General features: G+C 73.0%; 55 protein-coding genes and 3 tRNA genes (1 of these 58 cut by a window edge). 25 read left to right on the forward strand and 33 right to left on the reverse strand.

Features of this window, described 5'->3' with window-relative positions; all coding sequences use genetic code 11:
• Window positions 1-10: 10 nt before the first annotated feature.
• From ygfZ to PLJ28_RS04960, 4 genes are all read right to left on the reverse strand, one after another.
• A complete protein-coding gene (gene ygfZ, locus PLJ28_RS04945; protein ID WP_324589932.1) occupies window positions 11-1,168 on the reverse strand; it encodes a CAF17-like 4Fe-4S cluster assembly/insertion protein YgfZ in 1,158 nt (385 codons plus the stop codon).
• A complete protein-coding gene (locus PLJ28_RS04950) occupies window positions 1,165-1,788 on the reverse strand; it encodes a nitrobindin family protein (RefSeq protein ID WP_010143215.1) in 624 nt (207 codons plus the stop codon). Before PLJ28_RS04950 ends, ygfZ begins: the two co-directional genes overlap by 4 nt.
• 132 nt (window positions 1,789-1,920) lie before the next feature.
• The gene (locus PLJ28_RS04955; protein WP_298043347.1) at window positions 1,921-2,277 is read right to left on the reverse strand and encodes a hypothetical protein; all 357 of its coding nucleotides are present in this window, start codon (window positions 2,275-2,277) and stop codon (window positions 1,921-1,923) included.
• A 20-nt stretch (window positions 2,278-2,297) separates the two neighbouring features.
• Entirely contained in the window at window positions 2,298-3,065 is a 768-nt protein-coding gene (locus PLJ28_RS04960; protein WP_324589933.1) for a hypothetical protein, read from the reverse strand.
• 98 nt (window positions 3,066-3,163) lie between these two features.
• Here PLJ28_RS04960 and PLJ28_RS04965 point away from each other — a divergent pair, with 98 nt between their 5' ends.
• Genes PLJ28_RS04965 through asd form a run of 8 tightly spaced genes read left to right on the forward strand, consistent with a single transcriptional unit; the run spans window position 3,164 to window position 9,047 of the window.
• A complete protein-coding gene (locus tag PLJ28_RS04965) occupies window positions 3,164-3,865 on the forward strand; it encodes a winged helix-turn-helix transcriptional regulator (protein ID WP_183527609.1) in 702 nt (233 codons plus the stop codon).
• A gap of 9 nt (window positions 3,866-3,874) precedes the next feature.
• Window positions 3,875-4,852, forward strand: a complete 978-nt coding sequence (gene mshD / locus PLJ28_RS04970) for a mycothiol synthase (RefSeq protein ID WP_298044998.1) — start codon at window positions 3,875-3,877, stop codon at window positions 4,850-4,852.
• A 48-nt stretch (window positions 4,853-4,900) separates the two neighbouring features.
• Window positions 4,901-5,887 carry an NUDIX hydrolase gene (locus PLJ28_RS04975; RefSeq protein WP_183527614.1) on the forward strand — a complete coding sequence of 329 codons (987 nt, stop codon included), beginning with the start codon at window positions 4,901-4,903 and terminating at the stop codon, window positions 5,885-5,887.
• Between the two features lie 14 nt (window positions 5,888-5,901).
• Window positions 5,902-6,243, forward strand: coding sequence for a GNAT family N-acetyltransferase (locus PLJ28_RS04980; RefSeq protein ID WP_183527615.1), 342 nt, complete (start codon window positions 5,902-5,904; stop codon window positions 6,241-6,243).
• Between the two features lie 38 nt (window positions 6,244-6,281).
• A complete protein-coding gene (locus PLJ28_RS04985; protein ID WP_183527616.1) occupies window positions 6,282-7,085 on the forward strand; it encodes a thymidylate synthase in 804 nt (267 codons plus the stop codon).
• Window positions 7,075-7,638, forward strand: a complete 564-nt coding sequence (locus PLJ28_RS04990; protein ID WP_010143202.1) for a dihydrofolate reductase — start codon at window positions 7,075-7,077, stop codon at window positions 7,636-7,638. Before PLJ28_RS04985 ends, PLJ28_RS04990 begins: the two co-directional genes overlap by 11 nt.
• A complete protein-coding gene (locus PLJ28_RS04995; protein ID WP_183527617.1) occupies window positions 7,635-7,856 on the forward strand; it encodes an NF038396 family protein in 222 nt (73 codons plus the stop codon). The genes PLJ28_RS04990 and PLJ28_RS04995 overlap by 4 nt, the downstream gene beginning before the upstream one ends.
• Before the next feature lie 9 nt (window positions 7,857-7,865).
• Window positions 7,866-9,047 (forward strand): aspartate-semialdehyde dehydrogenase, encoded by a 1,182-nt coding sequence (asd, locus tag PLJ28_RS05000; protein WP_324589934.1) that lies wholly within the window; start codon window positions 7,866-7,868, stop codon window positions 9,045-9,047.
• An 89-nt stretch (window positions 9,048-9,136) separates the two neighbouring features.
• Here the strand turns inward: asd and PLJ28_RS05005 are convergent, their stop codons facing one another.
• The 8 genes from PLJ28_RS05005 to nirD all read right to left on the reverse strand — a co-directional run bounded on the left by PLJ28_RS05005 (window position 9,137) and on the right by nirD (window position 14,508).
• Window positions 9,137-10,177, reverse strand: a complete 1,041-nt coding sequence (locus tag PLJ28_RS05005) for an aldo/keto reductase (RefSeq protein ID WP_183528549.1) — start codon at window positions 10,175-10,177, stop codon at window positions 9,137-9,139.
• Entirely contained in the window at window positions 10,174-11,232 is a 1,059-nt protein-coding gene (locus PLJ28_RS05010) for a UDP-N-acetylmuramate dehydrogenase (protein WP_183527619.1), read from the reverse strand. The genes PLJ28_RS05005 and PLJ28_RS05010 overlap by 4 nt, the downstream gene beginning before the upstream one ends.
• Complete coding sequence (locus PLJ28_RS05015) at window positions 11,229-11,645, reverse strand: MaoC family dehydratase (protein WP_183528551.1); 417 nt, start codon at window positions 11,643-11,645, stop codon at window positions 11,229-11,231. The genes PLJ28_RS05010 and PLJ28_RS05015 overlap by 4 nt, the downstream gene beginning before the upstream one ends.
• A gap of 2 nt (window positions 11,646-11,647) precedes the next feature.
• On the reverse strand, window positions 11,648-12,094 hold the full coding sequence (locus PLJ28_RS05020) for an FAS1-like dehydratase domain-containing protein (protein ID WP_183527620.1): 447 nt from the start codon (window positions 12,092-12,094) through the stop codon (window positions 11,648-11,650).
• A 119-nt stretch (window positions 12,095-12,213) separates the two neighbouring features.
• Window positions 12,214-12,888 carry an S-layer homology domain-containing protein gene (locus tag PLJ28_RS05025; protein ID WP_183527621.1) on the reverse strand — a complete coding sequence of 225 codons (675 nt, stop codon included), beginning with the start codon at window positions 12,886-12,888 and terminating at the stop codon, window positions 12,214-12,216.
• 302 nt (window positions 12,889-13,190) lie between these two features.
• Window positions 13,191-13,409, reverse strand: coding sequence for a hypothetical protein (locus tag PLJ28_RS05030; protein ID WP_298044823.1), 219 nt, complete (start codon window positions 13,407-13,409; stop codon window positions 13,191-13,193).
• On the reverse strand, window positions 13,358-14,113 hold the full coding sequence (locus tag PLJ28_RS05035; RefSeq protein WP_183527623.1) for a sirohydrochlorin chelatase: 756 nt from the start codon (window positions 14,111-14,113) through the stop codon (window positions 13,358-13,360). The genes PLJ28_RS05030 and PLJ28_RS05035 overlap by 52 nt, the downstream gene beginning before the upstream one ends.
• On the reverse strand, window positions 14,110-14,508 hold the full coding sequence (nirD, locus tag PLJ28_RS05040) for a nitrite reductase small subunit NirD (protein WP_298044824.1): 399 nt from the start codon (window positions 14,506-14,508) through the stop codon (window positions 14,110-14,112). Before nirD ends, PLJ28_RS05035 begins: the two co-directional genes overlap by 4 nt.
• Window positions 14,509-14,693: 185 nt before the next feature.
• Here nirD and nirB point away from each other — a divergent pair, with 185 nt between their 5' ends.
• Genes nirB through PLJ28_RS05055 form a run of 3 tightly spaced genes read left to right on the forward strand, consistent with a single transcriptional unit; the run spans window position 14,694 to window position 19,119 of the window.
• Window positions 14,694-17,222 (forward strand): nitrite reductase large subunit NirB, encoded by a 2,529-nt coding sequence (gene nirB / locus PLJ28_RS05045; RefSeq protein WP_324589935.1) that lies wholly within the window; start codon window positions 14,694-14,696, stop codon window positions 17,220-17,222.
• Window positions 17,219-17,998, forward strand: coding sequence for a uroporphyrinogen-III C-methyltransferase (cobA, locus tag PLJ28_RS05050; RefSeq protein ID WP_324589936.1), 780 nt, complete (start codon window positions 17,219-17,221; stop codon window positions 17,996-17,998). The genes nirB and cobA overlap by 4 nt, the downstream gene beginning before the upstream one ends.
• A complete protein-coding gene (locus PLJ28_RS05055; protein WP_183527631.1) occupies window positions 17,995-19,119 on the forward strand; it encodes a uroporphyrinogen-III synthase in 1,125 nt (374 codons plus the stop codon). Before cobA ends, PLJ28_RS05055 begins: the two co-directional genes overlap by 4 nt.
• On the opposite strand, the gene PLJ28_RS05060 is transcribed toward PLJ28_RS05055, so the two are convergent.
• From PLJ28_RS05060 to PLJ28_RS05085, 6 genes are all read right to left on the reverse strand, one after another.
• Window positions 19,091-20,662 (reverse strand): FAD-dependent oxidoreductase, encoded by a 1,572-nt coding sequence (locus PLJ28_RS05060; protein WP_324589937.1) that lies wholly within the window; start codon window positions 20,660-20,662, stop codon window positions 19,091-19,093. The genes PLJ28_RS05055 and PLJ28_RS05060 overlap by 29 nt on opposite strands.
• Entirely contained in the window at window positions 20,655-22,844 is a 2,190-nt protein-coding gene (locus tag PLJ28_RS05065) for a molybdopterin oxidoreductase family protein (protein ID WP_324589938.1), read from the reverse strand. Before PLJ28_RS05065 ends, PLJ28_RS05060 begins: the two co-directional genes overlap by 8 nt.
• Window positions 22,837-24,249 (reverse strand): MFS transporter, encoded by a 1,413-nt coding sequence (locus PLJ28_RS05070; RefSeq protein WP_183527637.1) that lies wholly within the window; start codon window positions 24,247-24,249, stop codon window positions 22,837-22,839. Before PLJ28_RS05070 ends, PLJ28_RS05065 begins: the two co-directional genes overlap by 8 nt.
• Before the next feature lie 176 nt (window positions 24,250-24,425).
• A tRNA-Met gene (locus tag PLJ28_RS05075) sits at window positions 24,426-24,499 on the reverse strand.
• A gap of 56 nt (window positions 24,500-24,555) precedes the next feature.
• Window positions 24,556-24,627: transfer RNA gene (locus PLJ28_RS05080), tRNA-Thr, on the reverse strand.
• Window positions 24,628-24,697: 70 nt separating this feature from the next.
• Window positions 24,698-26,575: a DEAD/DEAH box helicase gene (locus tag PLJ28_RS05085; protein ID WP_298044830.1), complete on the reverse strand. Its 1,878-nt coding sequence runs from the start codon at window positions 26,573-26,575 to the stop codon at window positions 24,698-24,700.
• A gap of 351 nt (window positions 26,576-26,926) precedes the next feature.
• Between PLJ28_RS05085 and PLJ28_RS05090 the strand changes: the two genes are divergently transcribed.
• Entirely contained in the window at window positions 26,927-27,490 is a 564-nt protein-coding gene (locus PLJ28_RS05090) for a hypothetical protein (protein WP_298044831.1), read from the forward strand.
• Here the strand turns inward: PLJ28_RS05090 and PLJ28_RS05095 are convergent.
• Window positions 27,477-28,721 carry a cystathionine gamma-synthase gene (locus PLJ28_RS05095; RefSeq protein ID WP_183527643.1) on the reverse strand — a complete coding sequence of 415 codons (1,245 nt, stop codon included), beginning with the start codon at window positions 28,719-28,721 and terminating at the stop codon, window positions 27,477-27,479. The two genes, PLJ28_RS05090 and PLJ28_RS05095, sit on opposite strands and share 14 nt — an antisense overlap.
• Window positions 28,722-28,764: 43 nt before the next feature.
• Window positions 28,765-30,255 (reverse strand): cystathionine beta-synthase, encoded by a 1,491-nt coding sequence (locus PLJ28_RS05100; protein ID WP_183528553.1) that lies wholly within the window; start codon window positions 30,253-30,255, stop codon window positions 28,765-28,767.
• Between the two features lie 94 nt (window positions 30,256-30,349).
• On the opposite strand from PLJ28_RS05100, the gene PLJ28_RS05105 reads away from it, so the two are divergent.
• Window positions 30,350-31,351 (forward strand): DNA-3-methyladenine glycosylase family protein, encoded by a 1,002-nt coding sequence (locus PLJ28_RS05105; protein WP_324589939.1) that lies wholly within the window; start codon window positions 30,350-30,352, stop codon window positions 31,349-31,351.
• Between the two features lie 3 nt (window positions 31,352-31,354).
• On the opposite strand, the gene trxA is transcribed toward PLJ28_RS05105, so the two are convergent.
• Complete coding sequence (gene trxA / locus PLJ28_RS05110) at window positions 31,355-31,726, reverse strand: thioredoxin (protein ID WP_324589940.1); 372 nt, start codon at window positions 31,724-31,726, stop codon at window positions 31,355-31,357.
• A gap of 207 nt (window positions 31,727-31,933) precedes the next feature.
• Between trxA and PLJ28_RS05115 the strand changes: the two genes are divergently transcribed.
• Entirely contained in the window at window positions 31,934-32,383 is a 450-nt protein-coding gene (locus PLJ28_RS05115; RefSeq protein WP_324589941.1) for a hypothetical protein, read from the forward strand.
• A 9-nt stretch (window positions 32,384-32,392) separates the two neighbouring features.
• Here PLJ28_RS05115 and PLJ28_RS05120 read toward each other — a convergent pair whose 3' ends face one another.
• The 3 genes from PLJ28_RS05120 to PLJ28_RS05130 form a co-directional block, all read right to left on the reverse strand.
• A complete protein-coding gene (locus tag PLJ28_RS05120; protein WP_324589942.1) occupies window positions 32,393-33,448 on the reverse strand; it encodes a DUF368 domain-containing protein in 1,056 nt (351 codons plus the stop codon).
• A gap of 82 nt (window positions 33,449-33,530) precedes the next feature.
• A complete protein-coding gene (locus tag PLJ28_RS05125) occupies window positions 33,531-34,697 on the reverse strand; it encodes an RtcB family protein (RefSeq protein WP_183527651.1) in 1,167 nt (388 codons plus the stop codon).
• An 80-nt stretch (window positions 34,698-34,777) separates the two neighbouring features.
• Window positions 34,778-34,862: transfer RNA gene (locus PLJ28_RS05130), tRNA-Tyr, on the reverse strand.
• A 130-nt stretch (window positions 34,863-34,992) separates the two neighbouring features.
• Here PLJ28_RS05130 and PLJ28_RS05135 point away from each other — a divergent pair.
• Together PLJ28_RS05135 and PLJ28_RS05140 are read left to right on the forward strand one after the other, a co-directional pair.
• The gene (locus PLJ28_RS05135) at window positions 34,993-35,481 is read left to right on the forward strand and encodes a YajQ family cyclic di-GMP-binding protein (protein ID WP_010143175.1); all 489 of its coding nucleotides are present in this window, start codon (window positions 34,993-34,995) and stop codon (window positions 35,479-35,481) included.
• A gap of 8 nt (window positions 35,482-35,489) precedes the next feature.
• Window positions 35,490-35,972 (forward strand): hypothetical protein, encoded by a 483-nt coding sequence (locus PLJ28_RS05140; protein WP_183527653.1) that lies wholly within the window; start codon window positions 35,490-35,492, stop codon window positions 35,970-35,972.
• A 1-nt stretch (window position 35,973) separates the two neighbouring features.
• Here PLJ28_RS05140 and htpX read toward each other — a convergent pair whose 3' ends face one another.
• The 4 genes from htpX to PLJ28_RS05160 all read right to left on the reverse strand — a co-directional run bounded on the left by htpX (window position 35,974) and on the right by PLJ28_RS05160 (window position 39,118).
• Window positions 35,974-36,837 (reverse strand): zinc metalloprotease HtpX, encoded by an 864-nt coding sequence (htpX, locus tag PLJ28_RS05145; protein ID WP_183527655.1) that lies wholly within the window; start codon window positions 36,835-36,837, stop codon window positions 35,974-35,976.
• Window positions 36,838-36,927: 90 nt separating this feature from the next.
• Window positions 36,928-38,316, reverse strand: coding sequence for an FAD-dependent oxidoreductase (locus PLJ28_RS05150; RefSeq protein ID WP_324589943.1), 1,389 nt, complete (start codon window positions 38,314-38,316; stop codon window positions 36,928-36,930).
• Between the two features lie 126 nt (window positions 38,317-38,442).
• A complete protein-coding gene (locus tag PLJ28_RS05155; RefSeq protein WP_010143170.1) occupies window positions 38,443-38,745 on the reverse strand; it encodes a hypothetical protein in 303 nt (100 codons plus the stop codon).
• 55 nt (window positions 38,746-38,800) lie between these two features.
• On the reverse strand, window positions 38,801-39,118 hold the full coding sequence (locus tag PLJ28_RS05160; protein ID WP_324589944.1) for a hypothetical protein: 318 nt from the start codon (window positions 39,116-39,118) through the stop codon (window positions 38,801-38,803).
• A 205-nt stretch (window positions 39,119-39,323) separates the two neighbouring features.
• Here PLJ28_RS05160 and PLJ28_RS05165 point away from each other — a divergent pair, with 205 nt between their 5' ends.
• From PLJ28_RS05165 to rarD, 5 genes are read left to right on the forward strand one after another with little or no spacing between them, the layout of a single operon-like run.
• On the forward strand, window positions 39,324-39,617 hold the full coding sequence (locus tag PLJ28_RS05165; protein ID WP_183527659.1) for a hypothetical protein: 294 nt from the start codon (window positions 39,324-39,326) through the stop codon (window positions 39,615-39,617).
• Between the two features lies 1 nt (window position 39,618).
• Entirely contained in the window at window positions 39,619-40,977 is a 1,359-nt protein-coding gene (eccD, locus tag PLJ28_RS05170; RefSeq protein ID WP_183527667.1) for a type VII secretion integral membrane protein EccD, read from the forward strand.
• Window positions 40,977-42,050 carry a nucleotide-binding protein gene (locus PLJ28_RS05175; RefSeq protein WP_183527669.1) on the forward strand — a complete coding sequence of 358 codons (1,074 nt, stop codon included), beginning with the start codon at window positions 40,977-40,979 and terminating at the stop codon, window positions 42,048-42,050. The genes eccD and PLJ28_RS05175 overlap by 1 nt, the downstream gene beginning before the upstream one ends.
• Entirely contained in the window at window positions 42,047-46,111 is a 4,065-nt protein-coding gene (eccCa, locus tag PLJ28_RS05180) for a type VII secretion protein EccCa (protein WP_298044835.1), read from the forward strand. The genes PLJ28_RS05175 and eccCa overlap by 4 nt, the downstream gene beginning before the upstream one ends.
• The gene (gene rarD, locus PLJ28_RS05185) at window positions 46,108-47,016 is read left to right on the forward strand and encodes an EamA family transporter RarD (protein ID WP_183527681.1); all 909 of its coding nucleotides are present in this window, start codon (window positions 46,108-46,110) and stop codon (window positions 47,014-47,016) included. The genes eccCa and rarD overlap by 4 nt, the downstream gene beginning before the upstream one ends.
• A 28-nt stretch (window positions 47,017-47,044) precedes the next feature.
• Here rarD and gabT read toward each other — a convergent pair whose 3' ends face one another.
• Window positions 47,045-48,400 (reverse strand): 4-aminobutyrate--2-oxoglutarate transaminase, encoded by a 1,356-nt coding sequence (gene gabT / locus PLJ28_RS05190; RefSeq protein WP_298044836.1) that lies wholly within the window; start codon window positions 48,398-48,400, stop codon window positions 47,045-47,047.
• Window positions 48,401-48,542: 142 nt separating this feature from the next.
• Here gabT and PLJ28_RS05195 point away from each other — a divergent pair, with 142 nt between their 5' ends.
• Entirely contained in the window at window positions 48,543-49,022 is a 480-nt protein-coding gene (locus PLJ28_RS05195) for a hypothetical protein (protein ID WP_324589945.1), read from the forward strand.
• Window positions 49,019-49,516, forward strand: a complete 498-nt coding sequence (locus PLJ28_RS05200; protein WP_183527687.1) for an HIT family protein — start codon at window positions 49,019-49,021, stop codon at window positions 49,514-49,516. Before PLJ28_RS05195 ends, PLJ28_RS05200 begins: the two co-directional genes overlap by 4 nt.
• On the opposite strand, the gene PLJ28_RS05205 is transcribed toward PLJ28_RS05200, so the two are convergent.
• Together PLJ28_RS05205 and PLJ28_RS05210 are read right to left on the reverse strand one after the other, a co-directional pair.
• Complete coding sequence (locus PLJ28_RS05205) at window positions 49,492-50,562, reverse strand: polyprenyl synthetase family protein (protein ID WP_183527689.1); 1,071 nt, start codon at window positions 50,560-50,562, stop codon at window positions 49,492-49,494. The two genes, PLJ28_RS05200 and PLJ28_RS05205, sit on opposite strands and share 25 nt — an antisense overlap.
• A 9-nt stretch (window positions 50,563-50,571) precedes the next feature.
• Window positions 50,572-51,891: a geranylgeranyl reductase family protein gene (locus PLJ28_RS05210; protein ID WP_183527691.1), complete on the reverse strand. Its 1,320-nt coding sequence runs from the start codon at window positions 51,889-51,891 to the stop codon at window positions 50,572-50,574.
• Window positions 51,892-51,946: 55 nt separating this feature from the next.
• Between PLJ28_RS05210 and PLJ28_RS05215 the strand changes: the two genes are divergently transcribed.
• The gene (locus tag PLJ28_RS05215) at window positions 51,947-53,386 is read left to right on the forward strand and encodes an isochorismate synthase (RefSeq protein ID WP_324589946.1); all 1,440 of its coding nucleotides are present in this window, start codon (window positions 51,947-51,949) and stop codon (window positions 53,384-53,386) included.
• Here PLJ28_RS05215 and PLJ28_RS05220 read toward each other — a convergent pair.
• On the reverse strand, window positions 53,349-53,798 hold the full coding sequence (locus PLJ28_RS05220; protein ID WP_183527695.1) for an Lrp/AsnC family transcriptional regulator: 450 nt from the start codon (window positions 53,796-53,798) through the stop codon (window positions 53,349-53,351). The two genes, PLJ28_RS05215 and PLJ28_RS05220, sit on opposite strands and share 38 nt — an antisense overlap.
• Before the next feature lie 86 nt (window positions 53,799-53,884).
• Between PLJ28_RS05220 and PLJ28_RS05225 the strand changes: the two genes are divergently transcribed.
• On the forward strand, window positions 53,885-55,111 hold the full coding sequence (locus PLJ28_RS05225; protein WP_183527697.1) for an NAD(P)/FAD-dependent oxidoreductase: 1,227 nt from the start codon (window positions 53,885-53,887) through the stop codon (window positions 55,109-55,111).
• On the opposite strand, the gene menD is transcribed toward PLJ28_RS05225, so the two are convergent.
• On the reverse strand, window positions 55,108-55,802 hold the 3' end of the coding sequence (gene menD, locus PLJ28_RS05230; RefSeq protein ID WP_298044839.1) for a 2-succinyl-5-enolpyruvyl-6-hydroxy-3-cyclohexene-1-carboxylate synthase. It continues 1,231 nt past the right edge of the window; the window shows 695 of its 1,926 coding nt (coding positions 1,232-1,926); the start codon falls outside the window, past its right edge; its stop codon occupies window positions 55,108-55,110. The genes PLJ28_RS05225 and menD overlap by 4 nt on opposite strands.

The following is a 55,802-nucleotide window of genomic DNA, read 5'->3' on the forward strand; positions in this document are numbered from 1 at the left end:
GCCGACCCGCCTACCGGGTGCCGCGGCGCACGAAGCCGGTGGCCCGGCCGACGGCCTTGCCGGCCTGGGGCGAGACGACGACCTCCTGGGCGGCCGCGGTGAAGGACCAGCCGTCCTCGGCGTTGCCCTCCCGCACGAGCAGCTCGGCCTCGGGGTCGGTGTTGCGCTTGAGGATGGCCAGCGCGATCGGGCCCATCTCGTGGTGCTGGGCGGCCGAGGTGAGCGTGCCCACGGACCGGGCGGTGCCGGCCTCGGCGGTCCCGGACTCCGGGCGCACGACCACGTCCGCACCGGGCTCCGGCAGGGTGTGGCCCGAGCCGTCGAGCTGCAGGAACGCCAGGCGGCGCGGCGGGTGGCCGAGGTTGTGGACCCGGGCGATCGTCTCCTGACCCTTGTAACAGCCCTTGTTCAGGTGGACCGCCGTGCGCACGAGGTCCACCTCGTGCGGGATGGTGCGGTCATCGGTGTCCACCCCGTGGCGGGGCCGCAGCGCCGCGATGCGCAACCCCTCGGCGGCGAGCACGCCGGCCAGGGTGAAGCCCTCGGGCAGGGCACCGAGCTCGGAGACGGGCACGAGGTACTCGGACCAGGACCAGTCCGCGGCCGGGTGCCGAGCCGGGTCGGGGTCCACGGTGTACGGGAAGCCGCCCTCGCCGATGGCCGGCCAGGGATCGCGCCACCGGACGACGTCGTCCCGCTCGTCCCACGCCGGCACGTCACCGGTGGTGCCGATCACCGCGATCTCGCCGGTCCGGTCCGCGATCTCCACGCGGGAGGCGAACTTCATCCTGGTCAGCCAGTCGGCCAGCCCCAGGTTCTCCCCCGGTTCCACGGTGAGCCAGGTGGTGGCGCCGTCGTCCACGAGGTGGCAGTCGAACTCGATGCGGCCCTGGACGTCCAGGAACAGCGTCTCCGTGGAGGTCCCGGGCTCCACCCCCCGGTCCAGCCGCTGGCTGGTCAGCACGTGCAGCCAGGTCAGCCGCTCCGGGCCGGAGACCGTGACCACGCCGCGGTGGGACAGGTCCACCACCGCGGTGCCGGCGGCCAGCGCGCGCTGCTCGGCCACCGGCTGGCCGTAGTGCGCGGCCACCGGGGTGTCGGGACCGGTGCCGGCCACCGCGCCGTGGACGGCGTCCGGACCGGACAGCAGGGGCGAGGTGTAGGTCATCGGGGCAGTCTTCCCTGGGTGCGGTCGGGCATCCGGTCGAGGATGGCCGAGGCGTGCGGGTGCTCCTCGCCGCCGGCCGTGGCGTCCCAGCGCCAGAACAGCTGGCCGTTGACGAGCCCGAGGATCCGGGAACCGCCCTCGTAGGGCCCGGCGGCGGAGCCGCGCAGCACGGAGTCCGTGCGCAATTGGACCTGGGGGCCCTTGATGACGCCGTAGTACAGCTCCGTCAGGGACCCGGGGTGGGTGATCTGCGCCGTGATGGGGAAGCTGTCGTCCTGGCGCCGGTACGTCTCGACGTCCTCGGCGGACCGCAGGGTCGGCACCACGTCACCCGGGGACATCCCGGGTCCGGGATCACCGTCGCGGCGTTCCCGGTCGAGTGCCCAGAACCCGGACTCCACGGTCAGCGGGCGCAGCAGCGTGCCGTCCTCCTCGCAGAGCCACGACTCGGCGCGGTACTCCAGGAAGGGCAGCTGGTGGTCCGTGAAGTCGACCCGCTGGTAGAAGATCTCGCTGTCGCTGTCCCCGGCTCCCAGCCGGCCCTGTCCCTCCCAGGAGCCGATGAGCCAGGACAGCGGAGCGAGCTCCGGCGTCAGGTCGAAGGGCAGTTCAGTGGGCACGGGGAAGGATCAGCGCTGGCCCTTGTACAGGCCCGAGACCACGAGGACGGCGAACGCCGCCATGGCCAGGCCCGCGATGACGAGCAGGACGGTGAAGAAGACCTCAAGTGCAAGAATCGACATGCGGACATCCTACTCCAGCCGGGTTCCCTCGGCGTCCCGGCCTGCAACGTGACGACCATGCCGGACCTTGTCCAGCCAGTCCGCCACGAACTCGTCGGCCGGGTAGGTGTCCAGGTCCCCCTGCAGGGCCTGCAGCACCTGGTCCCCGGACTCGGCGTCCGGCACGTCGATGCGCAGCATCTCCTCGCCGTCGCGCTTGCGGCGCACCACCACGGAGGCCCCGACCACCCCGGCCCCGTAGCCGCCGAGGACCTGGGTCAGCACCCCGCCGACGAAGCGGAAGACCCGCTCCACCGGGTCGTCGCCACCCTCCTCGAGGTCCACCGAGTACAGCTCGTTGGCCATCGGTCCGGTCTCGTTCGTCATCACGTGCCTCCTTCCGCCGGTCAGCCCGGCATGATCCTGATCACAAAGTACGCGAGCAGCCCGGCCAGGGCCACGGGCGCCACTCCCAGCGCGACGGCGGCCCGGTTGCCCACGGGACGCCCCCGTCCACCGTCCGGCGCGGTGTGCCCGCCGAGCACCGATCCCAGCGCACCGAGCACGCCGGCCGTCACGGCCGCCGGCGGGTACAGCCCGGGCAGCACGAGCGCGAGCGCGAGGGGGGCGAGTCCGGCCAGCAGCACCGCGAGCAGCGCGTCCCAGGGCCCGGGCAACCGGGCCATCCCGGCCACGGCGGCGAGCGCGAGCGAGACGGCCAGGGAGAGGGTGAGGGCGCCGGCGTCGTGCCGGGCGACCGCGGTCCAGCCGGCGACGGCGCACACGACCACCACGCCGGCCACCGTCCCGGCCGTGGACTCCAGCCGCTGGGGGCGGCCGTGGCCGCGGAACAACTGGACCAGGAAGGCGGCCACCGTGCCCAGGGCCAGGCAGATGGCGACCGGCTCGATCAGCGATCCGCCGAAGGACCGGCGGGGGTCACCGGCCTCGGGGACCGGCCAGAGGGCCACGGCCCAGGTGGCGGCCAGTCCGGAGGCCAGCAGCACGGCGGTCAGGGAGCGGCGGGCCGGGGCGCCGAGCAGCTGGGGCCAGCCGAGCGCCACGGCGACCACCAGCACGGACCCGGTGACGGCCGCGGCCCACGCGCCCAGCGCGCCGACGCCCACGAGCAGGGCGGCGACCACGGCGGTGACCGCCAGCAGGGGATGCTTCACCCTTCCATCCTGCCATCGCCGCACCCGACCTCGCCGCTGCCTGCCCCGCGCTTCCCTATACTGACGTGCGAACCTGCTTCAGACGTCGAGGAGGCCAGATGGCCCGGTTGCTCCTGCTGAGCGGCTCGACCGCGCCGGTCCTGGAGGCCCTGGCGTTCCTCGACCACCGCGTCACGGTGGCTCCGCCGCGCGCCGAGTCACTGCTGCGCTCCCCGGAGACCGACGTCGTGCTGGTGGACGCCCGCCGTGACCTGGCCGGGGCCCGCGGGCTGTGCCAGGTGATCCGCACGTCCTCCCCCTCCATGCCCGTGGTGCCGATCCTGACCGAGGGCGGACTGGCCGCCCTCTCCCCCGGGTGGGGTACGACCGACTTCCTGCTGGACACCGCCGGTCCCGCCGAGGTGTCGGCGCGGTTGCGGCTGTCCGTCGCCCGGGCCGCCGAGGACGCCGGGGCCACCGGACCGGGTGCCGAGGCGCCCATCCGCGCCTCGGGCGTCAGCGTGGACGCGGCCAGCTACACCGCGAAGGTCCACGGCGAGCCGTTGAACCTCACGTTCAAGGAGTTCGAGCTCCTCAAGCACCTCGTCCAGCACCCGGGCCGGGTCTTCACCCGCGAGCAGCTGCTGCACGAGGTATGGGGCTACGACTACTTCGGCGGCACCCGCACCGTGGACGTGCACGTGCGGCGGCTGCGGGCCAAGCTGGGCCCCGACCAGGAGCAGCTGATCGGCACCGTCCGCAACGTCGGTTACCGGTTCGTGCCCCGAGAGAGCGAGCCCGGTCAGGGCCCCAACGGCTAGTGTTGGGCCATGAACCGCACTGACCCGACCCCCGAAGCCCCCGAGGCCCCGGCACTGACCGTCAGTGCCGGCCGCCTGGACCCCCGGGCCCTGCACGACCTGCGTGCCCTGGCCGACGCGGCCGAGGCCGCGGACGGCAATCCCCCCTTCTCGGACCAGACCTGGGTGGAACTGCGCACCACCGACGACCCGGAGCGGGTCCGCACCGTGACGGCCTGGCTGGACCACTCCCCCGGGCGGGAGGGGGAACTGGCCGGTGCCGCCGTCGCGATCTCGGCCGACCAGGGCCCGGGGGTGCTGGAACTGGTGGTGCACCCGAACTGCCGCGGCCAGGGGGTGGCCACCGCGATGGCCACCGAGCTCTCCGACCTGCTGGACCGTGAGCCGCTGCAGGCCTGGGCGCACGGCAACCACGCCGCCGCCGCCCGGTTGGCCGAGCAGTTCGGCTACACCCCGGTGCGCGAGCTGCTGCGCCTGCGCCTGACCCACCAGTCGGACGCCGACGCCGCGGCGTGGAACGAGGACCTCCCCGAGGGCGTGACCGTCCGGTCCTTCGTGCCCGGTGACGACGACGCCGCCTGGCTCGCGGCGAACGCCGCGGCCTTCGCCGACCACGCCGAACAGGGCGCGATGGACCAGACGGACCTCGACGCCCGGAAGGCCGAGGCCTGGTTCGACCCCGAGGGGTTCCTGCTCGCCGTGGACGCCGACGGGTCCCTGCTCGGCTATCACTGGACGAAGATCCACCCCGGTGCCGACGGGCACCCGCCGCTCGGTGAGGTCTACGTGATCGGCGTGGTCCCGGCCGCGCAGGGACGCGGCCTGGGGCGGTTGCTGACCGTGCTCGGCATCCGGTACCTGCAGCGCCGGGGCGTGGACGCGGTGATGCTGTACGTGGACGCGGACAACGCGTCGGCCGTGCAGCTGTACCGCAAGCTCGGCTTCACCCGCTGGGACACCGATGTGATGTACGCCCGGTCATCCTGACGTCGACCCGCGGTCACCCGATGTTCACCTCCCGGTAGGATCACGAGAATGCCCAGCACCGCTGCCCGCTCCACCGCCTCGTTCCACGATCCCGAGCCCACCGCGGAGATCCTGGCCGCCGGGGTGCTGCCGTGGCGGGTCAACGGCCGGGGCCTCGAGGTGCTGCTGATCCACCGGCCGGACTACGACGACTGGTCCTGGCCCAAGGGCAAGCTCGACGACGGCGAGACCCTGCCGGAGTGCGCCGTGCGCGAGGTGCGGGAGGAGATCGGGCTGGACGTGGAGCTCGGCCTGCCGCTGCCGTCCACCCACTACACGGTCAACGGGGGCACGCCCAAGGAGGTCTGGTACTGGGCCGTCGAGGTCGCGCGCCAGAGCCCCCAGGTGGACGGCAAGGAGGTGGACCGCGTCGAGTGGGTGAGCGCCGAGCAGGCCCTCGAGCAGCTCACCAACGCCTCCGACGTCGAACCCCTCACGGTGCTGATCGCCGCGCACCGGGAGCGCACGCTGCGCACCGTCCCGTTCATCGTGCTGCGGCACGCCAAGGCCAAGCCCCGCTCCTCGTGGTCCCGCGCCGAGGGGGCCCGGCCGCTGGCCCCCACCGGCCAGCGCCAGGCGCTGGCCGTGCGCCGGCTGCTGGGCGTGTGGGCTCCCCGCAAGATCATCACCTCCCCCTGGCGGCGCTGCGTGGAGACGGTGACCCCGTACGTCAAGGACACCGGCCGGGGACTGAAGGAGAACGGCGCGTTCACCGAGAAGGCCGTGAAGTCCAAGCCCAAGCGGACCGGCAAGGAGGTCGACTCACTGCTGGCCAAGGTGCGCGCGAGCGTGCTGTGCACGCACCGGCCCGTGCTGCCCGTGGTCCTGGACGCGCTCACCGGCCGGGCCGCCCGGGAGGGCCGGGACGCCGTGCTGGCCGCCCTGCCCCGCAAGGACCCCTACCTCAAGCCCGGCGGCATGATCGTGGCCCAGCGGGCCGTGGACGCCGGCGGGCGGATCGTCTCGCTGGAGGTCTACGACGTCTGGGACGACTGACGTAGGGTCATCCCATGAGCAGCCAGGACACCCCCAAGATCGTCCATGACGACCTGCGCGTCGTGCGCGACCCGGACCGGGGCCGGATCGAGTTGTGGCAGAAGGAACAGTTCATCGGCTTCCTCGGCTACACCGAGCAGACCGTGGACGACCAGACCGTGGTCGTCCTGCAGCACACCATCATCGACGAGGCCTTCGGCCGCCGCGGGTACGCCCGTGCCCTGGTGACGATCGTGCTGGAGCGGCTCAAGGCGGAGGGCTTCCTGATCGTGCCGGAGTGCAGCTACGTGCAGGACTACCTGCGGCGGTACCCGGAATACCAGCCGATGGTCTACGAGGGTCAGCTGCAGGACTGACGTCCGCCGACCCCCAGACCGCGCCGTAGACTGCTGGGGTGAGCATTCCCACCCCCTACGAGGACCTCCTGGCCGATGTCCTGGCCCACGGGACCGTCAAGGAGGACCGCACCGGCACGGGCACGTACAGCGTGTTCGGCCGCCAGCTGCGTTACGACCTCGGTGAGTCCTTCCCGCTGATCACCACCAAGCGGGTGCACTTCCGGTCCGTGGCCCTGGAACTGCTGTGGTTCCTGCGCGGAGAGTCGAACGTGCGCTGGCTGCAGGAGCGCGGCGTGAGCATCTGGGACGAGTGGGCGGACGCGGACGGTGAGCTCGGCCCGGTCTACGGGGTGCAGTGGCGCTCCTGGCCGGCCCCGGACGGCGGGCAGATCGACCAGATCGCCCGCGTCGTGGAGTCCCTGCGCACCCATCCGGACTCGCGCCGGCACATCGTCACCGCGTGGAACCCGGCCGAGGTGGAGAAGATGGCCCTGCCGCCGTGCCACGCCCTGTTCCAGTTCTACGTGGCGGACGGCCGGCTCTCCTGCCAGCTGTACCAGCGCTCGGCCGACCTGTTCCTCGGCGTGCCGTTCAACATCGCCTCCTACGCCCTGCTGACCGTCATGATGGCCCGGCAGACGGGCCTGGAGCCCGGCGAGTTCGTCTGGACCGGCGGGGACTGCCACATCTACTCCAACCACGTGGACCAGGTGCGCGAGCAGCTGGCCCGCACCCCCTACCCGTACCCGCGGCTGCGCCTGAACCGGCAGCCGGAGGACATCTTCTCCTACGCGTACGAGGACTTCGAGCTGGTCGACTACCAGCACCACCCGACGATCAAGGCCCCCATTGCCGTCTGACGAACACCCCGGCCAGCACACCCCGTCCCGGATCGGCATGATCTGGGCCCAGACCCCCGACCGGGTGATCGGAGCCGACGGCGACATGCCGTGGCACGTGCCCGAGGACCTGAACCGCTTCAAGGAGCTCACCCACGGCCACCCCGTGATCATGGGCCGCAAGACCTGGGACTCCTTCCCCGCGAAGTACCGGCCGTTGCCGGGACGGACCAACATCGTGGTCTCCCGGCGTCAGGCCACCGCGAGCCGGATGCGGGACGCCGGCGCCGTCGTCGTGCCCGGTTTCCAGGAGGCCCTCGAGGCCGCGCACGAGGCCGACGGGCTGGACCTCATCTGGGTGATCGGCGGGGCCACGCTCTTCGAGCAGGCCCTGGACGTGGCCACCCTGGCCGAGATCACCCTGATCGACACCGACGCCGAGGGTGACACCTTCGCCCCCGAGCTGGACGCCCGGTGGACCCGGACCGCCGTGGACCCGGCCACCGGGGCGCACCGGTCCCGCACCGGTCCGGCCTACCGCTACGAACGATGGGAACGACAGGACCGACCATGAGCCTGCTGCTGAACAAGACCACCCTGACGTTCATCGCCTTCGTCGCCTGCCCCGTGCTCGGCCTGGTGACCGCCGTGATGGGACTGATCATGATCCTCTCCGGCGACGTGATCCCCGGCGTCGTCTTCCTGGTGGTGCTCACCCAGGTGTTCGTTGTCGGCGGGATCTGGGCGACGAGGAAACGTAGCTCACTGCTGGAGGACGGGTCCGGCCAGTAGACTGCGGGCATGGTTTCCCCCGAGTCGACCGAAACGGCCCCCTCTGTCCTGACCTCCGACACCGCCGGCACCCCCACCGTGGGGCTGATCGGCTGGCGCGGCATGGTCGGTTCCGTCCTCATGCAGCGCATGGAGGAGGAGGGTGACTTCAGCCGTGTCAACCCCGTGTTCTTCTCCACGTCCTCGGCCGGGCGCCCCGCGCCGGTGTACCAGGGCATGGACGGTGACGCCGGCGTCCTGCAGGACGCCTATGACATCGACCTGCTCGCCAAGCTGCCCGTCATCCTGACCACCCAGGGCGGGGACTACACCTCCGAGGTCTACCCGAAGCTGCGGGCCGCCGGCTGGGACGGGATCTGGATCGACGCCGCCTCCACCCTGCGCATGCAGGACTCCTCCATCATCGTGCTGGACCCGGTCAACCGCGGCGTGATCGACGCCGGCCTGTCCAGCGGCATCAAGGAGTTCGTGGGCGGCAACTGCACCGTCTCCTGCATGCTCATGGGCCTGGGCGGACTGTTCAAGGCCGGTCTCGTCGAGTGGGGCACCGCCATGACCTACCAGGCGGCCTCCGGAGGCGGCGCCCGCCACATGCGCGAACTGCTGACCCAGTTCGGCACCCTGAACTCGGTGGTCTCCTCGGAACTGGCCGACCCGGCCTCGGCGATCCTGGAGATCGACCGCAAGGTCCTGGCCGCCCAGCGCGACGGCACCCTGGACGCCTCCCAGTTCGGCGTCCCTCTGGCCGGGTCCCTGATCCCGTGGATCGACAAGGACCTGGGCAACGGCATGTCCAAGGAGGAGTGGAAGGCCGGGGCCGAGACCAACAAGATCCTGCGGACCCAGACCCGGATCCCCTTCGACTCCCTCTGCGTGCGCATCGGCACCCTGCGCTCCCACTCCCAGGCCCTCACCCTGAAGCTGACCCAGGACGTGCCGCTGGACGAGATCGAGCAGATCATCGCCGGTGACAACGAGTGGGTCTCCGTGGTGCCGAACACCAAGGACGCCTCCGTGGAACAGCTGACCCCGATCGCCGCCTCGGGGTCCATGGACATCCCCGTGGGCCGGCTGCGCAAGCTGGACATGGGCCCGGAGTACCTCTCCGCGTTCACCGTGGGCGACCAGCTGCTGTGGGGCGCCGCCGAGCCGGTGCGCCGCATGCTGATGATCGCCACCGGGAACCTCTAGGACACGGCCCCCTCCCCCACCGACCGACGGCGGCGGGCACCCCCGCCGTCGTCGTCCCGGACCGGAAACGTGCCGGAGCCGGGCCCGGACTAGATCGAGGAGGACACGTCCCAGAGGTTGATGGTGGACTCCCGTCCGGCCACCCGGTCGATGCGGTCCAGTTCGGCGTCCGTGAAGACGGTGTTCGCCAGCGCGCCGAGGTTCTCGTCCAGCTGCGCCGTGGAGGAGGCCCCGAGCAGCACGGAGCTCACCCCGCCCTCGCGGAGCAGCCAGGCGATGGCCAGCTGGGCCAGGGTCTGGCCGCGCTCGGCGGCCAGACCGGCCAGGGCGCGCACCGTGGCCAGGTTCTCCTCGGTGACGTGACCGGCCAGGGAACCGCGGCCGCCGCTGGGCACGGCACCGGCGTCGTCCAGGTACTTGTCCGTCAGCAGCCCCTGGGCGAGCGGGGTGAAGGCGATCGAGCCCATGCCCTCCCGCGCCAGGGTGTCCAGCAGCGCGTCCTCCACCCAGCGGTTCAGCAGCGAGTAGGCGGGCTGGTGGATGACCAGCGGGGTCCCGAGCTGCCGGGCGACGGCGGCGGCCTGGCGGGTGCGCTCCGCCGAGTACGAGGAGATGCCCACGTAGAGGGCCTTGCCCTGCCGCACGAGGGTGTCCAGGGCGCCGACGGTCTCCTCCACCGGGGTGTGCGGATCCGCGCGGTGCGAGTAGAAGATGTCCACGTACTCCAGGCCCATCCGCTCCAGCGACTCCTCCGCCGAGGCGATGAGGTACTTGCGCGACCCCAGGTTCCCGTACGGCCCGGGCCACATGTCCCAGCCGGCCTTGGACGAGACGATGACCTCGTGCCGGTACGGGGCGAGGTCGCGGCGCATCATCCGCCCGAAGTTCTCCTCCGCGGCGCCGTAGGGCGGACCGTAGTTGTTCGCCAGGTCGAAGTGCGTGATGCCGTGGTCGAAGGCGTGGCGCAGGATCTGCCGCTGGACGTCGAAGGGCCGGTTGTCCCCGAAGTTCCACCACAGTCCCAGGCTGATCGGGGGCAGGTGCAGGCCGCTGGTGCCCACGCGGCGGTACTCCGTGGAGGAGTACCGCTCCGGAGCCGCCACGTAGGGACGGTGACTGTCCGGGATCACAGCGCGCACCCCACCAGCACCGGCTCGGGGTGCAGCCGCACGCCCCAGGCCCGTTCGACGCCGTCCCGCACCGTGCGCGCGACCGCCAGCAGGTCCTCGGTGGAGGCCTCCCCCCGGTTCGTCACGGCCAGCGTGTGCTTGGTGGACAACGACGCGCGGCCGTTCGCCAGGTGCCGCTCCGCCTCCCCCAGCCCGTAGCCCCTGCCGAAGCCGGCGTGCTCGATCAGCCAGGCGGCCGAGAGCTTGACCCGGCCCGGTCCCGCGCCGAATGCCGGAGCGCCCTCCGGCAACCGGGCCCGGACGGCGTCCGGGACGACGGGGTTGGTGAAGAACGACCCGGTGGACCAGGTGTCGTGGTCGGCCGGGTCCAGGACCATGCCCTTGCCCGCGCGGAGGGACAGCACCTCCTGGCGCACGAGGGCCAGGGGCGCCGTCTCCCCCTCCCGCACGCCCAGGGCCCGGGCCAACTGGGCGTAGCGGACCGGGGCGGCGGTTCCCGCGCTCCGGAGCCTGAAGTCCACGGAGAGCACGATCCAGCGCGGGGTGGTCGCCTCCGGATCCTCCAGCAGGGACCTCTTGATCACCGAGTCCCGGTAGCCGAAGCCGAGGTCGGCGTTGGCCAGTTCGACGACCCGGCCGGCCTGCCGGTCCCAGGCGCGGACCGAGACCAGGGCCTGGGAGACGTCCGCCCCGTAGGCGCCCACGTTCTGCACGGGCGTGGCCCCGGCGGACCCGGGGATGCCGGAGAGCGCCTCGAGCCCGGACAGGCCGTGCCCGACGGTCCAGGCCACCGCCCTGTCCCAGTCCTGTCCGGCGGCCATCCGCACGGTGTCGGCCGAGCGCTGCTCGATGCCGGCGAACGCGAGCTGGACCACGGTGCCGGGGAAGCCGGCGTCGGCCATCAGGGTGTTGGAGCCGCCGCCGAGCACGAGCAGCGGGCTCCCGGACTCGTCGGCCAGGCGGATCGCCGAGATGGCGGCGGCCTCGGAGGTGGCGGTGACCCAGTGGTCGGCGGGCCCGCCCACGCGGCTGGTGGTGTGGTCCGCCAGCCTCACGGCTGGTCCACCCGGACCACGGCCTGCGCCTTGGTCAGCACCCGCGCGCCGTCGTTGCCGGGGTCGGTGACGGTCAGGTCGATCCGGGCCGTGCCGGCCTCCGCGTCCACGGCCCCGACCTTGCCGGTGACCTCCAGGGTGGCCCCGCCGTCCTCGGGGACGGGGACCATCTGGGTGAAGCGCGTCTGGTAGTCGAGGATCCGGCCGGGGTCCCCGCACCAGTCGGTGACGAGCTGCACCGCCGCCCCCATGGTCAGCATGCCGTGGGCGATCACGCCGGGCAGCTCCACGGAGCGGGCGGTCGACTCGGACCAGTGGATCGGGTTGAAGTCCCCGGAGGCACCGGCGTAGCGGACCAGGTCCGCGCGGTCGAGGCGGATGGTGGTCGAGCCGATCGAGTCGCCCTTCTGCATGCTCATTCCTCTCCGCGGACCAGCAGGGTGGACCGCACGGTGCTGACCGGTTCCCCGGCCGTGGTGGCGATGTCCGCGCGCGTGGTGACCATCGAGTGCCCGCCCAGGGACTTGACCGTCTCCACGGTGGCGGTGGCGACCAGTTCGTCACCGGCCACGATCGGCCGGTGGTGGGTGAAGCGCTCGTCCGCGTGGACCACCCGGGAGAAGTCGATGCCGGAGTCCGGGTCCTGGACGACGGCCTGCTCTGCGCGCTGGGCCAGGACCACCGCGAAGGTGGGCGGGGCCACCAGGTCCGCGTGGCCGAGCGCGCGGGCCGCCTCGAGGTCGGAGTGGGCCGGGTGACCGGCCTTGACGGCCGCGGCGAACTCGCGGATCTTCTCCCGCCCCACGGCGTAGGGCTGGGTCGGCGGATAGCTCCGCCCCTGCAGGTCCGGGTTCACGCTCACGGGTCGGTCCTCCTGGTGACGGGGTGGTCGGCGGCCGCTGTCCAGACTACCCGCGCCCGGACACGACGTGACGCCACCCCCCCGAGGGGGATGGCGTCACGTACTCGTGCCGGAAGGGGTCAGCCGAACGCGTGGTAGCGCTGCATGAAGGCCGAGATCTCCCCGCGGGTGATCGGATCGGACTGGTTGAAGTTGCCCTGGGTGTCCCCGACGGTGATGCCCTTCGAGGCCAGCCAGGTGATCGCGTCGTAGTTCGCGCCGCCCGGGTTGAGGTCCTCGAACGGCGAGGTCTCCGGGGAGACGTGCCGACGGGGCTCGTCCCAGCGGTACAGGAACGCGGCGAACTCACCACGGGTGACCGCCCGGGAGGTCTTGAAGGTGCCGTCGGCGTAGCCGGCGGTGACCTCCTCGGCGGACGCCCAGGTGATCGAGGCGTAGTACGCACCACCGGCGTTGACGTCGCTGAACGGCGACTCGTCCGGCGACTCGAAGTCCTCCGGATCGATGTACCGGTACAGGAAGGCCGTGGTCTCCCCACGGGTCACGTTCTGGTTCTTCCGGAACGTGTTGTCCGTGTAGCCGACGGAGATGTCATGACGGGCCATCCACCGCACCGGCGTGAAGAACGCCGACCCGCGAGGGTTGTCCGTGAAGTTCCCGCTATGACGATCCGGCTCCGGCGGGGTGTCCCCCGGATCGGTGGTGCTGGCGAAGCCCGGGGCGGCCATGGCGCCGGCCAGGACTGCCGTGAGGCCGATGGCGACTGCCCCAGAAAGGCGACGGTGGTTTTTCATGAGACGACCCTTCGCTGAGATGGTACTGACGCCGTCATTCCATCCCTCCGCATCCCACCGTGTCAAGCGTCACATTGCGCCGACTTGCAGGTTTCCGATAACATTCGCGCACTGCGGCACCCCCGTGGCCCGGATGGCCTCCTCCGGGCCATGGGGCGCTGCCACGGGCCGCGTCCGTCCCGTTGAACGTGTCCCGCTCGACGGTCGCCGGGTGTCCTCGTCGACGGCGGTGACCCCGCCCGGGCCGGTCCGGGTGAGGGCCTCCCCGCGGCCACTGCGCCAGGGCGTGCGGGACCGGACGGTCACCGGTGGCGGCGGCGGGCGTCCCGGATCCGCAGGACCTGGGCGGCCAGGTGCGTGATGAGGCCGGCGCCGATCAGCCCGATCGCGCCCCACTGCAGGGGCGTGAGGGTGAGGGCTCCCCCGAGGACGGAGAGCAGGATGCCGGACAGGATGAGCCCGGTGCCGGTCAGCAGCGTGATGCGGTAGGCCCTCGAGCCGTTCTCCCAGGGATTGAACACCCCTCCACGGTAGCGCGGTACCGGCTGACCACGAGGTCCGCGAGCTCCACCGGCACCGGTCCCGACTCCCCGAGCAACGGGGCCGTGGTGGCCGCCGCTCCGGCCGCGGCGGCCTCGGCGACCAGCCGGGACTGGAAGTACCCCGGCGCCAGCAGGTAGCTCAGCACCAGCACCGGCCGGGCGGGGTCCTGGCGGCAGGCGGTCCCGACGGCGGTGGCGACCCCCGGCCGCGCGGCCGAGAGGTAGGCGTCGGTCACCTCGGTGCCCAGCCGGGCGGCCACCCGCGCGGCGACGGCACGGCAGTCGGCGACCGCACCGGCGTCGGTGGATCCGGCCGCGGCCAGCACCACCCGGTGGTGACCGCGCACGAACCCGGAGCCCAGCGCCCGCCGCGCCAGCACCTCCACCAGCCGCTCGTCCGGGCCCAGCGCGCCGGCCACCGGGAGCCCGCCGGCGGCCTCGCGCAGGTCCACCTTCACGTGATACCCCGCGGAGAGCAGCACCGGTACGACGACGGCGGCCCGGCCCGGCGGAAGGGCCGCCACCACCTCCCCGACCGGCGGTGACTGCACGTCCACGTGGGTCAGCAGGACCTCCGCCGGGGTCCGCGTCCGCACGGCCCGGGCCAGCGCGGTGATCCGTTCCTGCCCTGCGGGGTCGGCCGTGCCGTGGGAGACGGCGATGAGGGCCGGCCGGTCCCTCACGCGGCGCGCACCTCGACGATCCGGTCGCGGACCCGCACCGGGAAGGTGGCGAGCCGCAGGGCCGGGTCGGTGAGGCACTGGCCCGTGGCGAGGTCGTACACCTGCTTGTGCAGGGGCGAGGCCAGGGTGGGCCGGCCCTGCCGGGAGCCGACGATCCCGCGGGCCATGACGGGGGCGTTCGCGTACGGGTCCCAGTGCGAGACGGCGAGGACCTCGTCGGAGGGCAGCCGCACGACGGCGAGCTGCTCCCCCGCAACGAGGGCGGCCTCGGCCCACAGCGGCTCGAGCCGGTCGAGGGGACACACCGGGTGCCAGGCGGCGGCCGGCTCGGATGCCGTGGCGGTGCCGGTGACGGCGTGCGGGGCGGACGCTGGGTGGGTCGCGGTGAGGGTCATGGATCCACCGTAGGAAACGCGTGTTTCCAGGGGGTCACCCGTGATGTTTCGCCCGTGCAACGGTGTCCTCTCCTCCGCGGCCGCCGCCTGGTGAGGGGGGCGTCACCCAGCCGTTACACCGGGGACACGGTGGGGAAACGGCCCCCTCATAGCGTGGTGATCCTTCGATGCGAGGGGATGGACCCATGACTGTGCGACCGATCCGACCGACGAACCGGACCGTGGCGGTGGTCGGTGGCGGCCCCGCCGCCCACCGGCTGGTGGAGGCCCTGCTGGCCCGCGGTGATGACCTGCGGGTGTCCCTGTTCACCGAGGAGCCACGGGCCCCCTATGACCGCGTGGCCCTCTCCCGGCGCTTCCTGGACGCCACCGACGACCTGCCCCTGGGCTCCGGCTCCGGCCCCTGGGACGACCCGAGGGTGAGCCTGCGCACCGGATGCCGGGTCACCGCCATCGATCCCGCCGCGCGGTCGCTGACGACGGCGGACGGGAGCACCCTGGGCTGGGACGACCTGGTCCTGGCCACCGGCAGCGACGCCGCACGCCCGGCGATCCCCGGGGCCGGGGACCTGGAGGTCTACCGGACCATCGACGACGTCGACCGGTTGCGCGGCCGGGTGGCGGAGCTCGCCACCCGGCTGGGGCGCCCGCCGCAGACCGCCGTGATCGGCGGCGGCCTGCTGGGCCTGGAGGCCGCCGGCGGGCTGAGGGCCCTGGGCGCGGACGTCACCGTGGTCCATTCCCGCCCCTGGGTCATGAACGCGCAGCTGGACGAGTTCGGCGGCCGCACCCTCAACCGCCTGCTGCGCGACCAGGGGTACGTCCTGCGGCTCGGCGAGCGCCCCAGCGCGCTGGAGGGTGGCTGGCTGCGCTTCCCCTCCGGCGAGGGCCTTCCGGTGGACCTGGTGGTCGCGGCCACGGGCATCACCGCCCGCGATGAGCTCGGTGCCGGCGTGCTGCAGATCGGTCCCCGCGGCGGGTTCGTCATCGACGAGACCTGTGCGACGTCGGCCCCGCATGTCTGGGCGATCGGCGAGGCCGCCAGCTTCGGGGGCGAGTGCATGGGGCTGGTGGCTCCGGCCAACACGATGGCCGAGGTGGTCGCCGACCGGTTGTGCGGCGGTTCCGGGACCTTCCCCGGTTTCGACACCGCCGCCAAGCTCAAGCTCGCCGGGCTGGACGTGGCCAGCTTCGGGGACGGCCTCGCCGCAGCCCCCGGCGCCCTGGAGGTCGTGTACGCCGATCCCACCGGCGGGGTCTACCAGAAGCTCGTCGTCTCCGAGGACGCGCGCACCCTGCTCGGCGGGGTCTTCGTGGGCGATGCGGGCCCCTACGCGGCGCTGCGCCCCATGCTCGGACGTGAGCTGCCCGGGGAGGCCGGGGCGTTCCTCTCCGCGGCCGGCAACGGCGCCCCGCCGGACCTGGCGCTGCCGGACGAGGCCCAGGTCTGCTCCTGCCGTGACGTCAGCGCCGGGGACCTGCGCCGGGCCGTGTGCGGTGGCTGTCCGGACCTCGCCGGGCTCAAGGCCTGCACCGGGGTGGGGACCCAGTGCGGCTCCTGCCTGCCGGCGGCCCAGAAGGTCATGGAGCGGCAACTGGTCGAGCTGGGGGTGGAGGTCTCCACCGCGCTGTGCGAGCACTTCGCCCTGTCCCGGTCCGGACTGTTCGAGGCCGTGCGGTCCACCCGGCTGACCACCTTCGGCGAGATCGTCACCCGCTTCGGCACGCCCGCGGACCCGGCCGTGAACCTCGGTTGCGACATCTGCAAGCCCGTGGCGGCCTCCGTGCTGGCCACCCTGCACGGCGAGTACATCCTCGACGGGGACCGCGGCGGACTGCAGGACACCAACGACCGTGCGCTGGCGAACCTGCAGAAGGACGGCACCTACTCGGTGGTCCCCCGCATCCCGGCCGGCGAGATCACCCCGGAGAAGCTCGCGGTGATCGCGGAGGTGGCCCGGGACTACGGGCTGTACACCAAGATCACCGGCGCTCAGCGGATCGACCTGTTCGGGGCGACCCTGGAGCAGCTGCCCCCGATCTGGCGGCGTCTCGTGGACGCCGGATTCGAGTCCGGCCAGGCCTACGGCAAGGCCCTGCGCAACGTGAAGTCCTGCGTGGGCTCCACGTGGTGCCGCTACGGGGTGCAGGACTCCGTGGCCATGGCCGTCCGGCTCGAGGAGCGCTACCGGGGGCTGCGCAGCCCCCACAAGATGAAGTTCGGCGTCTCCGGGTGCGCCCGGGAGTGCGCCGAGGCCCGCGGCAAGGACGTCGGCGTGATCGCCACCTCCGAAGGCTGGAACCTCTACGTGGGTGGCAACGGAGGAGCCACCCCGGCCCACGCGGTACTGCTCGCCAAGGACCTCGACGACGAGACGCTGCTGCGGTACATCGACCGGTACGTCGTCTACTACATCCGCACCGCCGAGCGCCTGCAGCGCACGGCCCGGTGGATGGAGGAGCTGCCCGGCGGGATCGACCACGTGCAGGACGTGGTGGTGCAGGACTCCCTCGGGATCGCCGCGGACCTGGAACGGGTGGTCGCCGACCACCTGGAGACCTACCGGGACGAGTGGGCCGCGACCCTCGAGGACCCCGAACGGTTACGCCGGTTCCGTACGTTCGTCAACGCCCCGGCCGGGTCGGCAGAGCCGGCCGGGGCGGGCTCCGTGGTCCTGTCGGGACCGCGCATCCCCGTGCGGGGTGAACGGTGACCGGGGCGGTGCCGGCACCGGGCTCGGTCACGCTCATCGGTGCCGGCCCCGGGGCGGCCGACCTGCTGACGGTGCGCGCGCTGCGCGTGCTGTCCCACGCCGACGTCGTGTACTACGACCGGCTCGCCCCCACGGACGACCTGGCCGCGTGGGCGCCGCACGCCCACCTGGTCGACGTCGGCAAGCAGCCCGGGCACCACAGGGTCCCCCAGGCGGAGATCAACCGGCTGATCGTGGCCTCGGCCCTGGCCGGGCTGCGCGTGGCCCGGCTCAAGGGCGGGGACCCGTTCGTCTTCGGCCGCGGCAGTGAGGAGGTGGCCGCCTGCGAGGAGGCCGGGGTCCCGGTGACCGTGGTCCCGGGCATCACCTCCGCGGTGGCCGTCCCGGCCGCGGCGGGGATCCCCGTCACCGCGCGCGGGCTGAGCAAGGCGTTCACGGTGATCTCCGGCCACGACCCGCTCTCCGAGCTGGAACTGTCCGGACTGGCGCGACTGGGCGGGACCGCCGTCGTCCTCATGGGCATGGCCACTCTCGGCCATACCGCCATCGGGCTGATGCGCCACGGCGTGGACCCCCGGATGCCGGTGGGGATCGTGGAGCGCGGGTGCACCGAGCGGCAGCGGGTCTGCATCGCCCCGCTCGCGGAGATCCTCACCGCCTCCGCCGTCCAGGGCATGCGCTCCCCCGCGGTCCTCGTGATCGGGGAGGTCGTGCGGCTGGCGCCCGGGGCCGAGGAACGGCTGCGGGAGCTGGCCGGGGTGGCGGGGACCGCATGAGCGACCTGCCCCCGGCGCTGCCCCAGACCCTGGCCGGGTTCCGCATCGGCGTGACCTCGGACCGGCGCAGCGACGAGCTCATCTGCGCCTTCCAGCGCCGCGGCGCCGAGGTGATGCACGCCCCGGCGCTGCGCATCGCCCCCCTGACGGAGTCCGTCACCCTGCACCGGGACACGCGCCGGGTCATCGACGCCCTGCCGGACTACGCCGTCATCACCACGGCCTACGGGATGCGCCGCTGGACGGAGGCCGCCGACGCCTACGGGCTCGGCCCCGAGCTCCACCGCGCCCTGGAGGCCGCCTCGATCCTCGTCCGCGGGCCCAAGGCCCGCGGTGCCGTCCGGGCCGCCGGACTGGAGGACGTCGGCGCACCGCAGGACGAGCGCACGGCCTCGCTCGTGGACCTGCTGCTCACCCGGAACCTCCGGGGACGGACCGTGGCCTTCCAGCTGCACGGCATGCTCGACCACCAGCAGGTCTCCCGCCTCGAGAAGGCCGGGGCCCGGGTGCTGACCGTGATGCCGTACACGTGGGCGCGTCCGGCCCAGGACTCGGACCTGCTGCGGATGATCGACGCCGCCATCGACCGCCAGCTCGACGTGCTCACCTTCACGGCCGCCCCCGCGGTCGAGGCCTTCCTCGCCGTCGCCCAGCAGTACGGGCGCCTGGAGCCCCTCCTGGAGGCGCTGCGCGCGGACGTGGCGACGGCCGTCGTCGGGACCGTGACCGCCGGGCCGCTGCACGAGGCCGGGCTGCGTCCGCTGGTCCCCTCCCGCTGGCGCCTGGGGGCCATGATCCGGCTGGTGTGCGAACACCTGGAACAGCAGGGGGTCCTCCGCGTGGACACCCGCGTGGGCCCCCTGGAGATCCGCGGTGACCAGGTGCACTTCACCGAGCGGCCGGCCGGCCCCGTGCGGCTTCCACCCGGCCCGCTCGCGCTGCTGCGCGAACTCGCGGACGCGCGGGGCGCCGTGCTGACCCGCGCCCACCTCGTCGCGACCCTGCGCCAGTGCGAGTCCGAGCACGCCCTGGAGATGCTCGTCTGGCGCCTGCGCCGGCAGCTGCCGGTCGCGGGCGTCGTCAGCACCGTCGTCAAACGAGGCTATCGACTGGCGGTCTAGCCAGCATCTCCTCGATCCGCCCGCGGCAGGTCCCGCAACCGGTACCGGCCCCGCAGCGGTCCCCGACCTCGTCCACCGTCGCGCAGCCGGCCACGGCGTCCCCGACCTGGCCGGCGGTGGCACCCGAGCACCGGCAGAGCACGTCCTCCGGTCCCAGGGCGCGGTCCCCCGCGGCGTGTTCCAGGGCCAGCAGCGCGGACCGGTCCGCCGCGGGCAGGACACCGGTCAGGGCATGACGGGACAGCTCCGCCGCGGACCGGGGCAGTCCGATCGCCACGAACCCGAGCATCCGCTCCCCGTCGGTGACGATGCGCAGGTACTGCCCGGCCCCCGGGTCCGCCCACGTGGAGACGCTCGGCCCGTCCGGGTCCCAGGGGTCCGCGTCCGGGTCCCCGGCGCAGGCCACGGACAACGAGTGCGACTTCACGACGAGCGGATCCAGCCGGCGCGGGGACGCCTCGGGGCCGGGCACCGGCCGTCCGGCGGCATCGAGCTCGACGGCGGCCGGACAGCCGAGGTCCTCGCGCAGGGCGAGGGCGGTGGCCCGGGCCTGGTCCCAGCCGGGGCCGATGAGCCCGCTCGGCCGGGCACCCGACGGCGCGGCGCAGTCACCGATGGCGAAGACGGCCGGGTCGTCGGGGCACCGTCCGTCACCGTCCACGACCACCCCGCCGCGGGGCAGGGTGTCGAGTCCGGCGTCGGCGGCGAGCCGGTCCCGGGCCCGGACGCCCGTGCAGGCCACGAGCAGCGCCGCGGGGATCCGCCGCCCCTGGGTGGTGCGGAGGCCCACGAGGTGGGGGACGCCGTCCGCGGCGGTGGCCCGGTCCTCGGCGCGGGCGCTGACCTCGAGCTCCTGGACCCCGCAGTCCGGCCGGACCTGCACCCCGGCCCCGGCGAGCTGGCGCAACAACAGGCGGCCGGCATCGGGGTCCAATTGGCGCCCCAGGGGCAGGTGTCCGCGGTGCAGCAGGGTGACGGGGGCGCCCACCTCGGCGAGCGCCAGGGCCGCCTCCACGCCCAGGACCCCGCCACCGAGCACCACGACGGGCCTGCCGGCGCGCACGGCCCGGCCCAGCTGCTCGGCCTCGGACATCTCGCGCAGCGCCATGACGCCGACCGGCCGCTGGCCCGCCGAGGCCGCGACCGAGATGCCCCGGCCCACGGTGCCGGACACCGGGAAGTCCGGGATGACCGCCTCGGCGCCCGTGGCCAGGACCAGGCGGTCGTAGCCGAGCGTGGTCTCGTCCAGGCCACCCCGGCCGAGTCGCACCGTCCGCCGGGCCCGGTCGAGGCCCGTCACGGTGGTCCCGGTCCGGATCCCGACGCCGATCGCCGCGAGCTCCCCCGGATCCAGCATGGACAGGTCCCCGCCCCGGATGCGCCCGCTGGCCACGTCCCCCAGGCGGATCCGCTGGTAGGCCGGGACCGGTTCCGCCCCCACGACGGTCATGCGCACGGCGCCGGACTCCAGTGCCGGGCGCAGTTCCTGGACCAGCCGGGCCGCCACGGGCCCGCACCCCACGACCACCACGTGACTACTCATGGCCTGACCCCGCAGCGGGCTGGCGGACCGGGTGGAGGGTCACCGGGGTGTTCTTGAACTCCGGCATCTGGCTGTGCGGGTCCAGCAGTCCGGCCGTCAGCCGGTTGGCCGTGCCCTGACCGGTGAAGTGGAAGGGGACGAACACGGTGTCCGTGCGCAGGCCGGCGTCGAGCACCACGCGGGCCCGGAGGGTCCCGGCGGCACTGCGCAGCTCGGCCGGGGCGCCGTCCTCGAGGGCCAGCCGGCCGGCCGTGGCCGGGTGCACGCTGACGGTGGCCTCGGGGTGGACGGCCAGCAGGGCCGGTACCCGCCGGGTCTGGGTGCCGGACTGGTAGTGCTCCATGAGCCGTCCGGTGGTGAGCGTCAGCCCCTGGGAGGAGGCCGGTTGCGGCGCACGGACGTGGATCGCCCCGAGGTGGGCCCTGCCGTCGGCATGGCCGAAGCGCTCGGCGAAGACCCGGGGCGTTCCGACCACCGGTTCCCCGCTGACGGTCACCTCCTGGGGGCCGGTGCCGGTGAGGGGTTCGGTGAGGGGCCAGTACGGGGCCACCTCGCCGATCCGTTCCCACGCCAGCGCCGAGTAGTCGGCCCGGCTCCCGGCCGTCGCGCGGCGGATCTCGGCGTAGGCCTCGGCGGGTTCGTCGGGCAGCGGGACCTCACTGCCGAGGCGGCGGGCGATCTCGGCCAGGATCCAGAGCTCCGAACGGGCCCCGGGCGGACCATCGACGGCCTTGCGGCGGCGCAGGACCCGGCCCTCGAGGTTGGTCATGGTCCCGTCCTCCTCGGCCCACTGGAGGACCGGCAGGACCACGTCGGCCAGCCCGGCGGTCTCGGAGAGGAAGAAGTCGCAGACCACGAGCAGCTCCAGCGCCCGCAGGCCGGCCTCCACGCGAGTGGCGTCCGGGGCGGAGACGACGACGTTGGCACCGTGCACGAGCAGCCCCCGGACGCCCTGGGGCGTTCCGAGGGTGTGCAGCAGCTGGGTCGCCGGCAGGCCAGGACCGGGCAGCGACGCGGCGGTGGTCCCCCACTGACGTGCCACGGCCTCGCGGTCGGCCGGGTCCGTGATGGACCGCAGGCCGGGCAGCTGGTCCGCCTTCTGGCCCATCTCCCGGCCCCCCTGGCCGTTGCCCTGGCCGGTGAGGGTGCCGTAACCGCCGCCTCGCGTCCCCGGCAGGCCGAGGAGCAGCGCCAGGCTGATGGCCGCGCGCGCGGTGTCCGTTCCGTCGCGGTGCTGCTCCACGCCCCGCCCGGTGAGGATGAAGACCGGGTCCCCGCCGGCCCTGGCGGCCCGGGCCGCGGCGGCCAGGTGCCGCGCCAGCCACCGGATGCGCCCGGCCGACACCCCGGTCACCGTCTGGGCGCGCTCCGGCCACCAGTCCCCCACGGACCGGCGGAAGGCGGCCAGTCCCGTGGTCCGGCGATGGAGGTAGTCCCCGTCCTCCAGGCCCTCGGCGAGGATCACGTGGGCCACCGACAGCAGCAGGGGCAGGTCACCGCCCGGGGCCGGGGCGATGTGGTGCCCGCAGCCCTCCGCCGTCAGCTGCGCGGTGCTGGAGCGTCGCGGGTCCACGACGATCAGCCCGCCCCGGTCGCGGGCACTCTCCAGGTGCTGGACGAAGGGCGGCATGGTGTCCGCCACGTTGGAGCCCAGCAGCAGCACGGTGCAGGCGTCGTCCAGGTCGGTCAGGGGGAAGGGCAGTCCGCGGTCGAGTCCCAGGACCTCGGTGGAGGCCTTGGCGGCGGAGGCCATGCAGAACCGGCCGTTGTAGTCGATCCGCGAGGTGCGCAGGGCGGTCCGGGCGAACTTGCCCAGGGTGTAGGCCTTCTCGTTCGTCAGCGAGCCGGACCCGAAGACCCCGACGGCATCCGGGCCGTGGGTGCCCTGCAGCGCGGCGATGCGGGTGGCCACCCGGCCGAGGGCCTCGTCCCAGGAGGCCTCCCGGAGGGGGCCGCCCTGGGTGTCCCGGAGCAGCGGGGTGCTCAGGCGGTCGGGGCGGTCCCCCAGCAGCGCGGCGGCGGTGGCCCCCTTGCGGCAGAGCCGGCCGCGGTTGGTGGGGAACTCCGCACCCGCCACCGCCACGGACGGAGCCCCGGGACCGGCCGCGTCGACGGTGAGGGTCATCGAGCACTGCAGGGCGCAGTAGGGGCAGTGCGTGGTGGTCCGGACCGGTTCAGACATGGGCTCGGGCCAGCATCGAGCCGGGGCGGCGGTAGACGAGGTAGGTGAAGGCCGCCAGGACGAGGTAGGCGGCCGCGAGGGCCCAGAAGGCGGCGTCGAAGGACCCGTGGGCGCTGTGGGAGGCCCGCAGGACCTGGGGGATCATGAATCCGCCGAAGCCCCCGACGGCACCGATCAGGCCCAGGGCCGCGGAGGACTTGCGCTCATGCCCGACCGGGTCGTCCGCCCGGACGGTCAGGCGGAAGACGAGTGGGATCATCCGGTAGCTGGAGCCGTTGGCGATCCCCGTGAGGGTGAACAGGGCCAGGAACAGTCCGAGGTAGAGCCAGAAGTTCTGCCAGGGAAGCGTGAGCACCACGCCGGCGGTGACCGCGGCCATCGCGAGGAAGCAGGCCAGGGTGACGGTGGCCCCGCCCCGCCGATCGGCCAGCCTGCCGCCGAAGGGGCGGGCGAGCGAGCCCACGAGGGGACCGAGGAACGCCATCGAGATCACCGCGCCCCACAGCTCGAGGCCCGAGAAGGCCGGGAACATGATCGAGATCAGGGTGGGGAAGACCGAGCCGAATCCCATGAACGAGCCGAAGGTGCCGATGTAGATCAGGGCGATCAGCCACAGGTGCGGTTCCCGCAACGCCGAGAGGGAGCCCTTGAGGTCGTTGCGGGCGTGGGACAGGTTGTGCATGTAGCGGTGCGCGCCCCAGGCGGCGATCAGGATCAGCGGGATCCAGACCAGTCCGGCCATCGGCAGGGCGGGGCCGAAGGTGCCGATGGCGAGCACCGTCACGGCGAGCGGGACCGCGAACTGCGCGACGGCCACGCCGATGTTGCCGCCGGCCGCGTTGAGGCCCAGGGCCGCCCCCTTCTCCTGGGCCGGGAAGAAGAAGGTGATGTTGGCCATCGAGCTGGCGAAGTTGCCTCCGCCGAAACCGGCCGTGGCGGCGACGGCGAACAGGACCCAGACCGGTGTGTGCGGAGTCGACAGCGCGACGGCCAGCGCGACCGTGGGGACCAGCAGCAACAGGGCGGAGATGACCGTCCAGTTGCGCCCGCCGAACAGGGCCACCGTGAAGCTGTACGGCACCCGCAGCACGGCGCCGACGAGCGGTGGCAGGGACACGAGCCAGAACTGCTGTGAGGTGCTCAGGTCGAAGCCGGCGGCCGGCAGGAACACGACCGTGACGGACCACAGTTGCCAGACGGCGAAACCGAGGAACTCGCAGAACACGGACCAGTACAGGTTCTGCCGGGCGGCGGGCCGCCCGGGACCGTTCCAGAACCGCGGCTCCTCCGGCTGCCAGTTGGACACCCAGCGGCCGGGACCCACGACGAGCCGGTCCGTGGGTGGTGCTCCCGGGACGGCCTCGGGGGCGGGGGCGGTGAATGTGCGGTCCTCGGTCAGGGCCATGGCGGGTTCCTCTCGGCTCGCGGTTGACCGCCACGTTGCCAGGAGGGTGTTTCCGCGGGCGTCGCGGAATGGTTTCGGGGAGGGAAAACGTGTCTCACCGGTCCCCGGCCGGTCTGTGAGATGACCGGCCCCACGAAAAAGGACCCGGACCCCACCGGGGTCCAGGTCCTCGTCCGTAGCGGCGGGGGGACTCGATCCCCCGACCTCACGATTATGAGTCGTGCGCTCTAACCAGCTGAGCTACGCCGCCATGAAATGAGAGCGCCCGTGCCGCGGATACATACTGCGCACGGGCTCTCATTCCAGAGCCCCGACCGGGAATCGATCCCGGGACCTCCATCTTACCAAGATGGCGCTCTACCACTGAGCTATCGGGGCAACGACGTGAAACTCTACCAGCGATTTCCGCGGATGCGAAATCGGGGTGGAGTGCCACGTCCGTCACCGGTCAGTACCGGTCGCGCGAGGGCTTGTCGAAGGACTTCCGACCGCCCTTGAAGCCACCCTTGAAACCGCCCTTGTGCCCGCCCTTGTGGGCCCCGCCGGAGCGGAACGGCTTGCCCTCGCGCTCGGAGCGCGTGGGGCGGCCGGTGTCCAGCTGCAGGCCGATGGGGCGGCCGTTGATGGTGGTGTTGCCCAGGGCGTCCCACTGCTGACCCGTCAGGTTCTCCGGCAGTTCCACGAGGGAGTGGTTCGAACGGATGTCGATGTGCCCGATCTGGCTCGAGCGCAGCCCGGCCTCGTTCGCCAGGGCACCCACGATGTTGCCCGGCTGCACCCGGTCCTGGCGGCCCAGGGAGATCCGGTACGTGGCGTTGCCCTCGGCGGGGCCGCGCTGCGGGCCACGGGAACCCCGGCCGTCCCGCGCGTCGCGGTCGTTGCCGTCGAAGTCCCGGTCGCGGCGGGCCATCTTCGCCGGCGGCAGGTCCGGCTCCTCGGCCAGCAGCGGCCGCCCGCCCTGGGCCATCTTCGCCAGGGCCGCGGCGACGTCCTCGGGGGCGACGTCGTTCTCCTCCACGTAGGAGTCCACCAGGTCCCGGAAGACCTCCAGCTCGCCCTCGGCCAGGGTCTGGGTGATCTGGGAGCTGAACTTGTCCAGGCGGGAGGAGTTCACGTCCGCCACCGACGGCATGGGCATCTGCTCCACGGTCTGGCGCGTGGCCTTCTCGATGGAGCGCAGCAGGTACTTCTCCCGCGGCGTCATGAACAGCACGGCGTCCCCGGAGCGGCCGGCGCGGCCGGTGCGGCCGATGCGGTGGACGTAGGACTCCGTGTCGTGCGGGATGTCGTAGTTGATGACGTGACTGATGCGCTCCACGTCGAGGCCGCGGGCCGCGACGTCGGTGGCCACCAGGATGTCGATGCGGCCGGCGCGCAGGTTCTCCACGGTCTTCTCGCGCTGGTTCTGCGCCACGTCACCGGAGATGGCGGCGGCGCGGAAGCCACGGGCGTTGAGCTTGGTGGTGAGCTCCTCGGTGGCGTTACGGGTCCGCACGAAGGCGATCACGCCGTCGTGCTCCTCGGTCTCGAGGATGCGGGTCATGGCCTCCAGCTTCCACTGGTGGGTGACCTGGAGGAAGCGCTGGCGGATGTTGCCGGCGGTGGTGTTCTTCGCGGCGACGGTGACCTCGACCGGGTCGTTGAGGTACTTGCCGGAGATGCGCTGGATGGCGCGCGGCATGGTGGCCGAGAACAGGGCGGTCTGCTTCTGGTCCGGGGTGGCGGACAGGATCTGGTCCACCTCCTCGGCGAAGCCCATGCGCAGCATCTCGTCCGCCTCGTCCAGCACCATGTACTGCAGGTCGGACAGGTCCAGGGACCCCTTCTGGAGGTGGTCGATCACGCGCCCCGGGGTGCCCACGACGACCTGGGCGCCGCGGCGGAGCCCGGACAGCTGCGGCCCGTAGGGCGCACCGCCGTAGACGGGCAGCACGGTGACGCCCTTGATGTGCTTGGCGTAGGTGGTGAAGGCCTCGGCGACCTGCAGGGCCAGTTCGCGGGTCGGGGCCAGCACGAGGATCTGCGGGGTGCTCGCGGGGCCGTTGACGTCGGCGAGCTCGGCGAGCCGGGACAGCGCCGGGACGGCGAAGGCGGCGGTCTTGCCGGTACCGGTCTGGGCCAGCCCGACGACGTCGCGGCCCTCCAGCAGCAGCGGGATGGTCTCGGCCTGGATCGGCGAGGGGGTCTCGTAGCCGAGGTCCTCGATGGCGGCCAGGACCCGGCTGTCGATGCCGAGGGTGGAGAACGCCGGGCCCGCCGGGGTCTCGGTCAGGGTGTCGGCCTCGGTCTCGGCCTGGGCGTGGTCATTCTGGGCGTGTTCGGACACGGGTGTTCCTTTTCAGGGTCGGGTGTGCGGCCGGTTGGGCGCCGCAACGCAACGGATTGCTTCTCTCCGGTGCTCCCCGAGGCGCGGTCCAACATCACGCCCGTTCCATACTCACCTGGCGGTCCGCGCCCGGCCGGTTCCGTCAGGGGATGGTCACCGCACGGGCGGGCCACGACCTCGACGGAGGAACGGCTGGGGTGTGAAGGACCGGCCGCCCGCTGCTCCGACACGGTGTCGGGAGGGGCCACACAACTCGACGCCCTTCGCGAGGGCGTACACAGGGGTTCTGACCGGAATGGTGCCTCAAGTCTAACGCATCCCGTGCCCCGGCCCTGCCGTTAGGCTCGAGACGTGCCTCACGAGAACCCCGACCACCGCTTCGCCCGCGCCGCCGGCAAGGCCACGCGCTCGTTCCTCGACGGACAGCGGCAGGACGCCGAGCGGGCCCGCGCCGCCCGTCAGGAGCGGGCGGAGGCCGAGGCCCGGCTCGAGCGCGAGGAGCGGCGACGTCGCCAGGCGCGCGCCGACGTCGGGGGCTCCGTGCTGCTGCGGACCGCCCGCTGGTGGTGGGGTGCGGTGACGGCGCTGTTCCTCCTGCTGGCCACGGCGTTCCTGGTGGCCGGTCTCACGGGCCGCACCGACGTCGTCCCAGAGACACCGCTCGACGGTGCGGCCGGCCAGTACGTCCTGGCCGGCCTCACCGGCGTGCTCACCGTCGCCACCGGGATCGGTGCCGTCCAGCTGATGCGCGGCCGGCGCAGTGCCGCCGGCCTGCTGACCGGGGTCGCGGTGATCGTGGGCATCCCCCTGGTCGTGCGCGGCAATCCCGCCCTGATCGCCATCGCCGCGGTCCTGCTGGCGGGGGCCGCCCTGCTGTGGCTGCCCCCGGTGCGCCGCCGGCTCAGAGCGAGCTGATCGCCCGGTCCAGGTCGTCGATCAGGTCGGCCACGTCCTCGATGCCCACGGACAGTCGCACCAGGTTGTCCGGCACGGCCAGCTCGGTGCCGGCCACGGAGGCGTGGGTCATCTCGGCCGGGTAGTTCATCAGCGACTCGATGCCGCCCAGGGACTCGGCGAGCTGGAACAGCCGCGTGGACTCGGCCACCTTCTTCGCGGCCGCGGCCCCGCCCGTGAACTGCACGGAGACCATGCCGCCGAAGCCGCGCATCTGCCGCGCGGCCAGCTCGTGGCCGGGGTGGTCCGGCAGCCCCGGGTAGAGGACGCGCTCCACGCCGGGACGGTCCTGCAGCCAGGTGGCGATCGTGGAGGCGTTGGCCACGTGCCGGTCCATCCGCACGCCCAGGGTCTTGAGACCGCGGGTGGTCAGATAGGCGTCCAGGGGGCCGTTGACCGCGCCGGCGGCGAACTGCTGGAACTGGACCTTGTCCGCGATCTCCGGGTCGTTGACCACCACGGCACCCCCGATCACGTCCGAGTGCCCGCCGATGTACTTCGTCGTGGAGTGCACCACGACGTCCGCGCCCAGCTCGAGCGGAAGCTGGAGGTAGGGCGTGGCGAAGGTGTTGTCCACCACGAGCAGCGCGCCACCGGAGTGGGCGACGTCCGCGAGGGCGGCGATGTCGGAGACCTTCATCAGCGGATTGGAGGGGGTCTCCAGCCACAGGATGGAGGCCTTCGAGGCGGCCATGGCCTGCTCGACGGCGTTCACGTCACCCATGTCCACCACCGTGTGGCCGATGCCCCACGGGCCCAGGATCCTGTCGATGAGGCGGTAGGTGCCGCCGTAGACGTCGTTGCCCATGACGATGTGGGCCCCGGGGGCGGCCACGGCGTGGATCAGCGCGTTCTCGGCGGCCAGCCCCGAGCCGAAGGTGAAGGCCCGCGCGGCGCCGTCCACGCCACCCTCGAGGGCGGCGAGCTGCTCCTGCAGGGCGTCACGGGTGGGGTTGGTGCCGCGGCCGTAGTCATAACCCCGGCGCAGGGTGCCGATGGACTCCGGGGCGTAGGTGGTGGACAGGTGCACCGGCGGCACGACCGCGCCGGTGATCGGCTCGAAGGCCTGGCCGGCGTGGATCGCGCGGGTGTTGAAGCCCGCTGTGGGGTGGAGGGTGTAGTCGTAGTCCTCCGCCCCGGCGGGCCGGTCGGTCTGGACGTTCTCGGCGGGCTCGGCGGCACGTTCGGTCATGACGGATCCTTTCAGCGGGACAACGGGAGAGCGGGAGAGCAGGTCAGCGGGCCACGCGGGCCAGCAGGTCGTGCAGGGTGACGATGCCGGTCACCACGCCGTGGTGGGTGGCCATCAGGGCGGGAGCGGTGCGCAGGGCCTCGCGGGCCTGGGCCAGGGTCGCGTGGACGTTGACCTTCGGCAGGGCCGGGCCGGCGTGGTCGAGGACCGCGTCCGTCGGCAGGGCCCGGCCGGAGGCCAGCAGGTCGGTCAGCGCCCCCACGTCCACCGCGCCGAGCACCTCGCCCACGCGCAGGTCGTCGCGCGGGGCGCTGACCACCGGCAGGGCGTCCACGCCGAAGCGGTTCATGGTGGAGATCGCGTCGGCCAGGGTGGCGTCCTTCGGGGCCGTCACGACGTCCGGCAGGGATCCGGGCAGCACCGAGGACTTCGCGGCCAGCAGGTCCTTCACGGTGCCCTCCCAGTGACCCGTGGGGGCACCACCCGCGGCACCCGGTGCGGTGGCGGCGCCGACGTCGGGGACTCCCCCGGGCACCCCGCCGGCCGGCAGCACGGACTCGGCCGGCGCCGTCTCGAAGCCCTGCTCGTCCATCCAGCCGTCGTTGAAGATCTTGCCCAGGTAACCGCGGCCGGAGTCCGGCAGGATGATCACCATGACGTCGTCCTCGCCGAGGTCACGGGCGGCCTGCAGCCCGGCCACGACGGCCATCCCGGAGGACCCGCCCACGAGCAGCCCCTCCTCGGCCGCCAGCCGGCGGGTCATCTCGAAGGAGGCGGCGTCGTCCACCGCGATCACCTCGTCCGGCACGGACGGGTCGTAGTTGCCGGGCATCATGTCCTCGCCGACGCCCTCCACGAAGTACGGGCGGCCGGTGCCGCCGGAGTAGATGGAGCCGTCCGGGTCCGCGACGACCACCTTGACCGGGCCCGACGCGCGGCCGGCCGAGACCTCTTTGAGGTACCGGCCGGTGCCGGTGACGGTCCCGCCGGTGCCGGCGCCGATGACGACGTGGGTCAGGCGTCCGGCGGTGTCCCGCCAGATCTCCGGGCCGGTGGTCTGGTAGTGGGACTGCGGGGCGGAGGGGTTGAAGAACTGGTTCGGCTGGTAGGCGCCCGGGATGTCCCGCTCGAGGCGGTTGGCCACGCCGTAGTAGGACTCCTCGGACTCCGGGGCCACGGAGGTCTTGGTGACGACGACCTCGGCGCCGTAGGCCCGCAGCACGTCCCGCTTCTCCTGGCCGACCTTGTCCGGGGTGACGAAGACGGAGTGGTAGCCCTTGAGCTGGGCCACCAGTGCCAGGCCGACGCCGGTGTTGCCGGAGGTCGGCTCGACCACGGTGCCGCCGGCGGCCAGCTTCCCCTCGGCCTCGGCGTTCTCGATCATCGCCAGGGCGATGCGGTCCTTCACCGATCCGCCCGGGTTGAGGTACTCGGGCTTGACCAGCACGGTGGCGCTGATGCCCTCGGTGACCCGGTTGAGCTTCACCAGCGGGGTGTTGCCGATGAGCCCGAGAACGTTCTCGGCGTAGTGCATCTGCTCTGTCATGGGCTCCACGCTACCGCCGGGCCGGTCCGGGGCGGCAATAGCGTGAATCCGCGTGACCGCTGGCGTGCGGGAGAATGGAGGGATGCACACGACCACCCCCTCCGGCACCCTGCCGGCCCCGGATGCGGGGGTGATCCTGGAGCCGGGGATCCCGGTGGACGTGCGGCTGACGCTGGGGGTGCTGCAGCGCGGTCACGCCGATCCCACGGTGCAGTCCCGCCCCGAGGGGGTCTGGCTGTGCTTCCGCCGGCCCGGCGCCGGGGATCCCGTGACGCTGCTCGTCCGCCCGGCGCCGTCCCCACTGGCGCCCGGCCGGATCCCGGTGCTGGCCTGGGGGCCGGGTGCCCAGGCGGCGGTGGCCGCCGCGCCGTCCCTGCTGGGGCTCGACGACGACTGGTCCGGTTTCGACGCGCTGCTCGCCTCGGGAGCCTCGGGGCTGCCGCCGGCGGTGGTGCGGGCCCGGCGCGCGCATCCGGGGCTGCGACTGCCGGCGACGGGGCGGGTGGTGGACCAGTTGCTGATGGTCGTGCTGGAACAGAAGGTCACCCACGACCAGGCGCGCTCGGGCTGGCGCTGGCTGGTGCGCGGCTACGGCGAGAGGCCCCCGGGGCCGGCGCCGGAGGGGATGCTGCTGGCGCCCACGGCGGCGGCGGTGCGCCAGGTGCCGAGCTGGGGCTGGCACGCCGGCTGGGTCCAGCCGGCGCAGTCGCGGGCGATGCTGCGGGTGGCGGAGAGGGCCTCCGCGCTGGACCGGCTCGGGGCCGACCCGCTGGGAGCCGACGACGACCCGGCGTCCGTGGTGGGACGGTTGTGCACCGTGCCGGGGATCGGGCCGTGGACCGCGGCCGAGACGGTCCAGCGCACCCACGGGGCGCCGGACACGGTGGCGGTCGGGGACTTCCACCTGGCCCACCACGTGGGCGAGGCCCTCACGGGCCGGCGCACGGACGATGCCGGGATGCTGCGGCTGCTGGCTCCCTATGCCGGGCACCGCCAGCGCGTGGTCCGGCTGATCGGCCTGTCCGGGTACCGGTTCAGCCGCTTCGGGCCGCGGCTGACGCCGGCGGACCACCGCCGGCGGTGAGCGCTACTGCTGCTGACCCTGCTGTTCGGCGACCTGCTTGTGCACCTCGTCCATGTCCAGGCCCTTGACGGCGGAGACGAGTTCCTCGAGCTGGGTGGCGTTGATCGCGCCGGGCTGGGCGTAGACCAGGACCTTGTCCCGGAAGGCCATCAGGGTGGGGATCGAGGTGATGTTCGCGGCGGCGGCCAGATTGCGCTCGGCCTCGGTGTCCACCTTGGCGAAGACGACGTCCTCGTGCCGTGCGGAGACCTGCTCGTAGACGGGTGCGAACTGCTTGCAGGGGCCGCACCAGTCGGCCCAGAAGTCCACCAGGACGATGTCGTTCTCGGTGAGGGTCGTCTCGAAGTCGGCTTCGGTGATCTCGGTGGTTGCCATCCCCCCACCCTAACCGTGCGGCGGCCGGGTGGATCCGCGGTATCCCCAGGTTGCCAGTGAATGCACAGGCGCGTTCCTCCACAGGGGACCGCCTCCCGCCGGTCCCCCACGGTCGGGCGGATGCCCCCCGGCGGGCGGCCGGCGCCCGTTCCTAGCGTGGCCCTCACCGGCCCCGGCGATCGGGGCCACGACCCCCTGGAGGACGAGATGACGATGACACCGATCCCCCCGAGTCATGGCAAGCGCGGCCCGGCGGGCCCCGGACCGTTGCTGCCCGGGCGCCGCTCGACGGTGATGGTGGTGGTGGAGCGACCGGATCCGGAGGAGGCGTTGCGGGAGTCGATGGACTGGGTCGAGGCGTTCGGGCGGGACTGCGGGCTGGTGCTGGACCCGAAGGCCACGGAGCTCTACGGGGTGGCGAAGGCCTCGGACCTCAAGGACAACCTCAGGCCGCCCCGTGACGGGGCGATCGCCGGGTACCTGGACTTCATCTGCGTGGACGGCGCCTGGCTGCATCCCGGGGACTGCCCGGTGGCCCCGCCGGACTCCAACGGCGCCCCGGCGTGGGCGTGGGCGTACTACCAGGCCGTGATGGGGCTCGACGACGACGCGTTCTGCACGATCTGGGACGTGACGCCCCTGCCCCTCGCGGCGTGAGGACGCCCCCTACCTGGTCTCGGCCCCGATCTCGAGCCCGGGCTCGGGATCGGTCACGGCCTCGACCATCGTCTCCGCGCGCAGCTGGCGGCGGATCATCCACGCGTCCAGGGTCACCAGTGCGGCCACCACGAGAAAGCCCAGGACGCCCAGGCCGATCGCCTGGCCCAGGTCGGCGTCCGGCTCGTGCACACCGCGCCGCTCGTCCTGCCAGGGCCACAGCACGCGCAGGCCCCCGGCCATCACACCGGTCAGGAGGGTCAGGGTGAGGGTGTGCCAGTGATGCAGCAGCCACTTCAGGACCTTGACCACGACCGCCAGGCCGATCACCATGCCGAGCATGAACAGGCCCAGATAGGCCAGGTCCCGCTCGTCCACGGCACGCAGCGTCGGCTCGTACAGGCCGAAGGTCAGCAGCAGGAAGGACCCGGACAGCCCCGGCAGCACCAGTGCGGAGACCGCGACGGCGGCGGCGGGCACGATCACGGCCGGGTGGGCCTCCACCGAGGTCGGTGGAAGCGAGACCAGGACGAAGGTCCCAGCGGCGGCCGCCAGCCCCGCGGCCAGGTGCCAGGGGCGCAGGCGCAGGTGGGAGACGTCGTCCTGCGCATCGGCCAGGACGCGGCGGTGCTCCAGGTCGTGGAGGATCATGCGGACGGGCACGGCCACGGAGGCCAGGACCATGCCGAAGAACAGCGCGCGGGTCTGCACCGGGTGGGCGTCCACCGCATCGGCCACGGGACCGGCGGCGGTGAACACGGCGGCCACCATGCCCAGCAGCACCGGCAGGACCACGCGCCAGCGGACCAGGCCCAGCCGGCGCCGCACCCCCGCGCCGCGGTCAGGCCCGGTCACCGCGATCCGCAGGGCGGAGATGAGGTGGGAGGCGGAGTCGATGAGGTCGTGGTAGATGCCGACCACGAGGGCCACCGTGCCTCCGGAGACCCCGGGGACGGTCTCGACGAGGCCGATGAGGGCGCCGCGCACCAGGTTCCCGGGCACGGAGGTCTGACGGTGTCTCGGTCCCGGCGCGTGTTCCGGCTCGGGCTCGACGTGATGGGGCATGGTGGTGCAGTCCTCGGGCAGTGGCGGGCAGGCGTGACGGCGGCAGGGGCCCCGACCACGGTAGCAAGGAGTGCCGGGGCGCTCAGTCGCCCTTGACGTTGACGATCTGGCGCAGGGCGTGCCGGACGGAGACCAGGTCCGCGGAGTCGGCCATGACCCGGTCGATCGGCTTGTAGGCGGCCGGGATCTCGTCCAGGAACGCCTCCGTGTCCCGGTACTCGATGCCGGCCATGGCCTCGCGCAACTGGGCGAGGGTGAAGGTCCGGCGGGCGGCCCTGCGGGAGTAGGAGCGTCCGGCCCCGTGCGGGGAGGAGTTCAGCGAGAGTTCGTTGCCCTTGCCGGCCACCACGTAGGAGGCGGTGCCCATGGATCCGGGGATCAGTCCCGGCTCCCCCGCCGTGGCCCGGATGGCGCCCTTGCGCGAGACCCAGACCTGCCGGCCGAAGTGGTGCTCGGACTCGGTGAAGTTGTGGTGGCAGTTGATCCTCTCCTGCTCCTGCACCGGGGCCCGCATCCAGTCCGAGACCTGGCGCAGGACGCGGTCCATCATCTCCTCGCGGTTGAGCAGCGCGAAGTGCTGGGCCCAGCGCAGCTCGCGGATGTACCGGTCGAACTCCTCGGTGCCCTCGTCCAGGTAGGCGAGGTCCGGGTGCGGCAGGCTGACCCCCGAGCGGCGCGCCCGGGCCGTGGCCACCTGGATGTGGTGCTGGGCGATCCGGTTGCCCACCCCGCGGGAACCGGAGTGCAGGAACGTCCAGACCCGGTCCTGCTCGTCCACGCAGATCTCGATGAAGTGGTTGCCCGAGCCCAGTGATCCCAGCTGCAGTTCCCAGTTCCCGGCGTAGGAGGCCGGGTCGAGGCCGGCCGCCGCGGCGGCGTCGGCCAGCTCGGACAGTCGCGGGGCCGCCGTCGGGCTGACCGTCCTGTTGTAGTGGCCGGCGCTCAGGGGCACGGCCCGCTCGATGGCCCGCCGCACCGCGGCGCGGTCCTGCGGGAGGTCGGACGCGGAGAACTGGGTGCGCACGGCGATCATGCCGCAGCCGATGTCCACGCCCACGGCGGCCGGGATGATGGTCCCCAGCGTGGGGATGACCGAGCCCACCGTGGCGCCCTTGCCCAGGTGGGCGTCGGGCATCAGGGCCACGTGGGGGTGGATGAACGGCAGCCGGGAGGTGGCGAGGGCCTGCTCGCGGGTCTGTTCGTCCAGCAGGGAGGCCCAGCTGACGAGCCGGTCGGTGATGTGCTCCATGGTCACCATGGTGCCGTGCGGGCCCGGGAAGGCCGAAGGCCCCGGGACCGTGGTGGTCCCGGGGCCTTGGCGCCGTTCACTGGTGGCAGATGAGGGATTCGAACCCCCGTAGGCAATGCCAGCTGATTTACAGTCAGCCCCCTTTGGCCGCTCGGGTAATCTGCCGCGGGCCCTCCCCGGACGCATCCGTGGAGCAGGCGAGAACTCACTTTACCGGAGCCCTGCCCTGATTCTGAAATCCGTGACGGGTAGGCTGGCCACGACACCGGAAACCACCCCCCACGGAAGAGGAGACATGGCCAGCGATTCGACGTTCGACGTGGTCAGCAAGGTCGACAAGCAGGAGGTCAGCAACGCGCTGAACCAGGCCCAGAAGGAGATCGCGCAGCGGTACGACTTCAAGGGCGTCGGCGCGGAACTCGACTTCAGCGGGGAGTCCATCCTGATGAAGGCGAACTCCGAGGAGCGCGTCAAGGCGGTTCTGGACGTGTTCCAGTCCAAGCTCGTCAAGCGCAACATCTCCCTGAAGTCCCTGGACGCCGGCGAGCCGTACGCCTCCGGCAAGGAGTACCGCCTGGAGGCCTCCATCAAGGAGGGCATCGACCAGCCCACCGCGAAGAAGATCACCAAGCTGATCCGTGACGAGGGACCGAAGTCGGTCAAGGCCACCATCCAGGGCGACGAGCTGAGGGTCTCCTCCAAGTCACGGGACGACCTGCAGTCGACCATCGCCCTGCTCAAGGACTTCGAGGACGCCGACCTGCAGTTCATCAACTTCCGCTAGGAGACGCCGTGCTCTACCTGATCACCCCGGACAGCACCGTCTACACCGCCGACATCGAGCTCGGCCTCGCCCTGGCCGATGAGAAGGCCGGCCGACGCCGCCTGGCCGACCTGGACTGGCGGCCGGACCCGGGCACGGTGGAACCGGCACGGCTGCTGGCCCTGGCCCTGCGGCACGGCATCGACGCCCGCCGGGGCCTGGTGGTGCACGGCGGGTTCGTGGCGCAGGCGCTGGAACCCGACCGGCTCAGGGCCGTGCAGCAGAACCACCGGCTGGTGACCCAGCAGCTGGAGTCGATCGCGGACGAGCCCCGGTTCGAGGACCGGGCCTGGTTCCGGCACGAGCGGGCGGTGGCGGAGGAGGCCCGGCAGGCCTCCAACGGCGCCCTGCGCGAGGCCGAGAAGAGGGCGGAGGAGCTGGCCGAGGACCCCGTGCAGGACCACCTGGTCCGGGCCTGGCAGCGCGCCGGAGGGCTGGCCCCGGCCGAGTGACTCAGCCGAGCTGGCGGGCCATGCCCTCCAGCCGCCGGACGCGGTCGCCCATCGGCGGGTGCGTGGAGAACAGCTTCCGCACGTCCCGGAACGGGTTGGCGATCATCAGGTGCGCGGTGGTCTCCAGCCGGGGCTCCTGCGGCAGGGGCGCGGCCTGGATCCCGTGCTCCAGCTTGTACAGGGCCGAGGCCAGTGCCAGCGGGTCACCGGTCAGCTTCGCCCCGTCCTCGTCCGCGTCGTACTCCCGGGTCCGCGAGATGGACATCTGGATCAGGGACGCCGCGATCGGGGCGAGCAGCGACAGGGCGATCAGGGCCAGCGGGTTGACGTTGCGGTTGTCCCGGCCGGCCCCGAAGAACATCAGGAACTGCGCCACCGAGGTGATGACGCCGGCCATGGCCGCCGCCACGGAGGACGTCAGGATGTCCCGGTTGTACACGTGCATCAGCTCGTGCCCGAGCACGCCGCGCAGTTCCCGGGCGTTGAGCATCCGCAGGATCCCCTCGGTACAGCACACGGCGGCGTGCTGCGGGCTCCGTCCGGTCGCGAAGGCGTTCGGGGACGGCGTGGGCGCCACGTAGAGCCGCGGCATCGGCTGGCCGGCCCGGTCGGAGAGCTCGCGGACGATCCGGTACATCTCCGGCTGCTCGGCCTCGGTGACCGGGTAGGCGTGCATGGACCGGATGGCGATCTTGTCGCTGTTCCAGTAGCTGTAGGCGGTGGAGGCCACGCCGATCAGCGCGAAGACCCAGATCCACGCCGCCCGTCCGGTGCCGGCGGCGATCGCGCCACCGATGGCCAGCAGCACGGCGAACATGCCCGCGAACAGCAGGGTCGTCTTCAGTCCGTTGTTGTGGCGGTGCACGCCCACGTCCTCTCGGGTCTCGTGTCCGCTACAACGCAGCCCGGCCCCCGCAGATTCCCCGCGGGGCCGGGCTGCGGAGGCCGGCGGCGATCACTGCGCGCGGCTGATGTCCACCATCTCCTCGCGCGCGACCACCTTGACGCGCTCGCGCTCGACCGGACCGGACTCGGTGGCCGCGGCGCCCAGGGAGAGCTCGTGGGCGTCCAGCTTCAGCCAGCCCTCCCACGTGGTGTACCGGACCCCGCGCTCGGTGAGCAGGTCCAGGATCGACTGCTCGTCCGGGACCTCGGCCGTCCACAGATCGGACTGGTCCTCCAGCAGGCACCCGATCGTCTCCAGGGCATCGCCCTTGGTGTGGCCGATCAGGCCCACGGGGCCGCGCTTGATCCAACCCGAGGTGTAGACACCGGGCACCGGGGTGCCGTTCCCGTCCAGGACCCGGCCGGCGTCGTTGGGGATGACGCCCCGGCGCTCGTCGAAGGCGAGCCCGGGCACCGGGGACCCGTGGTAGCCGATGGCGCGGTAGACGGCCTGGACCGGGTAGTCGGTGTACTCCCCCGTGCCCTTCACGTTGCCGGTGCCGTCCAGTTCCATGCGCTCCATGCGCAGCCCGGTGACCGCACCGTCCTCGCCGAGGACCTCCACCGGTTGCTGCAGGAAGTGCAGGTGCAGCCGGCGCGAGGCCCCGGTGTCCTGTTCCTCGACCAGCCAGTTGGTCAGCGTGCCGACCATGGTCTTGACCTGGTTGTTGGAGGCGGCCGCGTCCTCGGAGGCGGCGTCGAACTCGAAGTCCTCCGGGTAGAGCACGATGTCCACGTCCTTCGAGTGCGCCAGCTCGCGCAGCTCCAGCGGGGTGAACTTCACCTGGGCGGGGCCGCGGCGGCCGAAGACGTGCACGTCCGTCACCGGGGAGGCCTTCAGGCCGGCGTACACGTTCTCCGGGATCTCGGTCACCAGCAGGTCATCGGCGTGCTTGGAGAGCATCCGGGCCACGTCCAGGGCCACGTTGCCGTTGCCGATCACCGCGACCTCCCTGGCGGTCAGCGGCCACTCGCGGTCCACGTCCGGGTGGCCGTCGTACCAGGACACGAAGTCGGCGGCGCCGAAGGAGCCCTCGAGCCCGATGCCCGGGATGTCCAGGTCGGCGTCCCGGATGGCACCGGTGGAGAAGACGACCGCGTCGTAGTGGCGGCGCAGGTCCTCCAGGGTCAGGTCGGTGCCGAAGTCCACGTCCCCCAGGAAGCGGATGTCACCGCGGTCCATCACCTTGTGCAGGGCCTTGACGATGCCCTTGATCCGCGGGTGGTCCGGGGCCACGCCGTAGCGGATCAGCCCGTACGGGGCGGGGTAGCGGTCGAACAGGTCGATACTGAGCTCGAAGTCCCGTTCGGCCTTGGTCAGCAGGTCTGCCGTATACACGCCAGCCGGCCCGGCTCCGACGATCGCGAGGCGAAGGGGGCGGTCGGGGGCAGAGGTCACGAAGTGTCCTTCCGTAAGACGAGAGAGCAGACAGCACTCCAGTCTATCCTCCGGGCGACGGCGAGGGGCGGTGACGTGCACCTCCGTGGTGCAGGTCACCGCCCCTGGGTGGTGAGAACCGGGGGATCAGGCGCGCATGCCGGCGATGGCGCCGGAGGCACGGGAGTGCGCGGTGGCCGCGGTGTCGTCGTTCTTCTCCATCAGCTCACGGGCCTGCACGACCAGGGCCCGCACGGCGTCGGCGGCCTCGAGCCACTTCTGCTCGACCATGTCGTAGTCGGCGTCGTTGTCCGTGGCCTGGTAGTTGGAGGCGACGTAGTTCTTCTGGGACTCGCGGTCACCGATGATGCCCTCGATGCGGCCGGTGATGGCGGCGACCTCGGCCTCGTAGGAGGCGGCTGCGCCGGAGTCGTAGGAGATGGTGCTCATGGGTCATGGTCCTTTCGGGGGTCGGGTGGGAGGGGCGAGGGGTGCGCCGGGCGGCTCAGCGGCCCATCGGGAAGTCGACCGGCTGGGCCTCGGCGTCCGAGGTCATCGTCTCCTCCTGGTCGACGTAGGACTTGTACATCTCGCCCTGGCCGACGTTGATCAGGCCCAACGCCTCGTACAGCTTCTTCTCGCAGGCGTCGACCTCGACCATGAAGTTGTTGTAGGCCACGGCACCGGAGCCCTTGAAGGTGTGCTTGAGCTGCTCCACGGCGTTCTCGAGGTTCACGACCTCGGCGAGCAGCTGCTCCCCGGAGTCACCGGAGTCCTGCATGGACTTGTGGAAGACGTCGATGTCCGTCATCTCGAGCTTCATGAGCTGGTTCATCCCCTTGGGTGTCATAGGCCCGGTGGCCCCGTGGCGTGTGGTCCCATCCTCCGAGCCCGGGCCGGGGAGAGTCAACCGGCCCCGATGGGGAGAACTACCCATGTCCGGCCGGTATGGGGTGTCCGTCCGGGGCCGCCGGGACTGGAATGATAGGCAGGGTCGGTGACGGGACACGAGAGGGGGATCGCAGCCCATGGCGATGGACTTCGACGCGCAGCTGATCGAATCGGTGGAGGTGCGCCGGAACCGGCTGACGTCCGCCTTCCTCTTCGGCGCCAACCCCACCGAGCGGCGCTGGCGGGAACGGACCCGGGTCCTCGTCTACGGCGTGGTCACCGCGGCCCTGGCCTGCGCCCTGTGCGTGGCGATCTCCTTCGTGGTCATGGTCATCACCAACTGGCAGGACGAACGTGCCGAGCGCGAACAGCGCCAGAGCCAGTCCCTGAACGCCGCCCCCTCCTCCTCCCCGTTGCCCGGAAGGTCCTGACGTGCCCCACCCCTACACGCGCATCTCCCTGTCCGGCGAGCGCCGCAACGCGGACCTGCTGCTGCCCTCGGACACCCCCGTCGGGGCGCTGATGCCGCAGATCCTCGACGTGCTCGACGACCGGCCCCGGGAGTCCCTCGGCGCGAAGGTGCTCGTGCGCTCCGACGGGGACACCGTGCCCGCCGTGCAGACCTTCGCGGAGGCCGGGGTGCTCGACGGCGAGCGCCTCGCACTGGTCTCGCAGACCGAGGCCCCGCCGGCCCCGATCATCTACGACCTCAACGACACCGTCTCCGATGCCACCGACGCGGTGCCCGGACGCTGGTCGGACACCTACCGGTTCCTCGTCTGCGGGGTGCTCGCCGCCCTCGGGGCCTGGCTGGCCGTCGTCGGGCTGCTGGACCGCTTCCTGGCCGAGGACGCCTGGACCGGGTGGGCCTGCTTCGGCGTGGCCGCCGTGCTGCTCGTCACCGGCGCGTCCCTGGCCGCCCCGGGACGGATGCGGGCGGTCGCCGGGACCCTGACCGGCACCGGGGCGCTGTTCGCGGCCACCGGGCTCGTGCGCCTGGGACTGGACACCCCATGGCTGGCGGTGGGCCTGGGGGCGCTGACCGCGCTCGTGCTCGGGTTTCTCGGGTTCGTGGTCCGCCGGCCCCTGTCCATGTTCATCGCCGCCGCCGTGACCGGGGGGCTCACCCTGACCTGGGCGGTGGCCCCGGCGGTCGCCGCGTGGGCCATCGGCGGCAGGGACGCGGAGGTGACCGTCGGCGCGGCGGGCATCGCCGGGGTCGTCACGCTGCTGGTGCTGGGCCTGCTGCCGACGATCGCCCTGGGCGCCTCCGGGCTGGCCGGGCTGGACGACGGCCAGGCCGGCGGCCGGCCGGTGCTGCGCACGGACGCCCGGCGGGCCATCGAATCGGCCCACGGCGGGTTGATCGCCAGCGCCGTCGCGTGCGCGGTGTCCCTGGCGCTGGCCGTGTGGCTGGTGGGCACCGACACCCGCGGGCACGCCTTCTCGCTGCCGATGCTGGCGTTCCTGGCCCTGGCCGTCGGGCTGCGGGCGCGGTCCTTCCCGCTGGCGGCCCAGCGCATCCCGCTGTACCTGGCCGCCGCGACCGGGGTGCTGGCCCTGGTCCGGCTGGCCGTCGACTTCCTGCCCGAGGCCGACGCCGTGTTCCTGGTGGTCCTGCTCGGCCTCGCCCTGCTGACCGGTTCCGGTCTCTCGGTGACCCTCCCGGAACACGCGCAGGCCCGGGTGCGCCGCACCGGGGACACCCTCGAGGGCCTGGCCCTGTTCGCCGTCATCCCGCTGCTCATCGGCTACTTCGGGATCTACGCCTCACTGTTGGAGACCTTCTGATGACCCGCCTGAACGATCCCTGGACCGACGCCGGCCCCCTCCCGGACCGCCCCCTCCCCGGTTCCGCAGACGCCCGGTGGTCCACCCCGGTGGACCTGCGGTCCGACGTGGCCCGCGGCCAGGACGACCCGCTGACCGGTTTCGAGCCGGTCGCCGATCGGGCGGCCCGGCAGTACGCCCGCCGGCCAGCCCTGTCCCTGTGGGCCCGCTCGGCCCGCGCGCTGGGCGCCCTGTTCCGGCACGACCCGACCCCGGAGCGGATGGCCGCCCACGCCCGGGTGATCCAGGCCCCGGTCACCACCGGGCGCCGGATCGCGGTGGTGTCCCTGCGCGGCGGCGCCGGCAAGACCACGGTGAGCGCCATGATGGCCCGGACCTTCGCGGCGCTGCGCCCCGAGCCGGTGGCCGCCGTGGACCTGGATCCCGCCCTGGGCTCCCTCGGGCTGCGCCTGGGCAGCACGACCCTGTCCGTGCCCGCCCCCGGCGCGGACCAGCTCGCGGCCGAACTGTCCGCGATGACCTCGGCCACCCTCGAGGAGGTGGGCTCCCGGATGGCGGTGTCCGGGGAGGACCTGTTCCACACCGGGCCCCGGGTGGCCGGCCACCCACTGGGCGACGCGGCGACCACCGCGCTGTTCTCCGGCCTCTCCCGGTACTTCCCCGTCACGGTCCTGGACTGCCCCACCGGGCCGCAGTCCCCGGACGCGGCCGCGGCGCTGGCCCGCAGCCACGCCGCCGTGTTCGTCACGCCGGCCACCCCCGCGGGCATCGACGAGGCCACCGGGTACCTGCGGCACTGGCGGGAGGACCCGTTCCTGTCCTCGGTGCCGGTGGCGGCCGCCGTCGTCGCCACCGACGCGGCCGGGGTCCTGGACCCGCTCGCCCAGGCCGCGGCCCTGAGCCGGGTGGGCGTGCTGTCCGTGGCCCTGCGCCACGACCGGCACCTGGCCACCGGGGTGGGGGTGTCCCTGCCACTGACGCGTCCGGAGAACCGGATGGCCGTGGCCGAGCTGTCCGGCCGTGTCCTGGGCCTGGCGAACGGGGCCGGTCCGGCGCGGGGAGGGCACCGGTGAGCCAGAAGGTCGTCCACCGCCCGGCGCGGACGTCCGCGCCGGCACGCCGGTTCCGGCCGTTCTCGATCGAGGGCCCCCAGCCGGTCGACCCCGCGGCCGCCGAGGCCGGGGGCGGCAGCATCATGACGATCCTGCCGATGCTCGCCGCCGGCGGTTCGATGATGGTGATGATGACGTTCCGGCAGAGCCCGTTCGCCGCCGTGGGCGCCATCGCCATGATGGTCTCGGTGGTGGTGGGCGTGGCCATGTTCATCTCCACACGGGGCAAGGCCAACCGGCAGCGCACCATCCTGCGGGACACCTACACCCGGTACCTGGAGCGCACCCGCGCGAGGCTGCGGGACGAGGAGATCGAGGCGCAGCAGGCCGCCCGGACCGCCAGCCCGCCGCCGGCCGCCCTGTTCGACATCGTCCGGGACCCGGCCCGGCTCTGGGAGCGGCGCCGCTACCACGAGGACTTCCTGCGCTGCCGCATCGGTTCGGGGCACCTGCCCACCCGGGACATCGGCGTGAACCTGCTGGAGACCGCCACGGCCATCCAGGACGAGTTCATGGTGCGCGAGGCCGAGGTGCTCCAGCGCCGCTTCGAGGCCGCCCCGCACATGCCGGTCACCGTGCCGCTGGACTCGGCCGGGAACATCTCCGTGGTGGGCCCGCGCGAGTTCGTCCTGCAGGTGACCCGGTCCCTGCTGACCGGTGCCGCGGCCCTGCAGTCCCCCGAGGACCTGCGGATCGCGGTCATCACGCCCCGTCACCGGCGCCCGGACTGGGACTGGCTCGAACTGCTCCCCCACCTGGACGACACCTCCGCCCAGCACTTCACCGGCGCGGTCAAGCTCATCGCCCCGGACGCGGGCTCGTTGCTGGAACTGCTCGACGCCGACCTGCAGTACCGCTCCAAGGCCGCCGGGGAGAACACCCGGTTCGGCACCGAGCTCACCTCCGGCCCGCCCACCCTGTCCCGGCTCGTGGTGGTGGTGGACGGTTACGGCGCGGACGCCCAGGACCTGGACTTCGGCGACTCCCACTTCAGCCTCCAGGCCCGGGGCATCACCGCCCTGCACCTGTGCGCCGACCGGTTGCAGGAACCCTCCGAGGTCTCCCTGCGCCTCACCGGCCAGGGCCCGCGCCCGGACGGCCGGACCGGTTTCCTGCTGGAGGACCGGACCCGGGACCAGGGCAGCCCCGAGCGCACCGAGGGCGGGCTGGACCCGCTGGACGAGCACACCGCGGCCGGGATCGTCTCCGAGCTGGCGCCCCTGCGGCTCTCCCTGGACTCGCTCGAGCGCACCGGGGCGGAGACCGCCGCCTCACGGTCCTTCCTGCAGATGCTGGAGCTGTCCCCGCAGCTGGACCGGGCCGACGTCGAGCGGCTGTGGCAGCCGCGTCCCCACGCGGACTTCCTGCGGGTTCCCCTGGGGCCGGACGAGAAGGGCAAGCCGGTGCTGCTGGACCTGAAGGAGGCCGCTCAACTGGGGATGGGCCCGCACGGGCTCTGCGTGGGCGCCACCGGCTCCGGCAAGTCCGAGATGCTGCGCTCGCTGGTCTTCGGCCTGCTGGCCACCCACTCCCCCGAGGTGCTGGCCATGGTGCTGGTCGACTTCAAGGGCGGGGCCACCTTCGCCCCGTTCGAGGGCGCCCCGCAGGTCACCGGCATCATCACCAACCTCTCGGACGACCTGACCCTGATCGAGCGCGTCTACGCCTCCCTGAACGGGGAGATCCTGCGCCGGCAGGAGGTGCTGAGGTCCGCGGGGAACATCGCCAACATCACCGACTACCAGATCCACCGCGAGGAGCAACTGGCCTCGGGCCGGCAGGACAGGCCGCTGCCGCCGCTGCCCCACCTGGTCGTCATCATCGACGAGTTCGGCGAACTGCTCACGGCCCGCCCGGACTTCATCGACCTGTTCCTGTCCATCGGGCGCATCGGCCGGTCGATCGGCGTACACCTGCTGCTGAGCTCCCAGCGCATCGAGGCCGGCAAGCTGCGCGGTCTGGAGACCTACCTGTCCTACCGGATCGGGTTGCGCACCCTCTCGGAGTCCGAGTCCCGCACGGTGCTGGACACCCCGGACGCCTTCCACCTGCCCCCGCTGCCCGGGTACGGCTACCTCAAGGTGGACACCACCGTGTACTCGCGGTTCAAGGCCGGCTATGTCTCCGGCCCGATGGAGGACGAGGTGTTCGAGGACGAGGCCGAGGTCCCCGACCCGGCGGACGAGGTCCCGCCCGTGCTGCGGGCCACGGACTACGCCCTCGTGCTCGAGGAGGCCCGCACCGCCGCGGGGACCGGCGGGGCCGCCCCGGCGGGGTCCGTGACGCAGGACGGCCCGGCCCGCCGCACCACCGGACCCACGGTGATGTCCACCATGATGGACACCCTGCGCACCTTCCCCCGTTCGGTGCAGCCGATCTGGCTGCCGCCGCTGCCGCCGGCCATCACCCTGGACCAGGCGGTGGGCGAGCCGAGGAACACCGGCGACGGACTGCGGCTGCCCGCCGGCGGCGACCTCACCGTGCCCATCGGCCTGCTCGACGACCCCGCCCGCCAGTGGCAGGGATTGTGGGAGATCGACTTCACCGCCGGCTCCGGCAACCTGCTGGTCCACGGCGGCCCGCAGTCCGGCAAGTCGACCACGCTGCGCACCCTGGTCGGCGCGCTGGCGCTGACCCACTCCCCGCACCAGGTCGGCATCTACTGCGTCGACCTGCTCGGGGCCGGGATGCTGCCCCTGCAGCAGCTGCCGCACGTGGGCGGGGTGGCCATCCGCACCAACCGGGAGGTCATCACCCGCACGGTGGACGAGGTGGCGGGCATGCTCGCCCACCGCGAGCGCATCTTCGAGCAGTACGCCATCGACTCCCTGCCGACCATGCGCAGGATGCACGCCGAGGGCCGCCTGCCCGAGCTGCCCAGCGCGGACATCTTCCTGGTGGTCGACGGCCACGGCCAGTTCGCCGAGGAGTTCGAGGAGCTCGTGCCCAAGGTCACCGCGATCATGACCCGCGGCGGCGGCTACGGCATCCACGTGGTCACCACGGTGAGCCGGAACAACGAGGTCCGCTCCACCCACCAGTCCTTCTTCACGCACCGGCTGGAACTGCGCCTGACCGATGCCGGCGAGTCCACGATCGACCGCAGGCTGGCGGACAACGTCAATCCGGAGGCCCCCGGGCGCGCCCTGACCCCGGCCGGGCTGCAGGCCCACGTGGCCCTGCCGCGGATCGACGGCCGGGCCGAACCCGGTTCCGTCACCGACGGGCTCAGGGAGCTGGTCGGCCAGGTCGGGTCCTTCACCACCGGTTCGGCCATGAAGGTCCGGGTGCTGCCGGGCGTCGTCGAGGCCGCAACCTGCCCCACGCCCGAACGGCAGGGCCTGCTCCCGCTGGGGCTGCGCGAACTGGACCTAGGCACCGAGTGCCTCGACCTGGAGCACAAGGACCGCAACCTCATCGTCATGGGCGACGAGGAGACGGGCAAGACGAACCTGCTGCGCAACGTCATCCGCCGCTTCACCGCCACCCACACCGACGAGGAGCTGTTCTTCGTGGTCTGGGACCCGCGGCGGGTGCTCGGTGACGAGGTCCCGGAGGACTACCTGGGCGGTTACGCCACCAACGCGGCCGTGGGCGCCCAGCTGACCAACGCCGTGCTGCAGGAGATCAAGAAGCGCCAGGACCCCGGCCAGGACCAGTCGGTCCCCCAGCGCCGCGCCCGGATGGTCGCCCTGATCGACGACTACGACATCCTCACCGTCGGCGGGGGCCAGTCCCCGCTGGCGCCGCTGGTCCCGTTCATCCCGATGGCCGCCGAGCTGAGGATGAACTACGTGCTGACCCGGCGCGTGCGCGGGTCCTCCCGCGGCATGTACGAGACCTTCTTCTCCACCCTGCGGGACAACGGGACCTCCGCGCTGATCCTGTCCGGGGACAAGGGCGAGGGCAGCCTCATCAACGGCGTCAAGGCGCGCAGGCTGCCCCCGGGGCGCGGCCAGCTGCTCGTCACGGGCAAGCCCGTCATGACGGTCCAGACCTTCTACGACGGCGCCTCGCAGTGACCACGGCCCAGCGTCCCGTCACCCCGGGCGGGCTGGCCTACGGGGCGGGGGCCTACCTGTTCTGGGGCGGGCTGCCGCTGTACGTGGCCGCCACGGCCCCGGCGACCGCGCTGGAAGTGGTCCTGGTCCGCATCGGCTTCACCCTGGTCACCTGCGCCGTGCTGCTGTTCGCCCTGCGTCGCTGGCACGAGGTCGGCCGGCTCCTGGGCAGCCCGGGCCGCCTGGGAGCCACCACCCTCGCCTCGGTGCTCATCGGCGCGAACTGGGCCATCTACACCTACGCGGTGGTCTCCGGGCAGACCCTGGAGGCGGCGATGGGCTACTTCATCCTGCCTCTCGTGTCCGTCCTGGCTGGCGTGGTGATGTTCGGCGAACGGTTGCGCCCGGCCCAGTGGGTGTCTGTGGGCCTGTCCGTGGCCGCGGTAGCGGTCATGGTGGTCGGTCACGGGTCCTTCCCCTGGCTCGCGGTGGGCCTGGCCCTGAGCTTCGGGGGCTACGGGATCGCCAAGAACCGGCTCGGGGTCTCCGTGAACCCGGTGTCCTCGCTCGCCGCCGAGACCGTGGTCCTGGTCCCCGTGATGGCGGCCGGTGTCTGGTGGCTGTCCGCATCGGGCCGGCTCACCCTGCTCTCCGAAGGTGCCGGTCATTTCTGGATCCTGGCCGCCTCCGGACTGGTCACGGCCATCCCGCTGATCCTCTTCGGTGCCGCCGCCGGGCGCCTGCCGCTGTCCGTGATGGGCATGCTGCAATACCTGACCCCGGTGATCCAGTTCCTCGTGGCGCTGCTGGTCTTCGGTGAGGAGATGACCGCCGGCCGGTGGGCCGGGTTCATCCTCGTCTGGTGTGCCCTGCTGGTGCTCAGCTGGGACTCGCTGCGGGCCGCACGGCGGCAGCCGCGGGGGTGATCCCGGGCCCGGGCAGCCCGGGCGGGGATCACCCCGCGGCGTCGCGGACGACCGCCTCGAGCACGTCCATCGCCTCGAGCAGCAGGTCCTCGCCGATCACCAGCGGCGGCAGCAGCCGGATGACGTTGCCGTAGGTCCCGGCGCTGAGGATCACCACGCCCTGGGACCGGCAGCCGGCGATGATCCCCTGCACGATCTCCGCGTCCGGCTCACGGGTGCCGGGCCGCACGAACTCCATGGCGAGCATGGCGCCGCGGCCGCGGACGTCCCCGATCACGCCCGTCTGGGCGGCCAGGGCCTCCAGGCGGGGACGGACGATCTCCTCGATCCGCCGGGCCCGGCCGCTCAGGTCCTCCTGGCGCATGGTGGCGATCGCGCCGAGGGCGGCCGCGCAGGCCACCGGGTTGCCGCCGTAGGTGCCGCCCAGGCCACCGCCGTGGACGGCGTCGAGCAGTTCGGCCCGGCCCACCACGCCGGCCAGCGGCAGGCCTCCGGCCATGCCCTTGGCCACGGTGATGAGGTCCGGGACGATCCCCTCGTGCTCCGCGGCGAACCACGCCCCGGTGCGGCAGAACCCCGTCTGCACCTCGTCGGCGATGAACACGATGCCCTGCTCGCGGGCGTACTCGGCCAGTCGCGGCAGGAAGCCGGGCGCCGGGACGATGAACCCGCCCTCACCCTGGACCGGTTCGATAACGATCGCCGCGACGTTCCGGCCGCCGAGCTGGCTCTGCATCATCCGGATCGCGCGCTCCGCGGCCTCGTGGCCGGTGATCTGCGGGTTCTCCTCGCGGAACGGATAGCTCATCGGGGCCCGGTAGACCTCCGGGGCGAAGGGGCCGAACGTGGTCCCGTCCCCGCCCTTGTAGGGCGCGTTCTTGGCGGTGAGGGCCATCGTGAGGTTGGTCCGGCCGTGGTAGCCGTGGTCGAAGGCCACGACGGCGGAGCGGCCGGTGGCGATGCGGGCGATCTTGACGGCGTTCTCCACGGCCTCCGCACCCGAGTTGAACAGCACGGCCTTCTGGGCGTGGTCCCCCGGGCTCACCTCGACCAGGGCCTCGCAGACGGCCACGTACCCCTCGTAGGGCGCGACCATGAAGCAGGTGTGGGTGAAGTGCCCGACCTGCTCCCGCACGCCCTCGACCACGGCGGGGGCCGAGGCGCCGACGCTCGTCACGGCGATGCCGGACCCGAGGTCGATGAACGCGTTGCCGTCCACGTCCACCAGGATCCCGCCGTCGGCGTCCTGGACGTAGAACGGCTGCCCGGAGGACACCCCGGCGGCCACCACCCGCTCGCGCCGGGCGGCCAGGGCCGCGGAGCGCGGGCCCGGCAGGTCGGTGGTCAGGGTGCGATGCTGGTCCAGGCGGTACTCGATGGTCATGACGACGAGCGTAGTGGCGCCGCCCACGGCAGAGATAGGGCGGGGCTCCACGGCACCCCGGTCCGCGGAGCGCACCCGGCGGGGCGCCGGCCGGCGCGGGGCCGGGGCCGGCCGGTCGGGGCCGGAGCCTAGACTGAGGACCATGTCTGCCGAACCCCTCTTCCTCGCCCGCTTCAAGGACCTCGTCCCCGCCCACCTGGACGCCCCGTGGTCACCCGAGGACGGCCTGGAGGCCGGTGAACTGGACGCCCTGCTGTCCGCCTCGCCCGCAGCGCAGGCCGCGCAGGCCGCCGGCGGCACCTTCCGCGTCCCGCTGGCGCTCTACGAGTTCCACCAGGCCCTGGGCAACTGCCCGGACCTGTTGGAGACCGGGCACTTCTTCTGGGACGCCGACGAATTGGACGTCCGGGACGGGTACCTGATGTTCCTGGAGGATGCCGAGGAGAGCACCGTCTGGGGGCTGCCGGTCGCGGACGTCTCCCTGCCGGACCCGCTGGTCTGGCGCCGCACCACCGGGGCGGACGAGGAGCACGGCGAGTGGAGTTGCGAGGGCGGCACCTTCAGCGAGTTCACCCTGGACCTGCTGGAGTGGACCTTCGAGGAGGAGGGCGAGGACGCGTGATCCCGTCCCACGCCCCCGAAGGGTATGTCTGCCCGTTCTGCGGCCTGGTCGACGGCGACGTGTCCGACCCGGACAACCGCTGCGAGCTCGAGGACCTCGTCTACCAGGACGAGGACGTGATCGTGTTCATCGCGGTGGACGGCTTCGGGCCGTACGAGGGGCACGCGATGATCTCCCCGGCCCGGCACTACGAGACGCTCTACGAGCTCCCGGACCACGTGCTGCAGAGGATCGCGCTGATGGCCCGTCACGTGGCCCTGGCCATGAAGCGGGCTTGGGGGCCGGAGGGCATCTCCACCCGCCAGCACAACGAACCGGCCGGGAACCAGCACGTGTGGCACTACCACCTGCACGTGTTCCCGCGCTGGAGTGACGACATGCTCTACCGCCAGATGCGGCACGCCGTCGAGCCGGAGGTCCGGGCCCTGAAGGCCCGGGAGCTCGCCATCACCCTGGAGGACGTGCTGGCTCAGGCGTCGCGGCGCACCACGTAGTCGGCGAAGGCCTCGAGGGCGTCCTTCACGGGCGAGTCCGGCAGGGGGGCCAGGGCGGCACGGGCGTCGTCGGCCCAGCCGCGGGTGATCTCCCACGCGGACTCGATCACCGGGTGCGCGGCCACGGCAGCCACGGCGGTGGCCAGCTGCTCGTCCGTGTCCAGCGGCCCGTCCACCAGCTCCAGCGCGGACCGGGCCGCGGCGTCCCCGCGGGCGGCCTCCTGGCGCAGCAGCAGCACCGGCAGGGTGGGCACCCGCTCCTTGAGGTCGGTGCCGGGGACCTTGCCCGAGGTGGCCGAGGCGCTGGTCAGGTCGATCACGTCGTCGGCCAGCTGGAACGCCATGCCGACCTTCTCGCCGTAGTCCTCCAGCGTGTCCACGGTGGCCTCGTCGGCGCCGCCGAAGAAGGCGCCCAGGCGGCCGGCCGCGGCGATGAGCGACCCGGTCTTGCCGGAGATCACGCGCAGGTAGTGCTCCAGGGGGTCCTGGTCCTGTTGCGGGCCCACGGTCTCCCACAACTGGCCCATCACGAGCCGCTCGAAGGTGCGGGCCTGGATGGCCACGGCCTCGGGCCCGAGCGAGGCCATCAGCTGCGAGGCCCGGGCGAAGATCAGGTCCCCGGCCAGGATGGCCACGGAGTTGCCCCACAGCTCGTGGGCGGCCGGTGCCCCGCGGCGCACGGGCGCCTCGTCCATGACGTCGTCGTGGTACAGGGTGGCCAGGTGCGTCAGTTCCATCACGACGGCGGCCGAGCGGACCGCCGCGGACACCTCGCCGACCTGCCCGGTGCCGACGCCGGGGTCGCCCAGCAGGGAGGACAGCACGGTCAGCAGGGGACGGACGCGCTTGCCGCCGGCCTCCAGCAGGTGGCGGCTGGTCAGGTCGGCCAGCTGGTCGGCGTTCGCCACGGCCTCGGCGAGCTCCTGCTCGACCCGGTCCAGGGCGGTCGCCACCGTGGCCAGCAGCTCGCCGTTCTCGGCCAGGCGCTCGAAGCCGGGCGGCAGCGCGAGGCTGCCCACGGAGACGTCGGGTTCAGGAGAGGTCACCGGGACAGCCTATCCAACCTTCACCTCGCGGGAGGCATCGGGCCCCAGCGTGGTGGCCGCCGGGACCGCGGACTCCAGCAGCCGCACCAGCCGGTCCACCGGCGCGGTGCCGTCCGCGTCCACCAGGTTCGCCATCACCTGCACCACCCGGCGCAGCATCGCCGGTGTCCGCATGCCGGTGGCCAGGGCGGCCCTGAGCACGGCGGGGTGGCCGATGAGCCGGGCGAACGAGGACCCCAGGGCGAAGTGCCCGCCCCACGTCTCGTGGGTGAGCAGCGGGTACCGGGCGAGCTCGGCCTCGCGGCCGGCCGGCGTGGCGCGCCGCAGGGCGCTCACGGTGACGTCCGCGGCCAGCCGCGCGGCCTCCATGGCGAAGGAGATGCCCTCCCCGTTGAAGGGGGAGACCATGCCGGCCGAGTCCCCCACCAGCAGCATCCCGGGCACGTGCTGCGGGGTGCGGTTGAAGCCCATCGGCAGGGCCGCGCCCAGGATCCTCGACTCCCGGGTCTGCTCGCTCAGCCCCCAGGTCTCGGTCAGGGCCCCGCTCCAGTCCTTGAGGATGGCGCGGTAGTCGAGCTTGCCGAACTGCGGGGAGGTGTCCAGGATGCCGAGCCCCACGTTGACGGTGCCGTCCCCCAGGGGGAACAGCCAGCCGTAGCCGGGCAGCAGGTTGCCGTCCGCGTCCGGGAGCTGCAGCCAGGACTCCATCCACTCGTCGTCGTGGCGCGGGGAGGAGTAGTAGGCGCGCACGGCCACGCCCATGGGCCGGTCGTCGCGCTTGGACAGCCCGGCCGATACGGCGGTGCGGGTCGAGTTGCCGTCCGCGGCGATCACCACGTCGGCGTGGAAGTCACGGGACTCGCCGGTCTTCCGGCCCCGGCCGTCCAGCAGCTCGGCGCGCAGCCCGGTCACGGTGCCGGCCCCGTCCCGCAGCACCGAGCTCACCGAGTGGCGCTCCAGGATGGTGGCGCCGGCGGCGCGGGCGTGGGCGGCGAGGAGTTCGTCGAAGTCGTTGCGGGTGCGCACCAGGGCGTAGTCCGGCCAGGTGTCCGTCTGGGGCCAGGGCACCTCCACGGCGCGGCCCCCGGCCACCAGCCGCAGGCCCCGGATGCGCTGCCAGCCGTCCTCGGGGGCGTGGGCGAGGCCCATCAGGTTCATCTCGCGCACCGCCTGCGGCGTCAGCCCGTCCCCGCAGACCTTCTCCCGCGGGTAGGCGGTCTTCTCCAGGACGATGACCTCGACGCCGGCGCTCGCCAGGTGCCAGGCCGCCGTCGCCCCGGCCGGGCCACCCCCGGCGATCAGTACCCGGGTTCTCGTTGCAGGTTCCACCCGGCCATTCTCCCAGACCGGCCGGACCCTGCCGGGCCGGTAGGCTTGACGGGTCATGAACACCCCCGGTATTGGGGCGCCCCCACCGCGACTGGCGTCCGTCACCTCCGCCCGCCCCGTCCCCGGGGGCGCGGCCCTGGCGGACCTGCTGGTCTCCGGCGACGAGTGCGCCTGGATCCGCTTCGGTGAGGGGATGGTCGGACTCGGCACCGCCGCCCGGTTCACCACCACCGGGCCCGGCCGCTTCGACGCCGCCCGGCGCTGGTGGATGGCCGCCACGGCCGCGGAGGCCGCGGACACGTCCCGGACCACCCTGCCCGACGCCGGCCTGCCCCGCCGTGCCCCCCTCGCCTTCGCCGCGTTCGCCTTCGCCGACGACAGCCCCGCCGACTCGGTCCTCGTGGTCCCCGAGTTCGTCGTCGGGTCCACGGGAGGCCGGACCTGGCTGTCCTGGCAGGTGGACCTCGACTCCCCCGAGTACGCGGCGCGTGCGGCCGCCGGCTGGCGCCCCGGCGTCCGGGAGGCCGAGGAGCGGCTGACCGCCCTCCTCGCGGCCCCGGCCCGCCCCCGGCCGGCCACCGCCGCCCTCGAGCTCACCGAGGGCGCCATCTCCGCGGACGGGTACCGCGAGGCCGTCGCCCGCGGGGTGCGGGAGATCGAGGCGGGGACCCTGACGAAGCTCGTCCTGGCCCGGGACGCCGTGGTCACCGGTGCCGTCGACGTCCCGCAGGTGCTGCGCACCCTGACGGAGCAGTACCGGGACTGCTGGACCTACTCGGTGGGCGGGCTCATCGGGTCCACGCCCGAGATGCTCGTCAAGGTGGACGGCGACACGGCCCGGGCCCGCGTGCTGGCCGGCACCCTGGACCGCGACGGCGCGCCGTCCGGCGCGGACGGCGCCGACCACGCCCGCCGGCACCTCGTCGAGGACCGCAAGCAGCGTCACGAGCACCGCCTGGCCGTCGACTCCCTGACGGAGCGTCTGCGGCCCTTCACCACGGCGCTCGAGGCCCCCGAGGAGCCGTTCGTCCTCGAGCTGCCCAACGTCTGGCACCTCGCCACGGACGTCACGGCGCGGCTGGTGGGCGCGGACGGCGTCCGGCGCACCGGGCCCGGTGCCCTGGCGCTGACCGAGGTGCTGCACCCCACCGCGGCCGTGTGCGGCACCCCGCGGGACGCCGCCGCCGCGCTCATCCACCGGCTCGAGGCCGAGGAGCACGGCCTGGACCGGGGCCTCTACGCCGGTCCCGTGGGCTGGCTGGACGGCAACGGCAACGGCGAGTTCGGCATCGCGCTGCGGGGGGCGGTCGTCGAGGACGAGCACACGGTGCGCCTCTACGCCGGTTGCGGGATCGTGGCCGCCTCGGACCCGGCGGCCGAGCTGGCCGAGACCGGTGCGAAGATGCGGCCCATGCTCCAGGCCCTGGGCCTGCGCGCCGGGGCCGTCCCGTCCGAGCTCAGTCCGCCAGCCGGCCCGGGGCGTGCTCGAAGATGACCGACGTGTTCGTGGCCGCCACCTCCTCGCGCACGCTCAGGGTCTCGGACACCAGCGTGCGCAGGGCGGCGGCGTCCTGCACCGCCACGTGCAGCAGGAAGTCCCGGTCCCCCGAGACGAAGTACACGCGCTGCGTGGCCGGCAACCGCTCCAGGTAGTCCTGGAACCGCTTGAGCCCGGCCCGGGCGTGGGAGTGCAGGCGGATCGAGATCAGCGCCTCGAGCCCCAGGCCCAGCACCACCGGGTCCACGGTGGCGTGGAAGCCCGAGATGGCGCCGGAGGCCACGAGTGCCCGGACCCGCTTGTGGCAGGTCGACTCCGCGATCCCCACCCGCGTGGCCAGCTCGCTGAAGGGCATCCGGCCGCTGCGCTGCAGGACCCGCAGCAGGGCCAGGTCGATCTCGTCGGGCACGGTGGAATCCTTCGATTTCTGGGCGGAACGCGAGGATTCCGCCGTTGTCACCCCCAGACTAGGTGAGATCTGTCACGCTGGTCAGCATGAACACTGCACTCGTCATCGGCGCTGGAATCGTGGGCCTCAGCACGGCCTGGCATCTGCAGGAACGGGGCGTGGACGTCACGGTCCTGGACCGGGAGGGCGTGGCCGCCGGGTCCTCGTGGGGCAACGCCGGCTGGCTCTCCCCCGGCAAGACCATCCCCCTCGCCGAGCCCGGGCTGTGGACCTACGGCCCCACCGCGCTGCTGGACCCGGACGCCGCCCTGCACGTCCCGGCCCGCTGGGACCCGGCGACGTGGTCCTTCTTCGCCCGGTTCATGGCCCACGCCAGCCACCGGACCTGGGACCGGACCATGGCGGCCCTGACCCCGATCGACCGGATGGCCCTGGAGGCCTTCGACGAGCTGACCGGTTCGGGGGTGGACTCGTGGACGCGCGAGGGGCCGTTCATCGTGGGGTTCACCGAGGAGCGCCACGCCACCGGCTTCCTGCGCGAGGTGGAGGGCGTCGTCCGGCACGGGCAGGACGTGCCGCTCGAGCGGGTGGAGCACCCCCGCGAGCTGGCCCCCCAGCTCTCCGACGCGGTCGGCGTGGTCTACCGCCTGGACGGCCAGCGGTTCATCGAGCCCGGGCCCTTCGTCCAGGCCCTGGCCGACTCCGTGGTGGCCCGGGGCGGGACCCTGCGCACCGACGCCGAGGTCACCTCGATCACGACCGGCGGGGCCCATCCCGGCGTCGTGCTCTCCACGGGCGAGGCGCTGGGCGCGGACGCGGTGGTCGTGGCCACCGGCGCCTGGCTGCCGAGGCTGGTGCGTGGCCTCGGCGTGAAGGTGCGCGTCCAGGCCGGCCGCGGCTACTCGTTCACGGTGGCCACCGAGCAGCCGGCGCGGCACTCGGTGTACCTGCCGTTCCAGCGCATCGCCTGCACGCCGTACCAGGGGCGGTTCCGGATCGCCGGCACCATGGAGTTCCGCGGGCCCGACGAGCCGCTGCAGCCCCGCCGGATCCAGGCGATCGTCAACCAGGCCCGGAACCTGATGACCGGGGTGGACCTGGACCACCGCCAGGACGAGTGGGTCGGCTCACGCCCGGTGACCCCGGACGGGCTGCCGATCGTGGGCGCCACCCGCGCCCCCGGCGTGTTCGTGGCCGGCGGTCACGGCATGTGGGGCGTCGTGCTGGGCCCGGCCACCGGCAGGCTGCTCGCCGAGCAGATGCTCACCGGCCGGACCGACCCGGCGATCGCCCCGTTCGACCCGCTGCGCTAGAAACTGTCCCGCACCGCCTGCTCCACGAGCCGGCGCACCTCCGGCCGGGCGGCCCGGTCCGACCGCAGCTCCAGCACGCGGCGCCCCCGGACCGGGTTGCCCAGGCCGAGGGCGGCGATCAGGTCCCGCTCGCTGGTGACCGGCGCCCACTCCACGCCGTAGGCCGCGCACAGCGCCCGCACGTCCACCGCGTGGGGCGTGCCGAAGAACCGTTCCACCACCGGGCCCATGCCCGGGCGCCCGGCCACCTCCCCGTGCTCCAGGCCGGCGAAGATCGCCCCGCCGCGGTCGTTGACCACCACGATGTCCAGGTCCGGTTCGGCCTCCCCGGGCCCGACCAGCAACCCGCCCGCATCGTGCAGCAGCGTCAGGTCCCCACACAGCAGCACGGTGCGCCGGCCGGTGGCCAGGGCGATGCCGCTGGCGGTGGAGACCGTGCCGTCGATCCCGGACAGCCCGCGGTTGGCGTAGACCACCGAGGCCGGGGCCGTGGGCGGTCGCCAGGACAGGTTCACGTCCCGGATCACGGACGAGGACCCCAGCACCAGGGGGCCCGCCACCGTGGTGGCCACCAGCTGTCCGGTGCGCAGCGCTCCCGGGTGGCCGACGTCGTCGTGCCGGGTGGCCAGCGCCTCGTCCAGGGCGGACTGGGCGCGGTGGCCGGCCCGCTGCCAGTCCGTCAGCCAGCCGG

It is taken from the genome of Citricoccus sp. (genome assembly GCF_035445025.1).
GTDB lineage: Bacteria > Actinomycetota > Actinomycetes > Actinomycetales > Micrococcaceae > Citricoccus.

Coding starts and splice junctions, on each gene's coding strand:
- nirB (WP_324589935.1), top strand. CDS start 14,694: ATGACTGTGCGACCGATCCGACCGACGAACCGGACCGTGGCGGTGGTC.
- PLJ28_RS05070 (WP_183527637.1), bottom strand. CDS start 24,249: ATGGCCCTGACCGAGGACCGCACATTCACCGCCCCCGCCCCCGAGGCC.
- mshD (WP_298044998.1), top strand. CDS start 3,875: ATGAACCGCACTGACCCGACCCCCGAAGCCCCCGAGGCCCCGGCACTG.
- PLJ28_RS05160 (WP_324589944.1), bottom strand. CDS start 39,118: ATGAAGCTCGAGATGACGGACATCGACGTCTTCCACAAGTCCATGCAG.
- PLJ28_RS05095 (WP_183527643.1), bottom strand. CDS start 28,721: ATGACCGAACGTGCCGCCGAGCCCGCCGAGAACGTCCAGACCGACCGG.
- PLJ28_RS05120 (WP_324589942.1), bottom strand. CDS start 33,448: ATGCCCCATCACGTCGAGCCCGAGCCGGAACACGCGCCGGGACCGAGA.
- PLJ28_RS05135 (WP_010143175.1), top strand. CDS start 34,993: ATGGCCAGCGATTCGACGTTCGACGTGGTCAGCAAGGTCGACAAGCAG.
- PLJ28_RS05025 (WP_183527621.1), bottom strand. CDS start 12,888: ATGAAAAACCACCGTCGCCTTTCTGGGGCAGTCGCCATCGGCCTCACG.
- PLJ28_RS04955 (WP_298043347.1), bottom strand. CDS start 2,277: ATGACGAACGAGACCGGACCGATGGCCAACGAGCTGTACTCGGTGGAC.
- PLJ28_RS05225 (WP_183527697.1), top strand. CDS start 53,885: ATGAACACTGCACTCGTCATCGGCGCTGGAATCGTGGGCCTCAGCACG.
- PLJ28_RS05100 (WP_183528553.1), bottom strand. CDS start 30,255: ATGCACTACGCCGAGAACGTTCTCGGGCTCATCGGCAACACCCCGCTG.
- PLJ28_RS05065 (WP_324589938.1), bottom strand. CDS start 22,844: ATGTCTGAACCGGTCCGGACCACCACGCACTGCCCCTACTGCGCCCTG.
- trxA (WP_324589940.1), bottom strand. CDS start 31,726: ATGGCAACCACCGAGATCACCGAAGCCGACTTCGAGACGACCCTCACC.
- ygfZ (WP_324589932.1), bottom strand. CDS start 1,168: ATGACCTACACCTCGCCCCTGCTGTCCGGTCCGGACGCCGTCCACGGC.
- PLJ28_RS05105 (WP_324589939.1), top strand. CDS start 30,350: ATGCACACGACCACCCCCTCCGGCACCCTGCCGGCCCCGGATGCGGGG.
- nirD (WP_298044824.1), bottom strand. CDS start 14,508: ATGACCCTCACCGCGACCCACCCAGCGTCCGCCCCGCACGCCGTCACC.
- PLJ28_RS04995 (WP_183527617.1), top strand. CDS start 7,635: ATGAGCCTGCTGCTGAACAAGACCACCCTGACGTTCATCGCCTTCGTC.
- PLJ28_RS05055 (WP_183527631.1), top strand. CDS start 17,995: ATGAGCGACCTGCCCCCGGCGCTGCCCCAGACCCTGGCCGGGTTCCGC.
- PLJ28_RS05115 (WP_324589941.1), top strand. CDS start 31,934: ATGACGATGACACCGATCCCCCCGAGTCATGGCAAGCGCGGCCCGGCG.
- gabT (WP_298044836.1), bottom strand. CDS start 48,400: ATGACCATCGAGTACCGCCTGGACCAGCATCGCACCCTGACCACCGAC.
- PLJ28_RS05195 (WP_324589945.1), top strand. CDS start 48,543: ATGTCTGCCGAACCCCTCTTCCTCGCCCGCTTCAAGGACCTCGTCCCC.
- PLJ28_RS05125 (WP_183527651.1), bottom strand. CDS start 34,697: ATGGAGCACATCACCGACCGGCTCGTCAGCTGGGCCTCCCTGCTGGAC.
- PLJ28_RS05215 (WP_324589946.1), top strand. CDS start 51,947: ATGAACACCCCCGGTATTGGGGCGCCCCCACCGCGACTGGCGTCCGTC.
- PLJ28_RS05015 (WP_183528551.1), bottom strand. CDS start 11,645: ATGCAGAAGGGCGACTCGATCGGCTCGACCACCATCCGCCTCGACCGC.
- asd (WP_324589934.1), top strand. CDS start 7,866: ATGGTTTCCCCCGAGTCGACCGAAACGGCCCCCTCTGTCCTGACCTCC.
- PLJ28_RS05165 (WP_183527659.1), top strand. CDS start 39,324: ATGGCGATGGACTTCGACGCGCAGCTGATCGAATCGGTGGAGGTGCGC.
- PLJ28_RS05060 (WP_324589937.1), bottom strand. CDS start 20,662: ATGAGTAGTCACGTGGTGGTCGTGGGGTGCGGGCCCGTGGCGGCCCGG.
- PLJ28_RS05155 (WP_010143170.1), bottom strand. CDS start 38,745: ATGAGCACCATCTCCTACGACTCCGGCGCAGCCGCCTCCTACGAGGCC.
- PLJ28_RS04965 (WP_183527609.1), top strand. CDS start 3,164: ATGGCCCGGTTGCTCCTGCTGAGCGGCTCGACCGCGCCGGTCCTGGAG.
- PLJ28_RS04975 (WP_183527614.1), top strand. CDS start 4,901: ATGCCCAGCACCGCTGCCCGCTCCACCGCCTCGTTCCACGATCCCGAG.
- PLJ28_RS04980 (WP_183527615.1), top strand. CDS start 5,902: ATGAGCAGCCAGGACACCCCCAAGATCGTCCATGACGACCTGCGCGTC.
- PLJ28_RS05175 (WP_183527669.1), top strand. CDS start 40,977: ATGACCCGCCTGAACGATCCCTGGACCGACGCCGGCCCCCTCCCGGAC.